This window comes from Candidatus Uabimicrobium amorphum (assembly GCF_009002475.1).
Classification (GTDB): domain Bacteria; phylum Planctomycetota; class Uabimicrobiia; order Uabimicrobiales; family Uabimicrobiaceae; genus Uabimicrobium; species Uabimicrobium amorphum.
Genome location: NZ_AP019860.1, coordinates 8,394,424 through 8,452,094, shown reverse-complemented (window position 1 = coordinate 8,452,094; position 57,671 = coordinate 8,394,424). Strand labels below are relative to the sequence as shown.

General features: G+C 39.8%; 45 protein-coding genes and 2 pseudogenes (1 of these 47 running past the window's edge). 28 read left to right on the top strand and 19 right to left on the bottom strand.

The genetic code is table 11. The features are described from left to right. Nucleotides 1-79 precede the first annotated feature (79 nt). Nucleotides 80-1,288: pseudogene (locus UABAM_RS29645) on the top strand (IS4 family transposase); the annotation flags it as partial. A gap of 182 nt (nucleotides 1,289-1,470) precedes the next feature. Here UABAM_RS29645 and UABAM_RS29640 read toward each other — a convergent pair. Then, a complete protein-coding gene (locus UABAM_RS29640; protein WP_151971608.1) occupies nucleotides 1,471-3,243 on the bottom strand; it encodes a serine hydrolase domain-containing protein in 1,773 nt (590 codons plus the stop codon). Between the two features lie 207 nt (nucleotides 3,244-3,450). Between UABAM_RS29640 and UABAM_RS29635 the strand changes: the two genes are divergently transcribed. Then, a complete protein-coding gene (locus UABAM_RS29635; protein ID WP_173013650.1) occupies nucleotides 3,451-4,692 on the top strand; it encodes a leucine-rich repeat domain-containing protein in 1,242 nt (413 codons plus the stop codon). Nucleotides 4,693-4,704: 12 nt separating this feature from the next. Here UABAM_RS29635 and UABAM_RS29630 read toward each other — a convergent pair whose 3' ends face one another. Genes UABAM_RS29630 through UABAM_RS29620 form a run of 3 tightly spaced genes read right to left on the bottom strand, consistent with a single transcriptional unit; the run spans nucleotide 4,705 to nucleotide 7,718 of the window. Further along, a complete protein-coding gene (locus UABAM_RS29630; protein ID WP_151971606.1) occupies nucleotides 4,705-5,679 on the bottom strand; it encodes a serine/threonine-protein kinase in 975 nt (324 codons plus the stop codon). A gap of 44 nt (nucleotides 5,680-5,723) precedes the next feature. Then, nucleotides 5,724-6,698 carry a serine/threonine-protein kinase gene (locus UABAM_RS29625; protein ID WP_151971605.1) on the bottom strand — a complete coding sequence of 325 codons (975 nt, stop codon included), beginning with the start codon at nucleotides 6,696-6,698 and terminating at the stop codon, nucleotides 5,724-5,726. A 51-nt stretch (nucleotides 6,699-6,749) separates the two neighbouring features. Then, entirely contained in the window at nucleotides 6,750-7,718 is a 969-nt protein-coding gene (locus UABAM_RS29620) for a serine/threonine protein kinase (protein ID WP_151971604.1), read from the bottom strand. Nucleotides 7,719-8,074: 356 nt separating this feature from the next. Here UABAM_RS29620 and UABAM_RS29615 point away from each other — a divergent pair, with 356 nt between their 5' ends. After that, on the top strand, nucleotides 8,075-9,427 hold the full coding sequence (locus tag UABAM_RS29615) for a SpoIID/LytB domain-containing protein (protein ID WP_151971603.1): 1,353 nt from the start codon (nucleotides 8,075-8,077) through the stop codon (nucleotides 9,425-9,427). Nucleotides 9,428-9,594: 167 nt separating this feature from the next. Then, entirely contained in the window at nucleotides 9,595-11,049 is a 1,455-nt protein-coding gene (locus UABAM_RS29610) for a hypothetical protein (RefSeq protein ID WP_151971602.1), read from the top strand. 208 nt (nucleotides 11,050-11,257) lie between these two features. Here the strand turns inward: UABAM_RS29610 and UABAM_RS29605 are convergent, their stop codons facing one another. The 5 genes from UABAM_RS29605 to UABAM_RS29585 form a co-directional block, all read right to left on the bottom strand. Continuing rightward, nucleotides 11,258-13,369 carry a YfhO family protein gene (locus tag UABAM_RS29605; protein ID WP_151971601.1) on the bottom strand — a complete coding sequence of 704 codons (2,112 nt, stop codon included), beginning with the start codon at nucleotides 13,367-13,369 and terminating at the stop codon, nucleotides 11,258-11,260. Next, complete coding sequence (locus tag UABAM_RS29600) at nucleotides 13,350-14,093, bottom strand: glycosyltransferase (protein ID WP_151971600.1); 744 nt, start codon at nucleotides 14,091-14,093, stop codon at nucleotides 13,350-13,352. The genes UABAM_RS29605 and UABAM_RS29600 overlap by 20 nt, the downstream gene beginning before the upstream one ends. Continuing rightward, nucleotides 14,059-14,805: a class I SAM-dependent methyltransferase gene (locus tag UABAM_RS29595; protein ID WP_151971599.1), complete on the bottom strand. Its 747-nt coding sequence runs from the start codon at nucleotides 14,803-14,805 to the stop codon at nucleotides 14,059-14,061. The genes UABAM_RS29600 and UABAM_RS29595 overlap by 35 nt, the downstream gene beginning before the upstream one ends. Before the next feature lie 214 nt (nucleotides 14,806-15,019). Beyond that, the gene (locus UABAM_RS29590; RefSeq protein ID WP_151971598.1) at nucleotides 15,020-15,454 is read right to left on the bottom strand and encodes a hypothetical protein; all 435 of its coding nucleotides are present in this window, start codon (nucleotides 15,452-15,454) and stop codon (nucleotides 15,020-15,022) included. Nucleotides 15,455-15,573: 119 nt separating this feature from the next. Further along, entirely contained in the window at nucleotides 15,574-18,228 is a 2,655-nt protein-coding gene (locus tag UABAM_RS29585; RefSeq protein WP_151971597.1) for a YfhO family protein, read from the bottom strand. A 329-nt stretch (nucleotides 18,229-18,557) separates the two neighbouring features. On the opposite strand from UABAM_RS29585, the gene iscB reads away from it, so the two are divergent. Together iscB and UABAM_RS29575 are read left to right on the top strand one after the other, a co-directional pair. Then, the gene (gene iscB / locus UABAM_RS29580; RefSeq protein ID WP_151971596.1) at nucleotides 18,558-19,958 is read left to right on the top strand and encodes an RNA-guided endonuclease IscB; all 1,401 of its coding nucleotides are present in this window, start codon (nucleotides 18,558-18,560) and stop codon (nucleotides 19,956-19,958) included. Then, nucleotides 19,958-20,695, top strand: a complete 738-nt coding sequence (locus tag UABAM_RS29575) for a glycosyltransferase (RefSeq protein ID WP_151971595.1) — start codon at nucleotides 19,958-19,960, stop codon at nucleotides 20,693-20,695. Before iscB ends, UABAM_RS29575 begins: the two co-directional genes overlap by 1 nt. On the opposite strand, the gene wecB is transcribed toward UABAM_RS29575, so the two are convergent. After that, complete coding sequence (wecB, locus tag UABAM_RS29570) at nucleotides 20,692-21,810, bottom strand: non-hydrolyzing UDP-N-acetylglucosamine 2-epimerase (protein ID WP_151971594.1); 1,119 nt, start codon at nucleotides 21,808-21,810, stop codon at nucleotides 20,692-20,694. The genes UABAM_RS29575 and wecB overlap by 4 nt on opposite strands. Nucleotides 21,811-22,108: 298 nt before the next feature. Continuing rightward, the gene (locus UABAM_RS29565) at nucleotides 22,109-23,287 is read right to left on the bottom strand and encodes a DNA-directed RNA polymerase subunit alpha C-terminal domain-containing protein (RefSeq protein ID WP_151971593.1); all 1,179 of its coding nucleotides are present in this window, start codon (nucleotides 23,285-23,287) and stop codon (nucleotides 22,109-22,111) included. A gap of 241 nt (nucleotides 23,288-23,528) precedes the next feature. Here UABAM_RS29565 and UABAM_RS33600 point away from each other — a divergent pair, with 241 nt between their 5' ends. The 3 genes and pseudogenes from UABAM_RS33600 (at nucleotide 23,529) to UABAM_RS29555 (ending at nucleotide 25,177) form a co-directional block, all read left to right on the top strand. Continuing rightward, nucleotides 23,529-23,693: a hypothetical protein gene (locus UABAM_RS33600; RefSeq protein WP_173013649.1), complete on the top strand. Its 165-nt coding sequence runs from the start codon at nucleotides 23,529-23,531 to the stop codon at nucleotides 23,691-23,693. Between the two features lie 18 nt (nucleotides 23,694-23,711). Beyond that, a pseudogene (locus UABAM_RS34305) lies at nucleotides 23,712-23,876 on the top strand (heavy-metal-associated domain-containing protein); the annotation flags it as partial. 62 nt (nucleotides 23,877-23,938) lie between these two features. Next, nucleotides 23,939-25,177: an alpha-amylase C-terminal beta-sheet domain-containing protein gene (locus tag UABAM_RS29555; RefSeq protein WP_151971592.1), complete on the top strand. Its 1,239-nt coding sequence runs from the start codon at nucleotides 23,939-23,941 to the stop codon at nucleotides 25,175-25,177. 58 nt (nucleotides 25,178-25,235) lie between these two features. On the opposite strand, the gene UABAM_RS29550 is transcribed toward UABAM_RS29555, so the two are convergent. Beyond that, the gene (locus tag UABAM_RS29550; RefSeq protein WP_151971591.1) at nucleotides 25,236-26,288 is read right to left on the bottom strand and encodes a beta/alpha barrel domain-containing protein; all 1,053 of its coding nucleotides are present in this window, start codon (nucleotides 26,286-26,288) and stop codon (nucleotides 25,236-25,238) included. Nucleotides 26,289-26,856: 568 nt separating this feature from the next. Here UABAM_RS29550 and UABAM_RS29545 point away from each other — a divergent pair. The 5 genes from UABAM_RS29545 to UABAM_RS29525 all read left to right on the top strand — a co-directional run bounded on the left by UABAM_RS29545 (nucleotide 26,857) and on the right by UABAM_RS29525 (nucleotide 31,765). Continuing rightward, on the top strand, nucleotides 26,857-27,246 hold the full coding sequence (locus UABAM_RS29545; protein WP_151971590.1) for a hypothetical protein: 390 nt from the start codon (nucleotides 26,857-26,859) through the stop codon (nucleotides 27,244-27,246). Between the two features lie 179 nt (nucleotides 27,247-27,425). Continuing rightward, nucleotides 27,426-28,568 (top strand): hypothetical protein, encoded by a 1,143-nt coding sequence (locus tag UABAM_RS29540; protein WP_151971589.1) that lies wholly within the window; start codon nucleotides 27,426-27,428, stop codon nucleotides 28,566-28,568. 66 nt (nucleotides 28,569-28,634) lie between these two features. Continuing rightward, on the top strand, nucleotides 28,635-29,384 hold the full coding sequence (locus tag UABAM_RS29535; protein ID WP_151971588.1) for a hypothetical protein: 750 nt from the start codon (nucleotides 28,635-28,637) through the stop codon (nucleotides 29,382-29,384). 93 nt (nucleotides 29,385-29,477) lie between these two features. Beyond that, nucleotides 29,478-30,404 (top strand): sensor histidine kinase, encoded by a 927-nt coding sequence (locus UABAM_RS29530; protein ID WP_151971587.1) that lies wholly within the window; start codon nucleotides 29,478-29,480, stop codon nucleotides 30,402-30,404. Further along, complete coding sequence (locus UABAM_RS29525) at nucleotides 30,401-31,765, top strand: sigma-54-dependent transcriptional regulator (protein ID WP_151971586.1); 1,365 nt, start codon at nucleotides 30,401-30,403, stop codon at nucleotides 31,763-31,765. Before UABAM_RS29530 ends, UABAM_RS29525 begins: the two co-directional genes overlap by 4 nt. Nucleotides 31,766-31,831: 66 nt before the next feature. On the opposite strand, the gene UABAM_RS29520 is transcribed toward UABAM_RS29525, so the two are convergent. Genes UABAM_RS29520 through UABAM_RS29510 form a run of 3 tightly spaced genes read right to left on the bottom strand, consistent with a single transcriptional unit; the run spans nucleotide 31,832 to nucleotide 34,986 of the window. Next, nucleotides 31,832-32,668, bottom strand: coding sequence for a nuclear transport factor 2 family protein (locus UABAM_RS29520; RefSeq protein WP_151971585.1), 837 nt, complete (start codon nucleotides 32,666-32,668; stop codon nucleotides 31,832-31,834). A 25-nt stretch (nucleotides 32,669-32,693) separates the two neighbouring features. Then, the gene (locus UABAM_RS29515) at nucleotides 32,694-34,040 is read right to left on the bottom strand and encodes a CPBP family intramembrane glutamic endopeptidase (RefSeq protein WP_151971584.1); all 1,347 of its coding nucleotides are present in this window, start codon (nucleotides 34,038-34,040) and stop codon (nucleotides 32,694-32,696) included. Nucleotides 34,041-34,068: 28 nt separating this feature from the next. After that, nucleotides 34,069-34,986, bottom strand: a complete 918-nt coding sequence (locus tag UABAM_RS29510) for a M28 family peptidase (RefSeq protein WP_151971583.1) — start codon at nucleotides 34,984-34,986, stop codon at nucleotides 34,069-34,071. 209 nt (nucleotides 34,987-35,195) lie between these two features. Here UABAM_RS29510 and hpaI point away from each other — a divergent pair, with 209 nt between their 5' ends. The 8 genes from hpaI (at nucleotide 35,196) to UABAM_RS29470 (ending at nucleotide 43,666) form a co-directional block, all read left to right on the top strand. Next, nucleotides 35,196-36,086: a 2,4-dihydroxyhept-2-ene-1,7-dioic acid aldolase gene (gene hpaI / locus UABAM_RS29505; protein WP_151971582.1), complete on the top strand. Its 891-nt coding sequence runs from the start codon at nucleotides 35,196-35,198 to the stop codon at nucleotides 36,084-36,086. A gap of 3 nt (nucleotides 36,087-36,089) precedes the next feature. Then, a complete protein-coding gene (locus UABAM_RS29500; RefSeq protein ID WP_151971581.1) occupies nucleotides 36,090-37,565 on the top strand; it encodes an aldehyde dehydrogenase family protein in 1,476 nt (491 codons plus the stop codon). Between the two features lie 10 nt (nucleotides 37,566-37,575). Next, nucleotides 37,576-38,313 (top strand): fumarylacetoacetate hydrolase family protein, encoded by a 738-nt coding sequence (locus tag UABAM_RS29495; protein ID WP_151971580.1) that lies wholly within the window; start codon nucleotides 37,576-37,578, stop codon nucleotides 38,311-38,313. 11 nt (nucleotides 38,314-38,324) lie between these two features. Beyond that, a complete protein-coding gene (gene hpaE / locus UABAM_RS29490; RefSeq protein WP_151971579.1) occupies nucleotides 38,325-39,794 on the top strand; it encodes a 5-carboxymethyl-2-hydroxymuconate semialdehyde dehydrogenase in 1,470 nt (489 codons plus the stop codon). A gap of 14 nt (nucleotides 39,795-39,808) precedes the next feature. Continuing rightward, nucleotides 39,809-40,795: a 3,4-dihydroxyphenylacetate 2,3-dioxygenase gene (gene hpaD / locus UABAM_RS29485; protein ID WP_151971578.1), complete on the top strand. Its 987-nt coding sequence runs from the start codon at nucleotides 39,809-39,811 to the stop codon at nucleotides 40,793-40,795. Nucleotides 40,796-40,798: 3 nt separating this feature from the next. Next, nucleotides 40,799-41,410: an HD domain-containing protein gene (locus UABAM_RS29480; RefSeq protein WP_151971577.1), complete on the top strand. Its 612-nt coding sequence runs from the start codon at nucleotides 40,799-40,801 to the stop codon at nucleotides 41,408-41,410. Continuing rightward, the gene (locus UABAM_RS29475; RefSeq protein WP_151971576.1) at nucleotides 41,407-42,879 is read left to right on the top strand and encodes a M20 family peptidase; all 1,473 of its coding nucleotides are present in this window, start codon (nucleotides 41,407-41,409) and stop codon (nucleotides 42,877-42,879) included. The genes UABAM_RS29480 and UABAM_RS29475 overlap by 4 nt, the downstream gene beginning before the upstream one ends. 190 nt (nucleotides 42,880-43,069) lie before the next feature. After that, nucleotides 43,070-43,666 carry a DUF4291 domain-containing protein gene (locus tag UABAM_RS29470; RefSeq protein ID WP_151971575.1) on the top strand — a complete coding sequence of 199 codons (597 nt, stop codon included), beginning with the start codon at nucleotides 43,070-43,072 and terminating at the stop codon, nucleotides 43,664-43,666. A gap of 8 nt (nucleotides 43,667-43,674) precedes the next feature. On the opposite strand, the gene UABAM_RS29465 is transcribed toward UABAM_RS29470, so the two are convergent. Beyond that, nucleotides 43,675-44,937 (bottom strand): MATE family efflux transporter, encoded by a 1,263-nt coding sequence (locus tag UABAM_RS29465; RefSeq protein WP_229759324.1) that lies wholly within the window; start codon nucleotides 44,935-44,937, stop codon nucleotides 43,675-43,677. Nucleotides 44,938-45,043: 106 nt separating this feature from the next. On the opposite strand from UABAM_RS29465, the gene UABAM_RS29460 reads away from it, so the two are divergent. The 6 genes from UABAM_RS29460 to UABAM_RS29435 all read left to right on the top strand — a co-directional run bounded on the left by UABAM_RS29460 (nucleotide 45,044) and on the right by UABAM_RS29435 (nucleotide 55,602). Then, nucleotides 45,044-45,295 (top strand): hypothetical protein, encoded by a 252-nt coding sequence (locus UABAM_RS29460; RefSeq protein ID WP_151971573.1) that lies wholly within the window; start codon nucleotides 45,044-45,046, stop codon nucleotides 45,293-45,295. Nucleotides 45,296-45,299: 4 nt separating this feature from the next. Next, entirely contained in the window at nucleotides 45,300-47,030 is a 1,731-nt protein-coding gene (locus UABAM_RS29455) for an Hsp70 family protein (protein WP_151971572.1), read from the top strand. Between the two features lie 186 nt (nucleotides 47,031-47,216). Continuing rightward, nucleotides 47,217-50,171, top strand: coding sequence for a J domain-containing protein (locus UABAM_RS29450; RefSeq protein ID WP_151971571.1), 2,955 nt, complete (start codon nucleotides 47,217-47,219; stop codon nucleotides 50,169-50,171). Between the two features lie 430 nt (nucleotides 50,172-50,601). Next, nucleotides 50,602-51,396: a cysteine hydrolase family protein gene (locus UABAM_RS29445; RefSeq protein WP_173013648.1), complete on the top strand. Its 795-nt coding sequence runs from the start codon at nucleotides 50,602-50,604 to the stop codon at nucleotides 51,394-51,396. Between the two features lie 10 nt (nucleotides 51,397-51,406). After that, nucleotides 51,407-53,674 (top strand): hypothetical protein, encoded by a 2,268-nt coding sequence (locus tag UABAM_RS29440; protein WP_151971569.1) that lies wholly within the window; start codon nucleotides 51,407-51,409, stop codon nucleotides 53,672-53,674. A gap of 35 nt (nucleotides 53,675-53,709) precedes the next feature. Then, nucleotides 53,710-55,602 carry a serine/threonine protein kinase gene (locus tag UABAM_RS29435; RefSeq protein ID WP_151971568.1) on the top strand — a complete coding sequence of 631 codons (1,893 nt, stop codon included), beginning with the start codon at nucleotides 53,710-53,712 and terminating at the stop codon, nucleotides 55,600-55,602. A 2-nt stretch (nucleotides 55,603-55,604) separates the two neighbouring features. Here UABAM_RS29435 and UABAM_RS29430 read toward each other — a convergent pair whose 3' ends face one another. From UABAM_RS29430 to UABAM_RS29420, 3 genes are all read right to left on the bottom strand, one after another. Beyond that, nucleotides 55,605-56,375 (bottom strand): ABC transporter ATP-binding protein, encoded by a 771-nt coding sequence (locus UABAM_RS29430; RefSeq protein ID WP_151971567.1) that lies wholly within the window; start codon nucleotides 56,373-56,375, stop codon nucleotides 55,605-55,607. Beyond that, entirely contained in the window at nucleotides 56,375-57,397 is a 1,023-nt protein-coding gene (locus tag UABAM_RS29425; RefSeq protein ID WP_151971566.1) for a FecCD family ABC transporter permease, read from the bottom strand. Before UABAM_RS29425 ends, UABAM_RS29430 begins: the two co-directional genes overlap by 1 nt. Before the next feature lie 138 nt (nucleotides 57,398-57,535). Continuing rightward, nucleotides 57,536-57,671 carry the 3' portion of a phosphopentomutase gene (locus UABAM_RS29420; protein WP_151971565.1) on the bottom strand. It continues 1,025 nt past the right edge of the window, so the window shows 136 of its 1,161 coding nt (coding positions 1,026-1,161); its start codon lies beyond the right edge, outside the window; its stop codon occupies nucleotides 57,536-57,538.

The window sequence follows — 57,671 nt, the reverse complement described above, 5'->3', positions numbered from 1 at the left end:
AAAGTGTAAGATCAGAACTAAGCAAAAAAGAAATAGTGGAACGATACAAAACTAAAAAAAACACTTTACACGTTGCCGGAAAATAACATTTGCAGGATTAGCAACAATGATACTGCTAGGAGCTAAAATGAGCCTCAGCAACAAAATAAGAACATTTTTCAAGAAAATCAAAGCGCTTGATAAAATAATTAGTCCAGGAGGACTACACCAAGCAAGGAACAAGCTAGATCCGAAGCTATATAAGCATCTCCAAAATACAATATTAAAAACTTTTTATGAAGAAGCGAAAGATGAAAATAAAAAATGGAAAAATAATCAGATCTATGCTGTAGATGTAAGTACAATCAATTTACCAAAATCAGAGGAAACTTTAGCATTTTTTAGTGTCCAAAGTAATCAAAGCCCAACTGAGAGAGTCCAAGGCTATGGAAGTTTTTTATACGATGTTTTAAACGAACTTCCTATTAACCAAGAACTTGAAGCAAAACAATCTGAGATAAAGTTTGTCTTTGATTCTCACTGTGACTACTACGATGAAAATACAATCGTTCTCTATGATAGAGCATATGCCAGTAATGCGTTAGTAGCTTTACATAAATCTTTAAGTGTTCCTTGCGTTATAAGATGTTCAACTTCCAGTTCTTTCTCAATTGTTAGCGAATTTCTAAAAAGTGACTCTTTCGACTCTGTTTACAAACTAGTCATTCCTAAAGAAAAACGAATTGAGTGGAAAAAATATAATTTACCATCATCTGTAAATGTTAGGTTAATAAAAGTTATTCTTTCGACAGGAGAGGTTGAAGTTCTTCTTACTACTTTACTTGATCAAGAACTTTATCCTCTTGATGACTTTGCTTGGCTATACCACCAACGTTGGAAAATAGAAACCTATTTTGATCGTCTCAAAAATCAGTTAGATGTTGAGCGTTTTTCTTCTGGTTTTTTATTACATATTGAGCAAGACTTTTATGCTCGTGTTTTTATGAGTGCTCTTGAATCCATCGTTATTAAAAGTGAACAACAAATTCTTGACCAAGAATGCGATAAAAAAAATACTAAATATCGATATCGTATCAATAAGTCTATTTCGTATGCCGAACTTCACGATGAAGTTATTGCTCTTCTTTATGATGAAAGTATTCCTATTGAAGAAGCATATGCTGAAATAAGAGTTCTCTTTCGTTTGTCTCCTTCTCCAATAAGGCCTGATAACAATGCGCCTCGTGTTAAGAAGTCTGCTAGCTATCAGCTTTGGCATCAGAAATATAGGAAAAAAACAGGACACTGAAAGTTCCTGTTTATCAAGGCTACATCTCTATATCTTAGATCTAGCCTTGATAAATACTTGTTTTTTACTAACTAAATGACGTTGCCCTGTGGGGGAGCAATCGCTGCGCAGCAGCGATGTGGCGCATCGCACACCAAAATAAAAGATGTCACACTGTGACTTTTCTGCAAAAATCGCTTCGTTTACCACTGATAAATAGAAATGATATTTTTCGCCAATTCTTCCAACCAGTTCCCGGCACCATCACTATTACACAAGATAACCACACCACTTTTTTGCTGAGGGAAACCATAGTAAATGGATTTAAATCCAGCGTTTGAGCCGCTATGGCTGTAGGACAAATAATTACCACTTCCCGAGGTAAAAACACCTAACTGTTTTTGAAGCATTATATCCACATCATTACGGTGTAAAAATGGTTGGCCGTTTATTTGGCCTTTTTGATTAATCAGCACAATGAGATTTGCCAAGTCAAAAGCAGTTGTGTACAAACCTGCTGCTGTTGATTCCGGATAAATACGACGTTTTCCGGAGATCACCGAACCATAATTGTCATGACCACTGGCGAGGCGCAATTCTGCAAATTCAGAGGTGATGTTTGTGGCAAAAGAACTATTTTTCATCCCAAGATTGGCAAACATACTCTTCTTAGCCCATAGGTGATAAGGTTCTTTTGTGGTATTTTCAATAATTTTTTGCAAAACAACATACCCCGCACCGGAATAGCTAAAACGTTGATCGGGGGTATGGCTAAATTCGATACGCGGTGAATTGCTGTTCGGGTGCCCAAGTAAAATGCTGTCTATGCTGGGGATATTTTCTGTATTTGAATACCCCGCAAATCCACCGCCATCGCCATTGAAATTTGAGCAATTGCCCAACGGATAGGTCGTGCCGCGACCAATAATGCCCGATCTATGTGCTAGGATTTGTTGTATTGTGACGTTGTTACTGGCAATACAAGAGCGTTTGCCAACAAAACGATTACTCAAATAAAGGCGAATATTGGCATCCAAACGTAGTTTTTGTTGTTGTACCAAACGCAAAACACTAACCGCACAAAAAGTTTTGCTGAGTGAGGCCGCTTGGAAAATGGTGTCTCTTTTGATATACCGCGACTCTTTACCATCAACCACACCATAATTGCATACCCAGTCTACTTTATTATCAACAATGACAGCCACGCTGAGGCCTTGTACATTGCGATCCCGCATAGACGACCAAATCGACGAAACTTCTTCAAATCGTCTCGCCGGATGCAATGGTTTTTTGGGTATGTTTGTGTTGGAAATAACCGACCAACCATTTTCGGGTGTCGCGGCAACAGCATGAACAAGGCGATTTTGATTACGAAATTCTTGTAAACGCCAATAACAGTCGTCGGGTATACCACTTGCGAAATAATGCTCGCCACACAGAACTAACCAGCCATTGTTACGAAAGAAAGTCACACAATTTAGTGGGCGAAAACCTTGGCGAAAATTATCGATGACTTGTAGACACTTTTCGGGGATTTTGTGCGAAAATATTTGTTTGGAGTTGGCAATAATCCATCCACCTGTCGCAGTAAAACTCACTAGAATATTTTTGTCTTGCGAAAAGGCGGTTGTCAACTGTTGCTGACACTGTTGTGGAATGTCTGATGAGTAAACATTGTTGCTTGTCAAAATAACCCAGCCGTCACTTTCTGGTACAAAGGTAATACACTGGATCTGCTCTAAGTTTTTGCATTTAGATAGTTGCTGTTGACAGGTGATGGGAATATTTTCGCAAAAGTAATGATTGTCTTTTGTGACGATGACCCAGCCACTTTTGTCGGTGAAAGCCAATGAGCGTATTTGTGACTGTTGTAATGACCGCATTTTGTTGTGCGCGTTTTGCGGAATATTGGAATTGAAGAATTGCGTACCATGAACACTCATCATCAATGTGATCACACATAAAATTTGTTTCATCTAAACTCTCCTATGCATATCAAAACACAGTCGTTATTTGTTTTTGTACTATTTTACTTTGTTATTTTTATCCTAACAAACACATGAATCAACAACAAGTTGAAAATGAGTAGACAAATCGCAATTATTGTTGTTTGTTTTGCCGTGGTTATTTGGTAAATATGATATAGAGATTATTGCGATTTTATGAAAAATAGGGAGGAATTTATGAGCGAGTGGACGAGTAAAGATGTGTTTTATGCCATTGATGAAGCGGCGCGCGAAAAGCATACGGAACTGGATTTACGGGGAAAAAATATTCGCGAATTACCCATGGAAATAGGTAAATTACAGTATCTGGAGACACTAAAACTCAGTGACAACCGTTTGACATTTTTGCCAAAAGAAATCGGTAACCTTTCTTCGTTGCGCATGTTATATATCGACAGTAACAAATTGTCGTTTCTTCCAAAGGAGATAGGTAAACTTTCCTCGTTATTAGCACTTAGTGCGACCAACAATCAGCTTTCTACACTACCAAAAGAAATCGGACAACTCAGTTCTCTTGTCGAGTTGTATATCGACAACAATAAACTATCGTTTTTACCGAAAGAAATCGCGCAACTTACTTCGTTGAATAGATTGTACTACAGTGAAAACAACGTATCGTCATTTCCACGAGTTATCAATGAATTACCCTCTCTTCATTATTTGAGCCTGGCAAACAACCAGCTTTTGTCTTTGCCTAAAGAGTTGGTAAATTTGGAGTCGTTAGCGACGCTTGATTTGACGGGGAATGAGTTTTCTTCTTTTCCACGTGTACTATTGCAATTGTTGTCTTTAGAGTCGTTAAACTTGTCGCACAATGCGTTGTGTTCTTTGCCAAAGGAATTTGGAGATTTGCAGGGGCTGAGTGATGTCAACCTTAGCCATAATGAGTTTTCTTCTTTTCCACTTTGTTTATTGCGTCTAAAGTCTGTGATGTATCTGTATCTATCGCACAATAAACTTTCCTCGCTTCCGCAAAATTTACAAGAAATGAGCGAACTAGAGGAATTATGGTTGGATGATAACGATCTGTCCTCGCTTCCCAAATCTATTGCGCAATTGTCATCTCTTCGTGAATTGTATTTAGGGCGTAACAAGTTGACTTACGTAACGAAAGAGTTGGAAAAACTCGAAAAGCTCACGGTATTGAGTCTCACGCATAACAAATTGTCTTCGATTCCGAAACAGTTGGGGAATTTATACAATCTGAGTGAGTTAGACTTATCACACAATAATCTAACCTATCTACCCAAAGATTTGGAAAAACTCGAATCTCTTCGCGAACTCAATGTTTCTTACAATCAATTGACGTCTTTGCCAAAAAATCTTGCGCAATTGGACCATCTCTCCGATCTTTATGTGGCGAACAACAAACTCGTTACCATTTCTGCACAGTTAAAAGAGCTTGTAAGAGATTTGTAAAAGAAGTCGCCATTAAGAATCAGAGCCTATGGAAGTATATTCACTGCGCATTTGTTCTAGCTCTTTTCGCAGTCGTGGTGAAATTTGCCGTGAAGTTTCGATGCGGTATTTGAGCGGATTTTGTTGGGCTTCATTGACTAGAGGTTGGCGTATTTCGTTGAGCATGTCGGCCATGATTCCGGCGTTTTCCCAGCGCATATCCGGATCTTTTTGCAAAGCCTTACACAGTATTTGCGAAATTTTTTCGTAGGCGTTTTGTTGCTTTTCGGTGATAGAACCAATATCGATCAATGTACAGATGTCGATCATTTCTTCGTGGCGTATTTTCTTTAGAGTGTGGTAGATGCTTTTTGTATAAAAAGGTGAATCATCTGACCACGTGAAGAACTGATATAGTAGCACTCCCAAAGAAAAAATATCTGTTGTCCAGGTGACTTGGCCTTTGGTTTGTTCGGGGCTCATGTAAGAACATGTACCAACGACCGCACCAGTTGCGGTAATAGATGACAACAAGTTATTTAAATTTTTTGCGGTTCCGAGGTCGACTATTTTGATTTCACCTGTTTGGGTATTAAACATGATATTTTGCGGTTTGATATCGCGATGAATAATACCACCCATGTTGAGAACTTCGATGCCACGCGCTATTTGGCTAGCAATGGCGAGTTGTCCCACCAAGGTCATGCTATGTTTGTTTTTGTGAATGATTTGATCGAGAGATTTTCCGTCTATGAACTCTAAGACCATGTACGCCTGGTCGTTTTCAATAAAAAACTCATGCGCTTTTACTAGGTTGGGGTGGTTGATGGTTTTTAGGAAAAAACATTCTCTTTTTAGACGCTCTATTTGATCGACATCATCTAAAAAAATTTTTTTGACCGCAACCTTTTCACCTAAAAAAGTATCAAGTGCTGTAAAAATAGCTCCGGCACCCCCAATGCCTATTTGCGATAAGACTTCATATCTATTGTTTAGTATTTCGCTCATTTCAACTCCTCTGGGCGTTTTTATATCTTACTTCTTATCCTTCGTTAAGATTCGTGGTCTACAGAACTATATTCACTGCGCATTTGTTGTAGTTCTTTTCGTAGTCGCGGAGAAATTTGTCGTGAAGTTTCAATGCGATACTTGAGTGGGTTTTGTTGGACTTCATTTAAAAGAGGCTGGCGTATTTCAGTGAACATATCGGCCATGGTGCCGGCGTTCTCCCAGCGCATATTCGGATCTTTGTGTAGAGCTTTCTTCAGTATCTTTGAAATTTTTTGATAGGCCTGCTGTTGTTTTTCGGTAACGGAATCCATATCGATCAATTCGCAGATATCCACCACTTCTTCGTGACGTATTTTGTCTAAAGTATGGAAAATACTTTTTGTGTAAAAAGGCGAATCGTCTGACCAAGTAAAAAATTGATGTAGTAATATACCTAGAGAAAAAATATCTGTCGTTTGGGTGACTTTGCTGTTTGTTTGTTCCGGACTCATGTAACAATAGGTACCGACCACGGCACCTCTAACTGTAAGCGGAGAGAACTCATTGGTGAGATTTTTTGCTGTTCCCAGATCGACTACTTTGATTTCACCTGTTTGGGTATTTAACATGATATTCTGTGGTTTGATATCGCGATGGATAATACCACCCATATTGAGTACTTCAATCCCCCGCGCTATTTGGCTGGCAATGGCCAGTTGTCCTACCAAGGTCATGCTGCGTTTGTTTTTGTGAATGATGTTATCAAGAGATCTTCCGTTTATGAACTCCAATACCATATACGCACGGTCGTTTTCGATAAAAAACTCATACGCTTTTACCAGATTGGGGTGGTTGACGGTTTGCAAGAAAAAACACTCTCTCTTTAAACGTTCTATTTGATCATCATCATCTAATAATATTTTTTTAATCGCAACTTTTTCACCTAAAAAAGTATCAATGGCAGTAAAAATAGCTCCGCTACCTCCAATGCCTATTTGCGATAAGACTTCATATCTGTTGCTAATTAGTTCACTCATTTTAATTCCTCTGGCCTTTTTTGTGTTATGCTTCTCGTCTATTTCTTTGCTTTAAGATTTCTGGTCTATGGAACTATATTCGCTACGCATTTGTTCTAGTTTTTTTCGTAGCCGCGGTGAAATTTGTCTTGAAATTTCAATTTGATACTTGAGTGGGTTTTGTTGGGCTTCATTGACAAGTGGTTTGCGGATTTCATTGAACATATCGGCGATGATGCCGGCGTTTTCCCAGCGCATACTCGGATCTTTGTGCAGAGCTTTGCACAGTATTTCTGATATTTTTTGATAGGCGTGTTGCTGCTTTTGCGTCATTGAATCAATATTAATCAATTTGCAGATATCCATAACCTCTTCGTAACGTATTTTTTCAAAAGTATGGAAAACACTTTTTGTATGAAAGGGCGAATCGTCTGACCAAGTAAAAAATTGATGCAGTAGTATACCCAGGGAAAAAATATCTGTCGTTTGGGCGACTTTACCGCTTGTTTGTTCCGGACTCATGTACGAATACGTACCAACCACTGACCCTTTAATTGTGAGAGAAGAGAACACATCGTTTAGATTTTTTGCTGTTCCTAGATCGACTATTTTGACCTCGCCTGTTTGGGTATTTAGCATAATATTCTGTGGTTTGATATCGCGGTGAATAACGCCCCCCACATTGAGTACCTCTATTCCGCGTGCTATTTGGCTGGCAATGGCCAGCTGTCCTACTAATGTCATGCTGTGCTTGTTTTTGTGAATGATTTCATCGAGAGATTTTCCGTCTATATACTCCAAAATCATATACGCACGGCCATTTTCAATAAAAAATTCGTATGCTTTCACTAGATTGGGATGGGTGATTGTCTTTAGGAACAAACATTCTCTTTTTAAACGTTCTATTTGTTCGCTCTCGTCTAAAAGAATTTTTTTGATCGCAACTTTTTCGCCTGAAGAAGCATCAATTGCTGTAAAAACGGCTCCGGTACCTCCAATACCTACTGGCGATATGATTTCATACCTGTTGTTAAGCAACATTGTAACTCCTCTAGCTAAAAATGGCTATTCGCATATTTATGTAATCATTTTGATGACGTTGTGCGTTATGGATGACATGATTAATGTTACAAATGATACATGATTTACAATACGATGACAACTATTTATAAATGGAAGAAAGCAAATGGTTGAAATATATACAATTCAAATCAAGGTAGCACAAAAATTAGTTTTGTAAAACGCGGAGCACAATATATTTGTGAAATCCATCGCGATGAAGACGATCCATAAAGGTTGCTTTTTTCATAAGTGTTTTGTATAATAAAAGTCTTGAAACTCCCTCAAACAGGGAGTTTCCCTAACAATATATTCGTTATTTATACAGGGGGAGAGTTATGCGTTACTTTGTAATGCTTATTCTTGTATGTAGTTTTCTATATGCGGAACCTGTTGTTTCTCACAATTGGGAAAATGACAGTTTGCAGTCGCAAATAGGAGCACAAAGCATCGCGGTTAACGACAACGGCATATATGTTTTGTGCAATTTATCGCATAAAATTTTATTATTTTCTCATCGTGGAAAACTACTCGAAGAGATTTCTTATCAGGCAGATGGCTGTGGAATGGCCGTTGACAACACTGGTAATATCGTTGTGTATTCGCCGATGGCAAAAACAGTTACTTTCGTCGTTGGGGAAGAGAAAGGTACTACAAAAACAGTCGATCAATTACCGGCGATTAGTGAAGTATGGAAAGAAAATGGCAGTTGGTGGGCACGTTGCGGTTGGCAAGTGGCGTCCTTAGATCAAAAGGGGGTTAGCACCTCTTTATGTCAAAAGTCATTTTCTGTTGATGAACAAGTTGTTATGCAACAAAGTAATGATGTTGATCTAGTATTTTCTTTTGCAGAGAACATGATCAATGTGAAGCCCATCGCGCATGCAACACAAGACCAAATGTTGTATGTTGATGTTGTGGCCAATGGTCAACATCAAATTTTTGTGTGTGATGCTAAGGCACAACTAAAAAAAGCCAACATCATTCATCCATCAACAACTGCATTCAGTAGTTTCTACATTTATGGTGATAAACTATTCGAATTATCTGCAACAAAAAATGGTTTTACTGTTAGATGTGAAGCCATCACCGCAAATCATTGTGGAAATGCAACCACGCAAAGACATCGCGAACGCATTGTTCCACAAAGAACCATCTCTACAGCAGTGGCTCCTACATACATCGATGTTTTGTTTACCAACGAAGGTGTTGTACGCCGCGTTCGTTTGCAAGATTATCTAAAAAATGTGGTTTCCGCGGAAATCTACGGCAGTTGGTCTCTTGAAGCGCATCGCGCCATGGCGGTGATTGCGCGTACATATGCTATTGGAAGAAAAAGACACTCCAACGCTAACGTATGCACAACAACTCACTGCCAAGCATGGAAGGCAAACGTTACCTCTAAAGCATCACAAGGTGTGGACGATACCAATGGTGTGGTTGTTTACCATAATGGACGCGTCATTTCGGAAGCACTTTATTTTGCGCACTGCAATGGAAAAACACGTAATAGTGAAGAAAAATGGAATTATAATCCATATTTGCGTAGTAAGTATTGCGCTTGTGGAAAAAAATCGTACTACGGTCACGGTGTGGGAGCTTGTCAATGGGGTTTACAAGCATATTCACAGAAGGGCTGGAGTTATCGACAAATCATCGAGCACTATTATACCAATTCCGTAGTAAAATAATAAAATGCCCGTTAAATCGGGCATTTTATATGGGGAAAGCTTTTTCTATTTGCTGTAAAATCGTTTTCGGAAACGTCATTTCTAAAAAGTTTTGCCGTTTTTTTCCATTTGACGGTATATCTTAGTGTATTTAGCATCAGTGATGGAAATATTCTAAAGGAAAAGCTATGGGAAAGTACGCACTGTTTTTTATTTGGTTAGTTCCACTTGTTCACACTCAGATCTTTATGGATAAGGATTCTGGTTTTCAATTTCCGCAGACGATTGGTCATTTTTCGGTGCTTGATCAAAAAAAATTCGCGCAAGCGTCTTTAGGTGTATATGTGGGCTACCATAACGACAAAGAGGCTGTTATCTCAACGTACGTATACGCCGTACCTCCCAAAATGCAACAACAATCTTCTTCAACTGTTTTGTCAAAAGTTATGCACGACCTAAACCAGCAAATTTTACTGGTAGAAAAACTTCGTTTCAAAAGCGCGGTATCGGTCATTAGTGAAGGGGAATTTAATGTTGCGTTAAAGGACGGTGCCAATTTTTTAGGACAGAAATCATCTCTTGTTGTCTCTAGAGAAATGGAAATACTCAACACCATAACCTACATCTTTTTTTTTAATAAGTCTTTCTTTTTTAAAGTACGTGCCACTTTTTCCAACGATAAAATGTTAGAAGAAGATGTGGATCACTTTGTGCGAAGTTTACTAAAAGCACAAAAAACGCCAACCCCACCGCGTAAACCGAATTTACAAACCAAAAAAATACAACAAGGCATGCTGAAATTGATCGATAGATTTTTACAAGCACCTCTTGTGAGCAAAGAAGCACCGAAAATCCTCATTTCCTATGCCATTCAAAGCGATGCTGTGCAGGTGATTATGTCAAAAGAGCAAGGGTGGATGAAAACCAGTGGCTATGAACAACTGTTTATCGCAGCATATGTCGCGGGTAATATTCGCAAGCAATTGATGACACAGATCAAAAAAAACTATCCCGAAGGCGGAGATCGCGCCGTTGTACGAGTGTATAGCGTTTTAAAGAAGCAACTACCTGGATTCATCATTCGCGAAGCGGAAAGTTTGGTGGAGAAGTACGCAAAGAACGCGAATGTCGGAAGCGATGTTAAAGACTTTATACAAAAACTTCCCCAAGCAATTGCCCAACGCAAACGCCAAGAAATTTATGATCAGGGAAGACAACTGCTGAAAAGAGTTACTGGCACAGAAAAGAACGCGGTTGTGCGTGGCTTAGAAGATATAAAAGGCAGTCACTACCTGAGTAAAAGAGTCGCGTTGCAAATGAAAATATACCTAAAGCGCCAACAAAGTATTACCTTATCTACAGTCGATGGCAGGCAAATTCGCGGTGTGGTAACGCGCGTTGCTAAAAATAAATGCCTGATAGAAGACTCCCAAGGAAAAAAATATGTGGTGTATTATTATAAAATCAAAGCCATAGATATGGTAAAACTCATTCCCGAAAAGTACTACAGTGACAGCAAAGTTTTATATCATTTGGGAGTACTATTGTTTTGTGAGAAAAATGCTGCCGCAAAAAAATATTTAGAGAAAGCCAAAGAGCAAGGTGAGAACTCTGCGCAGTGGTGGTTGGATAAAATGGAGTAAGTTGTATTTATTTCTTCTTAATAAAGAGTATCGTTTTTAGATGGGTGCCCTCACCATCGCCTTGTAGATTTCAGCTGCGCTGAAAGCAACAAGTCTCATGCCTCTCCCACGGGAGAGGCGTAGCACGTCTGAATTTGTTTTCATTCATTTTCTTTGATTCATATCAATTATAGAGTGAATATCTAAGTCACAAGTGAAATAAAAAGTTTTAAATTGGGCGTTGAAATAACTTGTTCATACAAATAAGAAATACAAACGCTAATAGTATACCCACCGCACTAATCCATTTCCCATAATAGTAACTTTGTGGGGCGAAGTGAAATTCGATTTCTTTGTCTTGAGCGTCGACAACGCAGCCGATAAAACTGCCGTATACCTTTATTACGTGTCTTTGCTCTCCTCCCACATAGGCATTCCAACCTTGGTGATACCTTTCCGAAAAAATGAGTAACTGTTTGCCGGGGGCTTGTATATTTATTTTTGCATATCCGTTTTTTTCAGCGATGATCTTCGCTATCCCAGGTGTTGTTTTTGTATCTAAAGAGATCAACCTTTCCGCAATCGCAGTGGTGGCAAGGTCTATGTTTTGTAGCTGTTGTTTAAGATTTTGTCGTTCGATACTTCTGGTTACTAAGCGTATGCGAGGTTGGGCGTTATTGAGTTTACTTCCGCGTTGGTATCGTGGTGTGTATGATGTGGTGACTCCGGCCATTTCGCGGTATTTTGTTGATTTGGGATCGATAATGTTGTTTGGTCGTAGTCCTACGTAACCATTGACACAGCGTAAACCTTGCGCGGCCCATAGATTGGCATTTCCTCTAATTTCCCAACGGTATAGTTGCGTATCTACTAGCTGTGTGTTGCGTTGCAATTCATCAAATGTCTTTGCTGGGATTGTTTGTATATAACTAATACCGCAGAAGCCTAGTTCAAAAGCTGTGAGTATTACGAGGACGAATACGCCGTTTGCAGATAATTTTAGGGTGACTAGGATGAGTAATGAGGAAAGTAAAAGGAGAATGGGGCCTGTGAGTATTGACATACCGTATTCGGTGTTGTGAGGTAGTTGTAACGCCCACATGGCAAATCCTGAGCTTATGAGTATAGGAATAAGTATTGGCCACAAATTCACAAAAGGTATGTGGTTGTTTTTTTGGGAAAAATGTAGCAAGTTAACAAATCCAATACCGGCTAAGATGGCCATAGAAAAATGAGTGATGGCGATATAACGCACCGGATATTTTAACTTGCCGATGATGGGAATATATTGATAAATATAATAGATAAAGCTATTTTTGCCCGTGGCGAGAAGAATGGATAAAATGATGAGAGCTGAAAATATGTTCACCAGACGTTTTTGTGGTTTTGGCAGATGAGAGTAACGAATAAATAGCCAAGTGATGAGTAGTAGTGTGGTGCTTCCGCAGTATAAGGCGAACTCATGACCGTTGCTGTAAAAACCGTAGGCATGGCGCGCTACGATTCCTTCGGGCAAAACGGGAGTAAAAGGGGTAAAGACTAATAGTAGATCACGCCATTGCAATGAGCCAATGGCTGCGTAAGATACATTGCTACCGCTGCGTAAAGAGTGTTGTAGTGCATCCCATGTGGGGAAAAGTTGTATCGCGGCAACCGCAACTGCGATGATTTTCGCGATGGCGATGAAAAGAGAGTATTTTTTGCGACGCGCTGTGAAGCAGCAAAGTACATAGAAAATTTCGACAACAAGAGAAAAAATTACGCTTTGCGGGTGACCGAGCAAAAGTTGTGAAGTGGTTAAGGCAATAATACCTGCTAAGGCATATAACTTCTGGCGATGAAAGTTGCTGTCTAATACAAGATGTATGCACAGCAATTGCCACGGAATGTGCCCGACAATTGCTACCGCATTTATATGAATAATGTGCATCAGATTAAAACCGCTAAACGTGAATATGAATGCACAAAATAACGCCCCGTGTGATGGAATGTCCCATTTTTTTAGCAAAAAATATGTTCCTGCAAACATAAAGGGATAGTGAATAAATAGTTCGATATTGAAGGCTGTACTGAGGGGAAGAAATGAATATAAAAATAAGTGCAGAGGGTGGTACATTCCCACTTGCCCTTCCCCGTGGATGTAGTAACCACAAAATATGTTCGAAAACCATAAAAAGCTTTCCCCGGAATCTAAGCAATTTTGGTAGAACATTCTCATGGGAATGTGAAAGTTAACGAGATCGTTAAGTACATATGTTTTTTCTTGTAGTGCGGGAAATATCAGAATGAGAAAAACGACTCCCGAAACTCCGCAAATGAAATTAGTTAGTGTTTTGGTCATTTTTATTCACTCGATAGTGCCAATAAAGTTTGAGTAGCTCTAAGGGGGCAAAGAGGAAATCCTTTAGTTTCAGTTTGCTTTCCCCGCGGTGGATCCATTCTTCAAGAGGGTGTTCATAAAAGATATTCATATTGATTACTTTGGCGCGAAAAATCAATTCAACATCGAAAAACCACTTGGAAAAAAACTTTTGTGCAAAAATTTGTTGCGCAATGTCGGTAGTGAACAGCTTGGCTCCGCATTGACTATCGTAGACGGGCATACGCAAGAGTATACTGATGAAAGTGGCAAAAACTCTGCTGAGATAGTGGCGATACCAAATGCGCTCGACATTGGCTCCTAGTCTTTTTAATCGGGTTCCGAGCACAAATTTTATGTTGCGTGATTGCTTGACGATATGAATAAAGTTTGTTATCTCTGAAAGAGGGGTGGCAAGATCCGCATCCCAAAAACCAACTAGGTCAAATTTTTGCGTATCGAGAACATGGCAGACTCCTGCGCGTACTGCTTCGGCTTTCCCACTGTTTTGTGCCAAATCTAAAATCATGGTTCTTTGTGTATGGTGTTGGTGAATTTCTTCTAAGACTTGTGTCGTATTGTCTGTACTTCCATCGTTTACAAAACAAAAAACAATATCGAAGTTGTTGTGGATAAAGTTAGAAAAGGTGTCCACTGATAAACGATTGGCTTCATTGTAACAGGGAATTACGATTGCTGTTTGCATCAGTAAAAATTCCTACAACAGAGGTTCCAAAAAAAGGATTGCCTCCGAAAAAAGCTTCGGTTTTTCCCAAAGAGTACAGAATGGCATTGATGAGAAAATGACTTTGCTGAAGATCGGTATTACTTTGTTTACGAGATAATTTGCGTATTAAATACACTAAAGGAAATACATAACTAAACGCGTATGTGAGAAGTACAGGCCGTAGTCCCACTTTTTCGGTGAGAGATAGTAAGGTTTTTTTTGTATATCTTCTATAGTGATGTAGTAGCTCATCGTGGTAAGACCATAAAGAAGGAAACGCAGGAACAGTGATGAGAATGATTCCATCATCATGCATATAATCTAACCATAGGCGTAAATGATGCTCATCGTCTTGTAGGTGCTCAAGCACGTCCATGGCCAGTAGGCAATCAAACGATTTTTTCGAAGTTGCTGGTAGTGTATTCACAAACACATCTTCGGTTTTTTGCCAGGAAAATTTGGGAATATCTTTAAATAGAGGGTCAAAACCAACGACACGATGTATTTGCGATGATAAATGTGGCGACTCGCGTAAAAAAGCGAGATTTTGACATGTTCCACATCCCACCTCTAGTATTTGTTGTTGTTCGCTATCAATGAGGTTGAGTGCACGAAGAATGTAGCGGAACCTCGTTTTGATCCACCAATGCTCTTTTTCGTTGGCCAGTTGGTTGCTCTCGATTAAATCCATGATCTACCTGATGTATAAAATGTGTCGTTGCAAAATTTACCTTGCGCGATTATACAAAATAAAGAGGATTTTGTACGAATAGAAAATAAAATGGAAAAATATTTTAAAAATAGTTGACAAGGTCGTTATTCCGTTGTATAGTATTAGTGAAAATAAACTCTGACCTCCCCTATGCTCTAATAAGTAAAGATACTTATTAGAGTTTTTTTTATGCCTACAATTCGTGACGAATCCATCTATTTGGACTGAGTTTATATGTTGGTTTACGTTTGCTATCTGTCGCATAAGAGTAGCCTTCAAATTCGTTACGCTTCTTCATCTTTAATTTAAAAAATCCCACACCATAGCGTCCCCAATCGGAGTAAAAAGTCCACTCCTTGCCATCAAACTTAATTTCTGTGACTCCTTGAGAATTAATAAGCTCTGGTAGTTTAGTACCCACTTGCTTCATTTGGTATTTTCCTTTGACTTTCGTAAGTTGGAAAGTACCCGCATAATGATACGCCGTTTTTCCTTCTTTGTTGTAATAAATGTATTGGTCCCAAATTCCAATAATGTCCACCGGTTGCTTATTCTCTGGTGTTTTTTGTTTATCTTCTGCCATAAGTAGCGAAGATAAAACGAGTAGCAGATAAAGAAAGTTTTTCATAAAAGAGTCCTTTGTAAAGCATTGCGATAATCGTTTTGTATATGAAATTGTAAGTTCAGATATATTTAGTAAATCATTGTTGTGATAACATTTATGATAAGTGGAAAACTACATTTTTCTCATTTGTGGCGAATTTTGTGTATGGCGTATATAAACAATAATAAAATGGTGAGTAGTGAAATCCATTTTCCCAATGTGTCGTACCAAGGGTGTTGATAGTGAATGGTTATTTTGCATTTTCCTGTGGGTATTTTTATTGCGATCATTCCGGCCTGTGCTAAATACTTCTTTACGGGTTTATCATTTACCAAAGCGACAAGATTGGGGTGGTAACGCAAAGAGGGAAAAAAGAACTGGTTTTGTTTTGATTCTATTTCATAGGTGATGCTCTGTAAGCTGTCATACGTTATTTGGCAGTCCACTTTTGGATGTAGCGCATTACTTAAAAATAAAGGCACTAATTTTTCTTGCCAATTCTTTGCCGTCACCACATCTTCGACTCCATTGGCGCCATATAAAAAACTGACTTGGTGGGGATTGAAGTTTGGATGATGTGATATTTTATGAAATAACTCCCACGGTTTATCCGATTTTATTTGCATGACCTTTCTAGGAACGATCACCGGTGAACTTAAGGTATTTTTGTACAAAACCGACTTTCGCGATTGGTGTATTTTGCGAATGGCTTTTGAATTTGCTAGTTGTCCTGTTGCCGCTCTAAAATGCTTTCGGTTGAGCACTACATACGCGACATTCAAAATCGATAAACGATGTGCGAGAGAGTTACCTGCATAGGCAATGAATGGTTTTATCACACCAATAACAACTTTGCTTGTTTTTGTATCTTTCTCTATTTTGATTTTAATTTGGGCTGTCGAAGCGTTGAGGTCTTTTTTTTCTATGGGCACCACTATATAGTAGTGGTATCCTTTTGTACTTGCTTGTAGTTTGCCTACAGATGCGTTTTGGTAAAAGGTTTCTATTGTGGTTTGTGGGGAAATCATTGTTGGTAGTACAATCCAGCATTTAAATTTTCCTGGTGGTAAAGGCACCCCTATATCTAAGTGGGCAGCTCCCTGCCAATCTTTTTTCGATTCCCAAATATAATTCGAATCAGACAATCCTTTTGTATCCGAATGTATATATTTTATTGTAAGTGGCCCACGATTGCCGTATTCCAGTGAAAATGGGATCGCTTCTAGAATTTCTTTTTGCAAAACTTGTTCGTTATAATATTTTGCCTCTGTCCAATCAGTATTTGGCTCTTCGGGTAGGGCGTCATGATGTCCATGGTACAACCTATTGCAGTTGAACAATAACTTTGGTAAGTCGAGGACTCTGCCATGAGGTAAGTCCTTTAAAATTTCGTAGGCATCGAATACACTGTCGTTTCCGGATATACCCAGTGAATTTGTTTGACCGTTTTGTGGAAAATACATTCCGGCGGCTTTATTAAAGGTCACCAGAGAGAAAAAATCTAAACACAAAATAGTCGCTAAAAAAATCATGGCAATATTTACTGTGTATTCTTTTTTTATTTTTAGCAATAGTTCTGATATAGATATTGCTCCCATGAGTACACACGCGCACAAACAAAAATAAAGTGGCTCTAGCCAATAGAATGGCAATGTCAAGTGGTGCCCTATAAAATGAAAGATATTGTGTCGGAAACCTCTCCAAAATATGATGATGGCAACGAATAGAGTCATGAGAATTACATTTAATGCAACGTGTTTGAGAGGATTGTTTTTGGAAATGAAAAATCCAAAAAGAGCAATGCACATCGCAATGATACCAAAGTAGGCCGAATTTACTCCACCGAAACTTCCGAGAAAAGATCCGTTGTTATCAGGATCTGCGCTCAAATTAGAAAACCAATTTTCGCGGTTGACGAACTCCAAGGCATATTTGGTAGGTAACACTTCTCCCCACGATACTTGATGTTGCGTTTGCTGTTGGCGACGCATCATACCATAGTATTCTTTTTCCAGTACCATGGGAAATATAAACCATGCTGCCAAACAGAACGAAATAATCGCTGGCAAAATGATCGTGCGGAGTTTTTGCCACTGAAGTACTTCACTTGGTTGGGTTATAAGAGAAGCGATAAAGTAGATGATACATAATATAATTAGATATATGAAGCTTCCTGGATGGCACATAATGCATAGCGATGTCGATATGGCCATAATCACTTGTTCGTTTTTCTTGAGGGGGCGATGTAGTAGTGTCAGAAATACCGCAAATGTAATCGGAAACAGTATTAAAGCGCCTGCTCTTTGTAGTGAACCCACATGTAAAAGAACTCCCCATCGCGACCAGCCAAATATGTATGCACAAGCAGCAACTACTGCGATACTTGGAGTACAGCGTATTTTTTCTTGGCCGTAAACATCTATAATTTTTTTGGCTGCCCAGTAAAATGACAAGCCTGCGCCTAGATTGAGAAGTAGACCAAAAAGTCTTCCCACGAGTATGATGACAGCGGTGTCAGGTATATCGATAAAAAGCTGTATTACAAAGCAGCACCAACCCATTAATTGTGCAATGAGCATACCTTGGTAACGAATAAAAGTAGTTCCTGCGCCATGTAGGTAATGATAGGCCGGTATGGGAATACCATCTGCAATGCCTTGTTTGACAATATCTGCTTGCGTTAGGTGGATAAAATAATCTAAACCCAATACATGTGGCGTTCCAAAAAAGTAGTGCCAGCTTGCTAATATGGAAAAAATTGCTACAATAAACCAACCCCAATTTTTACGAAGGTTCATATCTACTCCGAACACTAGAAAGTTAAGGATTATTGTCAACTACCCCTACTTAGTACCAAACGGTACTTGAAGTGGGAGCTTGTAAGCTCAGTTGTTGACCAGCTTGTATCAAGTGTAACAAATTTGGTAAGCGTTAGAAACGAAAATATAGGTACTCTGGGGTGCTTCTCCAGCTCCAGACTCTACGGTTAGTAGTTAAACAGGTGTAGTGGGTTAAGCCAGTGCTACTAACATACAAAACCGTTTCATAACATTAGCGAGGAGACCTTTACCGGTTCTAAACCGAGAAACCAAAGTAATTTGGTACTTTACAAAGAAAGATAGCTTTGATGCAAAGAAGAGTGTTTGTACTCAGTAAAAATAGAAAACCTCTAATGCCATGCTCTCCGGCAAGGGCACGACAATTGTTAAAAGAAAGAAAAGCAAGTGTCTACAGACAAGAACCCTTTACCATCATTCTCCAAAAAAGAACAGAGGGAGACTTACAGAAGGTGCAACTCAAGTTTGATCCGGGAAGCAAAATTACGGGAATGGCTCTTGTCGTATTTTTTCAAAAAGGTACAATCGTTACTTGGGCAGCAGAACTAGAGCATCGCGGCGAAAAAATAGTCGATTTGCTAAGCAAAAGGCGTGCAATTCGCCGTAGTCGTCGCAATCGTAAAACACGATATCGCCCACCAAGATTCTGTAATCGTACAAGGAAAAAAGGATGGATTGCACCTTCTTTAAAATCAAAAGTAGATAACATCTTTAATTGGACGAAAAAACTACTCACTTATACACCAATTGACAACTTGTGTGTAGAAACAAATCGTTTTGATACCCAGAAGCTACAAAATCCTGAGATTTCAGGCGTCAAGTATCAACAAGGAACACTGTTTGGCTACGAAATTCGCGAATACCTACTTTACAAATGGAATCATCAATGCGCCTATTGCGATGCAAAAAATGTTGCATTGGAGATAGATCACATTCATCCGCGAAGTAAAGGCGGAAGTAATCGTGTATCTAATCTGACCATTAGTTGTCGTAAGTGCAACGAAAACAAAGGTAATGGTGATATCCACGAATTTCTAAGCAAAGATAACAAAAGATTACAGAAAATTGTGTCTTATAGCAAAAAAACACTGCGCGATGCTGCAAGTATCAACACAACACGCTACGTCATCGGCAACCAGTTAAAGAAACTTGGTATGGATGTAGAATTTGCAAGTGGAGGAAAGACAAAAGCAAATCGTCGACACAACGGATTCAACAAACAACACTGGATTGATGCTGCCTGTGCAGGAGAGAGTGGAGAGAATGTAACTATTTCTCAAGACCTAATACCTTTGGGTATTCAGTCTCAAGGTAGGGGCAGTAGGCAAATGTGTCGCGTAGATCAATTTGGATTTCCTCGTACAACAGCGAAAAGTCAAAAAAGGGCAAAAGACTTTCAAACGGGTGACATCGTAAAAGCCGTTGTGACGAAAGGTAAGAAAAAGGGTGTTTATGTTGGTCGCGTTGCCGTAAGATCTAACGGATATTTCAATATCAAAACGAATAATTCTACAGTACAAGGTATTTCTTATCGTTATTGTCAGTTGATACAACAAGTTGATGGATATTTTTATTTCCAGAAAGGAGATGCGAGATTGAAAAAGGCATCGTGCTCATGCTTCGCGCATTCGCGTCCGAGTGGCGATTCCTCCCCAACTTATAGAAGTCGGGGTATCCTCGCCACAAATTGATGAAAGTTTGGATTGTTTTACCAGCATACAATGAGGAACTTGCACTACCTCCTCTTTTTGAGGCTATTGATTCGTGTTTGCGCCAAAATAATTTGGAGTATGAGATAATTGTAGTCAATGATGGCAGTACAGATAACACTGAAAATATTACCAAAGACTATGCTAGTAGGCAACCTATATTACTTGTGAACCAACCGCAAAACTGTGGACTTGCCAAAACAATACAATTGGGTTTGGTAAAAGCAAGTAGTCTTGCCAATAGCGATGACGTTGTTGTTGCCATGGATGCAGACTTTACCCATCCTCCGCAACTTATTCCACAGATGTTGACACATATTGAAGAAGGTTTTGATGTCATCATTGCGAGTCGCTATGTTGCTGGAAGTCGTATATCCGGTGTTCCGTTCTATAGGAAAGTTTTGAGCAACACCGCCTCGTTCTTATTTTGCGTGTTGTTTCCGACAAAAAATGTGCGGGATTTTACATGTGGTTATCGAGCCTACCGTTGTTCTTCCTTGAAAGAGCTTATCGATAAGTACAATGGGGAGTTTGTGTCACAACAAGGTTTTTCTTGTATGGTGGAGATCTTGTTGCACCTAAGAAAACAAGGGGCAAAGATGAGAGAGGTTGCGCTAGATTTGCGATATGATCGCAAACCAAGTGCCTCTAAACTGAAGATTTTCAAAACAATATTTGAAACCCTGGAGGTTATGTGGCGGAATTTAAAAAATCGTTAATAGACTCTGATTTGTAAGAGAATATTCGCTATTTTTTCGGCGGCATTTCCGTCGCCATATGGGTTACTTACTGTGGACATCGCGTCATACATTTTTTTGTCTTCCAGTAAATTACCTACTTTTTCCATGATTTTTTCTTTGCTCGTTCCTACAAGGTATGCCGCTCCACAATTTACCACTTCTTGCCTTTCTGTAGATTCTCTTGTTACCAGTACTGGTTTATTTAGTGAAGGCGCCTCTTCTTGAATTCCTCCCGAATCGGTGATGATGAAATACGATTTCGTCATGAGGTACACAAATTGTGGATACGATAGAGGTTCTATTAATTGAATACGCGATTGATTTGCTAAGATATCGTTTACTGTTTTTTGCACATTTGGATTGGGGTGTACCGGGTAGATGATGTGCACACCATCGTATTTCAAAGCGATACTTTTTAACGCCTCGCATATTTCTTCTAAGCCCTTACCAAAGTTTTCGCGACGATGCCCCGTCACCAGGATAATTTTCTTTTGTGTATTCAATTGGTATTTTGTGGCAAACTTTTTGGGCATTTTCTCTACCACCTTAACAGAATCTAGTAACGCATCAATCGAAGTGTTGCCAGTGACATGTATACTTTCTTGATTCACTCCCTCCTTTATTAGATGGCTTTTGGCTTCGTTTGTCGGGGCAAAGTGTATTTTAGCAATGTGTGTGACCAATTTGCGGTTGACTTCCTCTGGCCACGGCTTGTAGGGATCTCCCGTTCTTAAACCCGCTTCAATATGCGCTACTGGTATTTTGTGGTAGAAAGCAGAAAGGGCTGCGCAAAATGTTGTGGTTGTGTCTCCTTGTACAACAACCCAGTGCGGTTTTATTTTGCTGATAATATCTTTTAATTGGAGAATAATTTTACTGGTGAGTGTGGAAAGGTCTTGGTTGGGAGACATTACATTGAGATCAAAGTCAGGTTGGATGTCGAAAAACTGTAGAACTTGATCTAACATCTCGCGATGTTGTCCTGTGACGCAAATATAAATTTTACTGTTTCTTTTCTGTAGAGCTTTTATAACAGGGATCATCTTGATTGCTTCTGGGCGTGTACCGAAAACAACTAAAATTTTTTGTTTCAATGTATTCTCTCAATATTGTTATTGACGACAGTTAATTAGAATCGTTGGAGCCGTTGGTTTTAGAAGTAAACTCTTCTCAATAAAGATTTATAAATCTATGTTATTCCCACGTAAGTGGGAAACCAGCAATGTAAAGTTGACTTGTAGACGCTGAATCCCTGCTTTCGCAGGGATGACAGCCGGGTTTGATTTTGTAGTTCTATACAACACGGTGTTGTAAGCTTTTATTTTAGAGCATTTGTGCTTGGTTTTATGTCATAAACGCCGCGGGCGTGAATCTCGGGCACCACATAATGATCTAGGTTTTTAAAGCAAGTCCCATGTCATTTAACTTCTTTTTTATTTCTTGCATAGAAGTTTGTCCAAAGTTTTTGCATCCTAGTAGGTCTTGTTCTGTATGATTGATCAAGTCACCAATACTTTTGACACCTACTTTTGACAAACACTTGCGGCTACGAACGGACAGTTCCAGTGTGGCGATGGTCTTTGATAGTAGCGATTCGTCTTTATTATCTTTAATGAGAGCGAAAGGTTTGATGTCTTTTTTCTTTGGCTCCAAAAATTTATCGGATTCCATACCGAGAGACAAACCTTTTTTGCCCAAAATTTCTTTTATTTCTGCAAGAGAGGTTTCACCGAAGTTTTTATAAGATAGTAGTTCTGCTTCGCTTTTCTTGATCAAATCACCTAAAGTTTTGATTTTCATTTTGTTCAAGCAATTGCGGCTACGTACCGAAAGTTCAAAGTCAGTAATCGGGGTAGATAGAATTTCGTTGCGTTGATCTTTGAGTTTTTCTTTTTCTTCGTCAACATACATTGTCATCGAAGATCTTGCGTCTTTTAGGTATAATTTAGCGCGGGCGTTTTCAGGATAGCGATCAAGTATTTTTTCATAGCACTCGACGGCTTTCTCATATTGTCCTAAATCTTCATATAGAATACCAAGATTCATTAAAATATTGGTATGTAGTGGACGAAGAGGAATACATTTTTCGTAAAGTTTGATCGCAATGGTTTCATTACCATATAAATCGTAATAATATGCAAGGCGATAGATTGCTGGAACAAAACTTTCATTTTCTTGTGTGGACTTCTCGTAGCAAATGATCGCGTGTTTGGGGTCTCCTTCGATGTCGGCGACAACACCGTCAAAGTACCACTGGTAGTGTGGAGCAAGTTTCTTTTTCCACTCTTTGAAAGCCTTGGCGTTTTTACCTTCAATAGCACTAGATGCTGTAGCGAGAGTGAAGGCTTCTTCTTCTTTGTGAGCATTGGCTAGTTTTTTGAAATCAGAAAACGCACCTGAAAAATTACCGTCGAGGTACGCTTGCTTCGCTTTTATAGCTTGCGTATGGGATTTTTTACCATGTTTTTTTTGTATTTCTTTTGTTTTTTCATCCGATAAAATCCAGGTGATATCGGTTTTTTCAAAATGGCTGGTGTCTTTCATTTGCATTGTTACGAGAACATATCTCATAAATGTATAAATACTTTTCAACAACAAAGTGAGATAAAAGCTTCTCGCATCTCCTTTCTTTTGTTAGAATTGTTAAAGGTATAAATACCCTTAATCACTCTGCAAATTTTTAGGTCTTTTTTTGAGGCGGGCCATTATATTTATTTTTTATTTTTTGTCAATACCACCAAAATGGTAAAATCAGTAAGGTATTGATATCAAAAAAGATATTTCATTTTACTTCATCAAGGAGTTTTCAACTGTGAGTAAATTATTCATTATTTTTGTCTTCGTAAGCATGTTTTTAGGATGTGCCTCGCAAGAAGTGCGCAACGAAAATTTGCCAGAGCAAGAAGTTATGGCAGAGAACAATGAGCAGGCTGCGCAAGAGCAAGTCGTGGCATTAAAAATTACTGGGATGACATGAGCCACAAGTTGTGTTGCTCGTGTTAAGAGCATACTCTCTGAAGTTTCAGGGGTTGAAAAAGTAATTGTTGATTATGGCTCAAAAATGGCGTATGTTACAGGAAATGAAACATTAGTTCCGGAAAAACTTGTTACGGCTTTAAAGAGTACGAATCGTTATAATGGTTTTATCGTGGGTGGATAAATCCTGCTGCGTAGCCAAATTCGCAAGAATTGGACAACAGTAAAACAGGGAGGTCTTTGTTTATGAAAGACGCAATTAAGAAAATCACAGCAATTCTTTTGGTGATGTGCTTTACAGGTATTGTCACCGCTGATGATTGGAAGAAAGAAAGTGAAGATGTTATCCTACAAGGATTTCATTGGAATTCACATACCACAAAACCGTGGTGGGGTGTTATCGAAAGCAAGGCAGCAGAGATCGCTAAAGCCGGCTTTACGATGGTATGGTTTCCCCCCTCTTCTGCGGCGGCGAGTAAAGAAGGTTATTTGCCACACCAATTGTATTTGCAAAACTCCAACTATGGTAGTCAACAACAATTGCAAAGTGCGATTAAAAATTTACATAAACACAATGTAAAAGCCATCGCTGATATTGTGATTAACCACAGAGTGGGGACGAAAAATTGGGCAGACTTTACCAATCCTGACTGGGGAAGTGATGCTGTTTGCCGTGATGATGAATGGCAAGGGGCTAAAGGAAACTTTGACACCGGAGATCGATATGGAGCTGCCCGTGACTTAGATCATACAAAAGAGTATGTTCAGAAAAGCATTATCGAGTGGATGCTGTGGCTGAAAAATACCATCGGCTATGATGGCGTTCGTTACGACTATGTAAAAGGTTATGCGGCAAAGTATAATAAAATATACAATGAAGCGATGCAGCCTAGTTTTTCTGTCGGAGAGTTGTGGGATAACCTTGATGTGAACAATCCTGATCCTCACCGTCAACAACTTTGTGACTGGATTGATGATAGCGATGCAACTTCCGCAGCATTTGATTTTACTACCAAAGGAATTTTGCAGTTGGCTGTACGCAACAGTGAATATTGGCGGCTTCGTGATAATAATGGAAAACCTGTGGGGCTCATTGGATGGTGGCCACAACGCGCAGTGACTTTCATTGATAATCACGACACTGGTCCAAGTCCAGACGGTGGGCAAAACCACTGGCCATTTCCTGGTGAAAAATTGATGCAAGGGTATTGCTATATCTTAACTCATCCTGGAATACCTTGTGTTTACTGGGTGCATTATTTTGACTGGCCGCAAGGTAAAGAAATTGCGAAGTTGATTCAGTTGCGCAAAGAGCACCATATCTCCTCTGTAAGTAAAGTGGATATTCAAAAGGCAGATAGTGGTGTTTATGCTGCGATCATCGACGGAAAAGTCGCGATGAAAATAGGTGGTGGAAACTGGTCGCCTGGAAGCGATTGGAAACTATCTACTTCCGGAAATGGTTATGCTGTTTGGACTAAATAGTAAACTTGATAGCCAGGTAAAACTGGCTATCAAATGGCTGGACAGAATTTCTGTCTGGTCATTCAACTCCAAAGAGACTTTTGAATCTTTCGAAAATGGTTTTTTGTTTGCTATCCGTTTTTTCGTTGACAAAAGCCAGAATTTCTTCATCCAACATTTCAATATTTTTCATATCTAGAGAAGGCAAAACTTCCACTCCAAACTCATTTAACACGCTTTGTGTTTGTAAAATGTTTTTTACTTGAAGATTTGCTTTGGGGTTTTTGGAGTCAAAAGGACATCCACCTATTCCACCAAATCCAATATCAAAACTAACAGTGTTTTCGATTTGCTTGAGTGGTTCTAAACACGATAATAACAAGTCGCTTAAAACATCGTTGTTTTTAGGATTTGTATGGAGATGCAGTCCAATGGGTTTTTGAATATTGTTTTCTAAAATGGCATCCACTGCTGTTTGCATCAAAGGCTTGATGTTTTCCGGTGTGGCCTCTCCACTTGTGTCAGAAAAAACAATACGTCCTTCAACATCTTTGGTAATTTCAGCAAGGATGATAAACTCTTCCTTTATTTCTGCTAGCAGCTTTGGACGAATTTCCACATCAGACAGTTGGTGTGTGACTTTAGACATATGCACATCTAAACTCGTACCAAATTTCTGACTTTTTTGCGTAAACTGTTTTACAATTTCACGAGATTCCTCGATGATTTTTTGACGACTTTCATCGGAGTAAGTGGGAAATTCTTTACGACCAATACCATTGTTATTATACAAAAATTCTCCAGATAGAGAATGAGTGTACGCAATGCTATTTGCTGCTTTCTTTTCGATTAAAGCCTCCGCTTTATCCATGTATTTTCCATATGGACGAAAAACGAGAATTTGCCTTTTCAGTTCTGGAGCAGGGTATTTCTCGAAAAACAGGATCGCTCTGGCCTCTGAACCTGCCATTGCTGGGACCAAGTGTGGATTGATCATACTACCAATCATGATGTGCTTGAAACCAGATTCGGCAATGTGTATGAGATGTTCTACATATTTTTGATTATCAAGGGGATAGTTTAATCCCTGAAGTCCATCTCTAGGGTCTGCAACCAACTCTATTTTATTCACGGTACTCCCTTGGATCAGAAATGATTTCGCGACATGTAAAAAGTACCCACAAACAGTATCATTAAACAAACTGTGAATGATGACACTTAACATGTAAAAATATGTCATAAGATAAAATGGTATGGGTTACATGTCCGAGGGCATGTAGACTGCGTTAAAACGCTCTATTTATGCTACCTATAATACTGTTTTTTATGCTAGGCGTCAAGTTTTTTGTTACACCCGTCGTGTTGCTTCCCTGGAAATTACGCGACGTTAACATATAAATTTTGATGCTGTGAAACTAACTTTGGGGAAACCGCTGTCTTGTGAAAGTGAGGAAGGAGAGGATAAACTTGGATTTTTTCAAAAGTTGATGCAAAATATACGAAACACTCTATGATTCAAATCCTAGTGGAGATTCCGTTTTTATTTTGTCGGATGCTGAGGAAATAAAAGGAACAGAATCGAAAATGGGGGGGGAATTGGATTGAACAATTATTTTTAGATGTTCTTGACAAATGATATTATTCAAATATCATCAGTATGATAGAAATTTCATTTTAATCTCACAAGAAAGGATTGTGTTATGTCGCAAAAAAATCAACTCGTCCTTACATTTGTTTTCGGTGTTATCGTAGGTCTTTTGGCATGGAATATTATCGTCCTCTCTGAGCCGACTCCGGTAATGGCTCAAGCGGCTGCTGGCGGTACAAACGGTTCGGCAAATGGTTATATCGCTGTAACTGGTGCTGTTTCCAACGCATTTTCTGGTCTATGGATCATCAAAACCAATGAAACCGATCACTCTCCATCTCTTGCTCTTTACATACCTGAAAGAGAAGGAAATCGTATTAAGTTTACTGCCGCACGTCGTATTAAGCACGATTTTAAAATCGTTCGTTTAAACGACCGTTCGCAACTTTCTCCAAATCGCGTGGAAAGAGAATTGGAAAAGATTAACAAAAAAAATAAATAGTTAGTCATGAAAAATAGAGGCGACCCGTCTCTATTTTTTTCTATGTAATCGCATCAAACCCTCGAAAATACTTCTTATCTACAATTTACAACCACACCACCATAGGCAAGTTCTATAAACCCATCACTCAAACAGATTCTACAAATTTGTTATTTGCAAAAAATATTTATTTAGGTACAATGTACTACAACTTTATAGAATATCTAACTATTTTGTTTGCAAAAATATGCTCCGCCAAAACAAAAATTCAGCCACGAATTTTCATTTCTGCGGAAGGTATCCAAACAAATAGTCATGTATACGAAATTATTCATTTAGAAAGGGTTTGGCCTGTGGCAATGGAATATTACTCTTTCGAAAAAGTCTTAAAAGAACTCCAGATGGAAGAAGATGAACTGAAAAGACTTGTTTCGGAAGGTGAAATTAGAGCTTTTCGCGATGAAGACAAAATGAAGTTCAAAAAGTCTGATATCGACGGCCTCAAAAAAGGAAGAATGACCGAACCGACTATTATTCTTCCATCTGGAGAGCCTGATGATTCTTCGGAAGACAGCGAAGTACTTTTAGTAGAAGAGGATACCTCTGAAACCTTACTAGATATAGACGACTTAGATGGTGGAGATTCTAGCTCTACTACAGTGCCAACAGTAGACTTTTCTTCTTCTGATTTTGATGATTCTTCATCTGCATCAGAAACAATTACCGAAGAACTCACTTTTGAAGAAGACAGTGGTTCTTACGTTCTTGAATCATCTGATGATGTTCTCATTGACTCTTCGGGAGAGCTTTTAGACGTAAGTGGAGACTCTAGTGGTGAAACATTTATTGAGTCAGATACGGGACTGCAAACTGAACCTTTAGATATGGATTCAGACATTATTGAAAGTGCCGACTTTGACACTGGTTTTGCCGATTCTGGAGCTGGTGACGAAACTGTACCAGTAGATGATGATTCTTCATTTGACCAACTTGCTGTTGATGATCAACCAACAGGACAAATTGATCAACGCGATGCAGGTACCATTGAGCAACTTCCTGGAGCAACAGTTGTTGTCGCTCCTACATTAGAATTAAGCCCAACTGCTGTGACATTTTTAATTCTCAGTACAATTGCCATGCTTTGGACAGGTGTATTGATGATTAATAACATAAAAACAGTGGATACACCTCTTACAGGTTGGTTTACAGATATAACATATGAGTATGTCCGTCCAACTTATATGGTGTATGGCGGTAACAAAAAAGTCGCTCAAAGCAAACTAAAGAAACAATTAGTTTGGCGTAGACTAAAGCGCGATGGTGAAAAAAGAAGAAGAAGATAAGACTTACGTTTAGTAAAACAAGTTTAACATACGTTTTTGGAGACTAGTTACTAGCTAGTAGATACCATGAAATATATTGCTACACTACTCATTTCTTGTATGTTGACAATTTCTCTATTCGCGCAAAACGATCAAAGTATCTATGCCAAAGATGGTTTCCATCGCGGAGTAACAGAACAGAAGTATAGATATAATAAACAGCTTCGCGAAGAATGCAAAAAGTTGCTTTCTCAAGGAAAATCAGATCAAGCACAAAAAAAACTAGCAGAGTATTTTGCCGGTAAAGTGTTTCTTCCTACGTATAGTGACATGGTGAGTGACAAAAATAAAGGTGTGTCATTAACCGATTGGAATTTTCACATGTTACCACGCACTCTTTTTGACATTCTTAATACAGATACTAGTACAGATACCGCGGATGAAAAATATTTGTCCGAAGAGGAATTGAACAAACACCCATTAATGGGAACCGCTGTACAGAGAAAACAAGACCGTTCAGCTCTTATTCAAAATTTGAAGAAGACTGTCGAAAATTATAAAGAACGCCTCGATCATTTGAAAAGCCTACGGTATGATATTGCGGATGAAACGTTTTATACCAAGGCGGACAATGATAGTCCTGACCAAGTAGCGACAAAAACCTATGTAAATGTTAAGAATGGAGAGTTGATCGTAGAACAACTACCTCTTAATGCATATGTGGATCGACTTATTCGCGATCAGGATGAGGACAATCCTATTCCTTTATATTTACTTGGTTTAGTTCTTGTTTGCTTAACAGCAGCAGCAACGTTTATCATTTCAAAATTCTCGTAATTTTGAAATTGTTATACATCTAACTAAATGTTGAAAACACGTCTGCAATTGTATACCAATTGCTTACAGACGTGTTTTTTTTTTGAGATTATCATGCAAATATTGATTGCCATAGAATTACAAGACTTATCGAAAGTAGTCAAAAAACATTTTCCCGGGAGCTCTATAAAGAAAACATCTGAAAAAAACTGGCAGAAAATTCTCAAAAAACAACCAGATATTTTTATATTTTCAGGAGATGAATGTTACGATGGAATTGAAGTTATTGCGCATCACCTAGGAATGGCATTTTTAGCTTTAGAGCCTGATATTGAATGGTTGCCCAATACTTTTTCTACCGAGGATATCATTGACAAGTTATTCTATAAACAACGGCTTTATAAAATGATTACCACAGAGCATTCTTTGGATCACATAGTTTCTTTAAAAGAAAAAGCAGCTATTACCGATGTTTCTTTGGATTTGATTCATGAGATGAATAATCCTTTGCAAGTGATGCTTGGTTTTATCGAGAGCGTACTTGAAGAAATGTCCACAGAAGAAAAATTTTACGAAGATATGAAAATTATCGAGGAAGAAATTCATAAATGTATCTCGATTGTGAAATATGTGCGGAGCTTCCACGATGGTTCGCGAGAAGCCATGTATACAGACATTGGATTCGTAATTGAGTGTGTGGAACAAATGATTTCTCTTCGATTGCGTAAAAAAATGATCACATGGAAAGTGGAGAGTTTTTCGCCAACAATGCTTGTGGAGAACGAGGCGTACAAGCTGAGTATGATTTTACTATGTACATTGCTATGCTTACTTAGAATTTCTCAAAAAAAATGCACGGTTGCCATGGAGATTCATACTACACCGCAATTTAAAATTTTATTCCATACATGTTTCGTAAATTCTTTTGCGGGGGATATTGAAAATTTACGAAGATACCTACAGCAAAAGGGTGTACAGTTTTCTCATTCAAATGAAAAACAAATGCTAAGTTGCGAATTGATTATAGAGATGAAAAAATGACAAAAAAAGTTCTTGTAATAGACGATGACACCAAAGTATTGCGGTTATTCCAAAGAATTTTAGAAAAAGATTACAATGTTGTCACTTGTTCAACGATGAAAGAATCGATGACGGTAATTGACGAGAGCGTTGACCTCGTTGTTGCAGATTTGAATTTACAAGATGGGAGTGGGTTGGACTTGTTAGCCTATCTAAATAGTTTGATGTACTACATTCCCTTTATTGTTGTTACAGGTTATGGAACAATAGAAAGTGCGGTAAATGCCGTTAAGAGCGGAGCTGTTGAATATATTATAAAGCCTTTTAGTCGCAACTATATTCTTGATGCGATTCGCAATGCGATTACCGAAGCTGAATATCGGAAAAATATTGCTCCTGAAATAGACGCGAATTGTAAGGAAATTATCGGGCAAAGTAAGGCAATGAAGAAGCTGTTTAACATCCTGCAGCGCGCCGCACCATCTTCAGCAACAATATTAATTCAAGGAGAAAGTGGAACAGGAAAAGAGCTTATTGCCAGAGCAATTCACAACAACAGCCCTAGGCATAAAGCGGAGTTTGTTCCGATCAATTGCGCGGCATTTAGCGAAAACTTGTTAGAAAATGAGTTATTTGGCCATGTGAAGGGGGCTTTTACCGGAGCAATGGACTACAAAGAGGGCATTTTTGAGGTGGCAAACAATGGTACGCTACTTCTAGATGAAATTGGCGATATGCCCATGCCTCTCCAGATTAAGCTACTACGGGTTTTACAAGAGAGAGAATATAAACCGGTTGGTTGTACGAAGTATCGAAAAGTAAATATTCGCGTGATCGCCAGTACCAACGTCGATTTAAAAAAAGCGATTGAGGAAAAAAAGTTTCGCGAAGATTTATACTACCGTCTTGCTGTTATTGAGTTGCATGTACCACCACTGCGCGACCGCTTAGAAGATTTGCCGTTACTCGTGACGCATTTTATTAAGAAATACAACGAGAAGAACAGTAAAAATATTGAAAGTATTACTCCGCAGGCAATAGAGGAACTTAAAAAACACAACTGGACAGGTAATATTCGCGAGTTAGAAAACGCCATTGAGCGCTCTGTGACCCTCTCGACTTCGAATGTCATTACTCATGATGTGTTGTGGAGTAAAAAAGAGCGCCCCACACTACCCAATAATTTTGTCGAAGAAATTCTTAGCGAAATTGACACCTCTGTTTCGGCCAAATCCCTCAAAGACTTAGTCGATATTGTTACCAAAAATGCCATTTTATATGCACTGAAAAAAACAAAAGGAAATCGCAGCCAAGCAGCGGCTATTCTAAAAATGGGACGCGCTTCTTTTTACAATAAAATTAAAGAATTGGATATAAAATAATTCCGAGCCCAAGCCCAAGCCCGAACCCGAAAAAATTGGATTGCCACATGTCTACTACAACGACGTTTACTTTACTTTTAAGAACGACATGATTTTTTGTGCATCATATTGTTGTTTTTGTGTTAGATCATGGTGAGAGGCCGTTTTTATTTTTTGAGCATTGTCATCGATGATACACCAAGACGGAGATGCAATATTCGTCATAAAGCGACGAAGTAATTTTTTTTCGGCGCTACGTATACACAGAACAATATAATGTTTGGCAAGGTAATCTTGGATTTTCGAGTCACCACTTGTGTAAGAAAAAAACTCATCGCACTTATTTTCCTGTTTTTCGCCCACGACAATAAGAATTTTTTTTGCGGTTTTTTTGGCTTGTAAAATAGCATATGCCAAGTCTTTGTTGGCATTGCGCGTATCATCGAAATTTGTTACTGGTAGATATGGATCTTGTTTGACAAGATCTGTAAACTCTGTAATAAGTTCGTTAGGAATTGTCACCGCCAAGTGATAATGTTTTATTTTCCACCGGTCATTTTTACGTTCTAACACTCCAGAACCACGACAAATTCCCATCCAGGTATCAAGTGTTTCGTCAAACCACACAATTTTACTACTTTCAGAGAAGTAGAGCTTCCTTTCCAAAGGGATGAACGTCCACGCCGATTTACGCGCAAAGGCAAATTGGCACCATTTTTGGAAAACGTCTTTGCTCCAGCGCTCTGTGGCGTCCGTACCAATATAGATGCTGTCTTTATCCATACTCCCAAAAAACTTTTTCTCGTCAGCAACTGCAGCAGCATGGTGCCAAGCGTCGAGAAAGGTATGCAGATCGTTTTTTAAATCTTCATTTGCAAAAAGAATTGGTGCAAAAAATAAGTAAAAAATCAATATAAACTTCATGACATTTCCTTTTCATTGTTTTGTATCATTTGATGCGAATGTAGTAATAAATAAAGTAATCGGTATTGGTGTTGTTGTGAAACGTAGTACCTATGTGTACTTCGTAAAGTCCTCGTGGAATATTTTTTGTTTCAATTTGGAGACTGTAAGTGTAGTTCGGACTAAACTCGGGAAGTTGCCTTTTGCGATGTCTACGACAGAAATCATTGTATTTATGGCGATTTGTGTCTACAAAATTTGGCAAAGCGTTTTTTTTCGGAAGATAACTTTTGCCTCTAAAACGAATTTCTACATTGGCCAAAGGTTCTGTAGAGGCTGTAATACCATTTATACGAATGGGTACATCTTTTTTGACGACGATTCTCTGGCGTTTTTTACGGTATTTATCGTTTATTTGTATTCTATGGAAATAACGCGGATTAAAAAGGTATATTGTGTTCTGAAGTTGCGAAACCCATAAACCACACATAAAAACAAATAGTAGCCAAACACCTAGAAAACGTTTTTGCGGCACAGCAGGTGTGTTGCGCAATTTAATGATGACGAGTAATATAACGATGACAAAGAGCAACAAAAAAAATGTTAAATAACTTGCGATGGGCACATCACCACGAACAAACCATGTATATTCATAGTCTGTGACACGCTTGGTGTACTCAGAAGCCATTTTGAGGGCAAAGACGATCCCGAAATGGAAACCGATACAATAGAATATATGACCGGAAATTTTGCGTATTAATGCAAAACAAATTCCCAAAGCCCATAAACAAAGAACCGAACTCATGATATGCCCATCGGTGATATTTTGGTAAATTTTATACCATGCTAAAAAGCCTGATTTCCAGGTGACAACATCAAAATATCCGTCCTTGGCCTTGAAGAAATGGACGATGGAATAAAACGCCGCAGAGAGTGCGATGGCAATTTTTGTATTAAAATTATTTTCTAAGGCGGAGTAAACTAAACCACGAAAAATAGTTTCCTCAATGATGGAAACTAGAAAAGCAGAGACGAAGGCGGAGAAAAAGACGGTGTGACGAAATTCTTTTTCTAAAATTCTCGCCCCCAGCAAGTGTTGGGTGATATATAAAATGGATATGATGGCGGCTCCACAAAAAGCGCTGATGAGCATGTTGCGGAACACTGGGCGTGAGAAATGGGCATATCCCAAACGATCGCGACCAATAGCAAAACGTTTGTACAGAAAACAGCTAAAAAGAATCACTGTTATCAACATGGTACGCGAAGCAACTTTTTGAAAGTCAAGCGTTGGAGCAAAAAGTGCAAGGGTCCAATAAACCAATGGAATAAAAATACTGGTACTCAGAAAAATAAAAGTTGCGGAAGCCAATGTAATTTTTACGAAAGACATAGAAGGGTCCTATATGATTTAACCACCGTTATTTAATATCTTTGATCGCTTTTGCCAATGCGGTGGTAAGTGTGGCCATTTTTTTGTAATCTAACGTGTCGGGAGTATCTGTTGCTTTGTGATAGTGGTGATTGCGATAGAAAGAAGTATCGGTTACCATTAGGGCTGGGTAGCCATACCTCCAAAAGGAGCGGTGATCAGAAAAATCAACTCCCTCAAGTATGGGAGGAGCAATGAGTAGTTGTGTGGAAAGGGAATTGTATTTTTTGAGCGCGGTGTGAAATTGCGAAGTAATCATACGGTCAGAAAATTTACTCACTACGGCGATGTAGTCGGCGTGTTTAGGGTACATACTTTTTAGAGCTGGATTCGGATATTTTTGAATGTGTTGTTTTGAAAAAAAACCTAACATTTCCAAGCAAATCATTATCTTAACTTTTTCGCTGTTCGCCGACATCTGTGCTGCATAGCGCGCACTTCCCATATTTGGGGTCGCGAAGTACGGCGGTTCTTCTAAAGTAAAGGCAACAAAGCGCAATGTATAGGGGCTTGTGTAATCTTGTAGTAAATGAGCAAGTACAATCATTGCCGCCACTCCGGAAGCATTGTCGTCCGCACCAGGCGTTCCCCATGCACTATCGTAGTGAGCACCAATAACAATAATTTCTTCACTTTTTCCTTTTTTTTCGAAAGCTAAGTTGGTGTAGCTTTTGCCTTGTATCGTGTACGTTTGATGCTTACGTGTAAAAGACGTGGGGATTTCTTTATCGATATAGGTGGCCGCTTGTTGTAACTTTTCGTATTTATATGGATTGCGTTCGCCTATGGTTTCCGAGAGCATGTACACTGCTTGTTGAATTTTCGTTTTCACATCTACATCTTTGTGCTTGTCGGCGAAAGTATAGCAGCACGAAATTGCAATTATACAAAGGCATTTAAGTTTCATTTTGTCCTTCCCTATTTTAGACAGCCATTAAAAATCAATTGACGTGTTGTAAAGAATGAGCGTTATTTTACGTTATTTGTATGGCGATCAAAAGTAAAAATTCCAGATGGGTAAGCTGCGCCAAATATATTTGACGTTGGAAGTAAATTGACCTATGATAATAATTCCATATACGCTAAAACGCATATAGCTTTATACAGGAGAGAGTGATGAATAATTTTAAAGGCTCTATCGTACCAGTGGTAACTCCTTTCAAAGATGGTAAGGTGGACTACGACAGTTTTTCTCAGCTTATTGAGTGGCAAATTGCGAGTGGGAGTCATGGAATTTCTGTAACGGGAACGACCGGAGAGCCCAGTTCTCTTAGTATAGAAGAACGTAAACGAGTGATGAAAACGGCATGTGACGTCATCAATAAACGCGTACCATTTATTCCAGGTACTGGTTCGGCAAATCATCGTGAAACATTGGAGTTGAGTAAGTATGCACAAATAATAGGAGCAGACGCGGTCATGATTATTGCTCCATACTACCTACGTCCGAGTCAGGAGGGCCTTTTTACACACTTTTCAACAGTGGCAGCGAGCATTGATTTACCGATCATTTTATACAATATACCTGGACGGACAGCTGTCAATATTGCGATTGATACGGTGGCACGACTCAAAGAAAAACATGAACATATTATCGGAGTAAAAGAATCGAATAAAGATTTTGAACACATTAATCGTTTGCTACAACGCATGGGAAGAGATTTTGCCGTATATTCTGGAATCGAATTATTGTGCTTTCCCATTTTGGCGATAGGCGGCGCTGGCTATATAAGCGCTACGGGAAATTTAATGCCACATAAAGTTGCCGATCTTTATAACTTTGTTTGTGGGGGGGAGTGGCAAAAAGCGCAAGATTTGCATTTTGAAATGATGACTCTTAACGACGCGATCTTTCTCGAAATTAATCCTGTACCAGTGAAGACCATTTTGGGGATGATGGGCAAAATTTCTCCAGAGGTTCGCTTACCGCTTACCGCTGTTAGTGAAGAAAACTACCATAAATTACACAAAATAGCTGTAGATTATCAATTGATAGCAAAGGCATAATCCATGGTCAAACTATCTCGAACAACACGCAAAATTTTTTGTGACAGAAAAATGTTTATTAATGGTGATTATCAAGAGAAAGGGACACGACGTATCCCGGTGATTAATCCAGCGACAGAAGAACAAATCAATACAGTTCCGGATGCGTGCCTTGAGGACGTTAACTCCGCTGTAGAGTGTGCATACGAGGCATTTTGCAATAAAATATGGCGGAGTTATACACCTACAAAGCGCGAGGAGTGCATACTGCAGTTGGCAACTCTGATGGAAGAAAATAAAGAAGAACTCGCGATGCTCATCGTGTGTGAAAATGGAAAATTGGTAAAGGATGCACTGCGCGAAGTGGCGAATAGTATACGTTTTACGCGTTATATGGCGGGTTGGGCAACAAAAGTCTATGGAGATACACTTGATGTTTCTTTAACAGCTCCGCAGCAGGAATTTTTTGCATATACTAAACGCGAACCTGTGGGGGTTGTGGCAGCGATTATTCCATGGAATATGCCTTTGGCCATGGCGATTTGGAAAATAGTACCTGCTTTAGTTTGTGGTTGCACTGTTGTTGTGAAACCCTCTGAAGAAACCCCCTTAAGTGCGTTGCGTCTTGCGGAGTTGATTGTTGAAGCCGGTATTCCTGGTGGAGTTGTCAATGTGGTGACCGGTTACGGGGATACGTGCGGGAAATTTCTCGTAGAGCACTCACTTATTAATAAAATTGCTTTTACAGGATCTACAACTACGGGAAAAATCATCGGGCAACGTGCGATGGAAAATATGACGCGCGTTTCTTTGGAGTTAGGTGGAAAGTCTCCTGTGATTATTCTCGATGATGCCGATTTATCGATGGTTGATGCGTTTATCGCCAAAGGAATTTTCTATAACCAAGGACAAATATGCGCTGCTGGTTCGCGACTCTACGTAGCGCGAAGTATATTTGAAGAGACCGTACAGCGCGTGGTAAAAATTGCGGAGAAAATGAAACTAGGTTCTGGGCTGGAGCAAAATGTGGATTTAGGCCCTTTGGTTTCCAAAAAACAACAACAAAAAGTGTTTCAATATATAGAAGAAGCAATCGCCTGTGGGGCGACTGTGCTGAGTGGTGGTAAGATTCCGCAAGGGAAAGGTTTTTTTGTGGAGCCTACCATTTTGACCAATGTGAATCACGGTATGTCTGTGGTGCAGGAAGAAGTTTTTGGACCGGTACTCGTTGCCATGCCTTTTGATGATATTGAAGAGGTGATCGCAAAGGCCAACGACTCAACATATGGTCTCTCTGCAAGTATCTATTCACAAAACATTTCTACAATCCACCGTATGATTCCGCAAATTAAAGCGGGAACTATTTTTGTCAATTCGCCGGTACGCACCGATCCCAATTTGCCTTTTGGGGGATTTAAACAATCAGGCCTCGGTCGCGAACACGGGAGTAGTATGTTTGATCTCTACACCGAATTAAAGTCTGTCGTCATTACTTATTAGGAAAAAAATAATGAAATTTGCTCGTTTCGCCTACAATGGACAAATCCATGAAGCGGTTTACGCTAAAGAACAATTATGGGTAGGGAGTGTGGCATATGATCCTGAGGATGTTATGTGGTTGCCACCCATGGACCCGCGTGGTGCTACGGCCTTCGGTGTTGCTCTTGGTTATGCGGACCACGCAGCGGAGTTACAATTAGAGGTACCGCCACAACCGATTTTATTTAATAAAATGCCGCATACTTTTGTAGGACACAAAGCAAAAATAACGCGTCCGAAGGTCGAGTATATGCATTATGAAGGCGAACTTGTGGCGATTATCGGTCGCTCTTGCCGTAAAGTAAAAGCGGAAGAAGCTCTAGATTATGTTTTTGGCTACACCATTGGCAATGATTGTACGGTTCGCGATTTTGTCGGAAATTATTACCGGCCGCCCATCAAAGCCAAAGGCTTCGATAGTTTTGGTCCTATAGGTCCTGTGATGGCTACTGCTGACGAAGTTGACTCCGAAAATTGCGAAATCCGCACGTATGTAAATGGGGAATTGCGACAACAGGGAAATACCAAAAATTTACGTCACAGTGTTGCGCAACTCATCGCGTATATTTCGGAATTTATGACCTTGAATCGCGGAGATATGATTTGGACGGGGACGCCTAAGGGAATTTCTCATATACATGGCGGAGATAAAATACGCATTGAAATCGATGCGATAGGAGCTTTAGAAAATGAAGTAGTGGATGAGTAGGAGAAAAAAGTTTGACACAGCACAACATTCAACAGATACAACATATCATAGGTGGTGAGCGAATCACGGGAAAAACTTTTGCCAACTACAATCCTCATGATAAATCTTTTCTTTGCGATGTCGCAGAAGGAAGTAGTGATGATGTAGATCGCGCTGCACAGGCAGCAAAAAAAGCTTTCGTCACTTGGCGTAATTTTCCGATAAAAAAACGTCGTGATTTGCTGTACAGTATTGCGCAAAAAATAGAAGAAAATGCCGCAGAAATCGCAACTCTGGAGTCTATGGATACAGGACAACCCATTCGCTTCATGAAAAAAGCCGCGATGCGCGGAGCAGATAATTTTCGTTTCTTTGCTGACAAAGTGGTGACAGCACGCAGTGGTTTAACTCTACCTGCCGATGAACATCTTAACTACACTTTACGCCAGCCCATTGGACCTGTGGGAGTGATTACACCGTGGAATACACCTTTTATGTTAAGCACATGGAAAATTGCTCCCGCTCTTGCCGCAGGATGTACAGTTGTACATAAACCCGCAGAGCTTAGCCCTATTACCGCAGAGCGTTTGACACTTTTGATGCACGAAGCGGGGCTACCTCCTGGAGTTGTGAACGTCGTAAATGGTTTTGGGGAGACAACGGGGAAAAGTCTATGTGAGCACCCTGATATCAAAGCGATTGCGTTCGTTGGGGAATCGAGAACGGGTAGCTGTATCATGCGTCAAGGAGCGGACACTTTAAAGCGTGTGCACTTTGAACTTGGAGGTAAGAATCCCGTTGTCGTTTTTGCCGATGCGGATATCGAGCGCGCGGTGGACGCTGTTATTTTTATGAAATACAGCCTAAATGGCGAACGTTGTACATCGAGTAGTCGTGTAATTGTACAGCGTTCTATTTATGAAGAGTTTAACGAAAGATTGGCAAAACGCGTCGCGAAACTCAAAGTGGGTAATCCCCTACATCCTGACACAGAAGTGGGACCACTTATTAGCAAAGAGCATTTGCAAAAAGTGAGTAGCTACGTGGAAATTGGCGAAGGCGAAGGTGCGATATTACGCGCCAAAAGTACAAATGTGGCAAATGAGTTGACGGGAAATTATTTTACTCCGGTATTATTTAGCAATGTAGAGAGTAAGATGCGTATTGCACAAGAAGAAATTTTTGGACCGTTTCTGGTGTCGATTGCCTTTGAATCCGATGAAGAAGCATTGCACATCGCCAATGACATTCGTTATGGTCTTGCGGCGTATTTGTGGACAAAAGACATTACTCGTGCCCACACGTTTGCTGAAAATGTCGCGGCAGGTATGGTGTGGGTAAATTCGCAAAACGTACGCCATTTACCAACGCCTTTTGGAGGCATGAAAGACAGTGGCATTGGGCGTGATGGTGGTGATTATAGTTTTGACTTTTACATGGAAACGAAGAACATTGCTATTGCAATGGGCGAGCATCGCATTCCCAAACTGGGTGCGGAGTAACGAAAGGATTTTTTATGCCTATTTGTTATCCGGCAAATAAAACAGCTTTCAATATTGTACGTTGTGGTTATATCGAGCTGGGAGTTCGTGACTTACAAAAGTCGCGTAATTTTTATATCGACATTTTAGGACTGATAGAGACACAAGAAAAAGATGGCTCAATATATCTGCGAGGTTTGGAAGAACGTTGTCATCATAGTGTGGTATTGACAAAATCAGAGAGTTCTTGCGTCTTAAGAATGGGGTTTCAAGTAGAAAATGAACACCATTTATCGCTACTACACGCGGATTTACAACAAACAAACCTCTATAGTAACTTTACCTCTGCCTATGGTGTAGAACGTATACTACAGACCGTGGACCCCTTGGGAATGCCCATTGAGTTTTATACTTCTATGTCGCAAGTGTCGCGTAGTTTACAGAAGTATGGTTCTTACAAAGGGTGTCGCCCCATGCGTCTTGATCATTTCAATTGTTTCACTCCCGATGTGCAAAAATCTCATGATTTTTATAGCGGACAGTTGGGGTTTCATTTGACTGAATATACAGAAACCGACAGCGAGAACCCTGAATTGTGGGCGGTGTGGATGCAGCGCAAGGGAAATGTACATGATTTAGCACTGACAAACGGTGTAGGACCGCGCTTGCATCACTTGGCGTTTTGGTGCCCAGCAGTGACCGATATTATTCATCTCTGTGATGTGATGTCGACAACCGGATACCTGAAAAATATGGAACGCGGACCAGGACGTCATGGAATTTCTAACGCTTTCTTTCTCTATGTCCGCGACCCTGATGGACATCGTATCGAACTTTACAGTAGCGACTATTTAACCGTAGATCCTGATTTTGTTCCCATTCGTTGGGGGCTACACGATGCGCAACGTCAAACCTTATGGGGACATGCCGCACCTAAATCTTGGTTTGAAGAAGGTTCTCATTTTATAAATACCACCACTTCTGAGCCACAACTGCAAGCACAACCAATTGTGGCAAATTAAACGATGCATACAAAAGGTGTTGCCCCTATACAATTTTTACGCGGAAAGAATGCCGATGCCATCGTGGCATTTTATTTTGAATTTGCCCAGTTAAAACAGTTATATCGCCAGGGGTGGTTACAACGTAGTGTTGCAAAACAAAATTGTGAGAGTGTGGCAGAACACACGTTTTCTGTCACCTTGTTAGCTATGATTGTCGCGGACGCGTATTTCCCGGAGTTTGATACGGCGAAAATCATGCGTATGTGCTTGATACACGACCTCGCCGAAGCATATACTGGGGATTACACTCCCCAGCACAATATTGACAAACAACAAAAAAAATATCAAGAACAACAAGCGATTACAAAAATGTTGAGCAAATTGCCCAACAGCCAAAGTTACATAGAACTTTGGCAAGAGTATCACGAACGTCAGACAAAAGAGGCGCAGTTTGTGAAATACATGGATCAACTCGATATGGTAATGCAGGCGAGTATCTATGAGTATTTGTACGATAAAGACCTCAGTGAATTCATGAGTGAGATTCACAAAATTGATTGTCCGCAAATTCAAAATATTTTTGAAAAATTATGTCGCATTCGTCACAAACCTGACCAAAGGGAATTACTATGAAAAAATGGATTAAGAGAATTTCTCTCACTTTGCTTCTTGTATTGCTACTAATCACAACACTATTTTTTATCAATTTTATGCAATTTTCTTCTCAGCAGGTCGATGTCGATGTTGAAGAGGTGGCGATGAATGAACGCTCGATTGATATCTTGTCGCAATCCGTGCGCTTTAAAACGATTTCCTACGAAGACCGTAGTAAAATAGATATTGGTGAATTTGAAAAATTTCACGCCTTTATCGAAAAGTCTTTTCCCAAAGTACACAAACACCTACAACGTGAAAAAGTAAATCATAGCCTTTTATATACGTGGAAAGGTAGCGATCCTTCTTTAGATCCATATTTGTTGATGGGGCATATGGATGTTGTACCTATTGAAAAAGGAACAGAGAAAAATTGGGAGTATCCACCTTTTAGCGGCAAAGTGACACAAGAGCATATTTGGGGTAGAGGCACCATGGATGACAAGGGCATGATTGTTTCCATCCTCGAAGCAACGGAGATGCTCCTCGAACAAAATTTTACTCCCAAGCGCACCGTGTATTTTTGTTTTGGTCATGACGAAGAAATTGACGGTCTACACGGGGCAAAAAAGGTGGCCGAACTACTGAAATCGCGCGGGATACGTTTATCATTTGTTCTCGATGAAGGTTTGGTCGTGACGCGAGGGTTAGTCCCAGGACTAAGTGGGCCTGTTGCTGTAATTGGTATTGCTGAGAAAGGCTTTGTCAATTTAGAGTTGAAAGTTGTGACCAAAGGTGGACATTCTTCTATGCCGTCATATCCATCGACCATTGGTATTTTGAGTACCGCAATTCACAAGTTGGAAAAGAATCTTCTGCCTGCGAAAATTTCAGGGGCAGCGCGCAAAATGTTTGAGTTTCTTGGTCCGGAAATGAGTTTTGCGGAAAAAATGGCGATGGCCAATTTGTGGATTCTAGAACCTTTGATCATTTCACAACTAGAGAAGAAAGCAACGAGTAATAGTTTACTGCGCACAACAACAGCGGTAACCGTGATAAAAGCGGGAGAGAAAAATAACGTACTTTCCAGCCATGCACGGGCCGTGGTGAATTTTCGCATTATACCAGGAGAAACCGTTTCTTTTGTCAAAAAACGCGTCGAAGAGATTATTGGTGATGCGCGTGTTAAAGTAAATATCCTCGGCGAAGGAGCAGGAGATCCGTCAAAAGTTTCCCCAGTGGAAACATTTGGCTTTCGCACATTGCAACGTTCTATTTCACAAGTTTTTGCCGATGTTTTAGTCGCACCAGGACTCATGGTAGCACGTACAGATAGTCGTCATTTTGAAATCGTGTGTGATAATGTCTACCGTTTTGCACCGATGCTGATGTTTGCAGAGGACGTGGGACGAATACACGGCACGAATGAACGCCTTACCATTAAAAACTTTAAACAGTGTATCCAGTTCTTCTACCATTTAATAAAGAACGCACAATCACAATCGTGACCCTGACCCTGACCCTTACCGTAATCGTAGCCGTAATCGTAGCCGTTTTTTTTAAAGAAATATTCGGTCACAGTCACGGTCATGGTCACGGTGACGACTACGGCTACGGTGACGACTACGGACTACGGTGACGACTACGGCTACGGTGACGACTACGGCTACGATTGTGTTATAATTATTAGGATAATCCGTGAAACAAATATACGCAAATTATGATGACGAAGGTATCTACGTCTACCAAGCATTTAAACGCGAAATTGTTGATGCTGCTCTTGAAAAAGGGACTTTTGGCGAAGGGTTTAGTTTGGAGCGCATGACATGGATTAAGCCTTCTTTTGCTTGGATGCTGTATCGTTCCCGCTATGGTACAAAACCAAACCAACAAGCGATACTCAAGATAAAAGTTTGTCATGAGGGTTTTGAGGAGATATTGCGTTGTGCGGTTCCGACAACGTACGAAGAAGATGTTTTTTCTTCCAAAAGAGAGTGGCGCGATCAGCTCAAAAACTCTTGTGTTCGCTACCAGTGGGACCCTGATCGCGATCTTGGTTTGCAAAAATTGCGTAGGCGGGCAATACAACTGGGTATTCGCGGCTATATGGTTGATCACTATGTCAATAAATGGATACTTCATCTCGAAGATGTCACAAGCCTTGCACACAAAATCAAAAAAGTATTTAGAACAAAAAAATCAGCGCGTACAGAGGTTTTACCTGAAGTTCCCCAAGAGGTTATTTATGAAGTTCCCCAGGATATAGGAAAGCAACTGGGCCTTAAGTTTTCGTAGTATCGTTTTTACGCTTGGCGTTTGGCATATCGCGCGACTAACCAGTTCATGATACTACCTTTGAGAATCGTCGAAATAGATATTGCCCAGAAAATGCCGGTAATACCCGTTTCGAAATAGTAAATATTGGCATAAGAAACTGGTAAGCGCATGACCGTAAGCGGGGTAATTATATAGATAAATGGCAAGGTTTTTCCCCAACCGCTTAAAGCTCCACCGCATGCCAATTCCCATCCCATGAAAATATGCGCAAAGCCGACTATTTTTAAATACGTACTGCCAAACTGTATGGTCAAAGGATCTGCGGTAAATACGCGTATGAAGAATTCGCTATAAAAAACCAAAAAGAATGAATTCACAATGATGATGGCATTTAAATAGCGCAAACTAATACGTATGCTATTTGTGGCCATAGAAAATTTTTTGGCGCCGACGCACTGGCCTACAATGATAGCGAGGGCAAAAGAGAATGCTAGTGAAATGTGGTAGGCGAAGCCTTCTAAACGGTGGGAAATCATCCATGCCGCGAGAGCAGCTTCACCAAACTGTTGTATGAGATTTGCTAAACCCACATATGTCAGGCAAAATACCGAACCGCTGATGGCTCTTGGGGTACCAATTGTAAGGATTTGTTTGGCTGTTTTCGCCACATAAGTCATACGTGAAACATAGTTTTTGCGTAGACAGTAATATCCTGATAACACTAACCCCATGGAGGCCGCGATAATTGAGGCAAGTTGCGCACCAAAAATCCCCAAACCTTCAAATCCCCAACCATGAATAAGTATAGGGTCTAAAATAGTGTTGACGCATATGCTAAATATTACTATGATCAGTGTTACGTGTGTTTGCCCACGTGCATTGATAATCTCTTCGCAGACAACCCATAGGTAAAAAATAGGTGAGGCGAAAATAAATGGTAAGAAATACTGCATTGCATACTCTAGGGTTTGACCGCGAAGGCCTATGATCTTTAGCAGATGTGTACTTAACAACCAGTAAATGCCCAAAAATAAAATAGACATTGCGATAGAGATAGTAATTCCTACATTGGCAATGGAACGCGACTGTGCGTAATTGTTTTCTCCTACGCTTTGCGAGACCAATGTGTTCGTACCTACCTGTGTCGCCATAATAAGTGAACGGTATAACCAGATATACAACGAAGTTCCACCTACAGCAGCGAGAACTTCCGTTCCGAGTTTGCCTAGCCAAAATGCATCTATAATTTCGAAGAAAAAGTGTCCGAGTAATTTTAGTGATATTGGCATACACAGTAACCATAAAGCTTTACTGGTGGAAATGGTTGTTAAATTTTCGTCTCGGGCTTTTAAAAATTTAACCATAGTTTTTTGAGTTTGTCATGTGGAGTTTAAAGTGATTAGTAAACAACAGAGTAAGGTTCGCAAGTTGAATATAATGTTATTTGCGGTTGCCTTTGTAATGATTGGGCTGGGGCAATATATCATTGATCGTACGGTAAATCCATCTTTTTTTATTTATTATTATGCGACAATTGCCTTGATTACTCTTATCGCGTTTTTACTGACTTTGTATGATATAGTGGTATTACGTAAGCGATTATTACTTTTGGCACAAGAAGAATTACAGCAACAACTGGGGGAATAAAACTATGTCGGATGAAATTATTGTTGGAATTGATTTGGGTACGACAAACAGCGCTGCGGCTATTTTTCGCAAAGGCAAAGTGCAGGTTTTGAAGAATGACCTCGATGAGTACTTAACTCCTTCTGTTGTCGCGTACGATAAAAAATCGGACTCCATAATGACGGGGCGTATTGCAAAAGATATATATGCGGTGAATCCCAATCAGGGAGCGGCGACGTTTAAACGCAATATGGGAAACGATCATTTGTACTCCATCAATGACAAAAAATACGGGGCAACGGAATTGTCGGCGTATATTTTGAAATCTCTAAAAATGCAGGTGGAAACAGCGTTAGGCCACGAGGTGGCGCGTGCGGTGATTACGGTTCCCGCTTATTTTGATGAATCGCAGCGTTTTGCGACAATCAAGGCGGGAGAAATTGCTGGGTTTAAGGTGGAACGTATTATCAATGAACCTACGGCAGCTGCAATTGCCTACGGGCTTAATAAACGCGAGTCGGAAAGCACATTTTTAGTGTTTGATTTGGGCGGAGGAACCTTCGATGTGTGTATTATGGAACTGTTCGAAGGAATGCTCGAAGTGCGTAGTACCGCAGGTGTCAGTATGCTGGGAGGTGAAGATTTTACACAACGCCTGATGGGCTTTGCTTTGCAAAAAGTGAAGGTCAATTTTGAGTATGCCGAAGTTCAGTTTCCCGACAAATTGATGTTGTTGCGCAAACGTTGTGAAATTGCCAAACGTAAGTTGAGTAACGATGAGAGTGTAGAAGTTGTTATTCCACAGATGGGAAAAATGAAAGAACAACAAACCATCGAGGTGACCGGAGAAGATTGCGAAGAAATATTTAAGCCACTTCTTGAAAGATTGTACAGCCCCTGTCGTGCTGCACTACGAGGCGCTGATATCGAGGCGAGTGAACTTGATGAAATTATTCTCGTTGGCGGAGCAACACGCATGCCTATCATCCGTAGGTTTGTTGAGAAAATACTCGGGCGTTTACCTTTGGATAACATTGACCCTGATCTCGCGGTTGCCGAAGGAGCTGCCATCCAAGCCGCGTTGTCTGGAGAAGACGAAGCGGTGGAAGATTGGGTAGTTACTGACGTTGCTTCGCACAGTATGGGAATTAGTATTTCCAAAAGAATTGGTGGACAATTAACCGGTGGGTATTTTTCGCCGATCATTCATCGCAATACGACAATTCCTACTTCACGTACAGAATTCTATTGTACCACAGTAAACAACCAAACGGACATGACGTTCAATGTTTACGAGGGGGAATCGCGTTATACGAAAGATAATCGTCACGTGGGGTCTTTTAGTATCACCAGTATTCCAAAATCTCCCGAAGGACAAGAGTCTGTTGCTGTAACGTTCACGTACGATACAAATGGCATACTCGAAGTTGAGGCAACAATAGATAGCACCGGAAAGAAATTTAACAAACTTTTTACACACAATGCAAAAAGTATCTCCGAGGAGGAGATTAAAAAAGCCAGACGACGCATCGAACAGTTGAAGAAAAATCCTTGCGAAAAACCAATATATCGCGATTTACTTGCACGTGCAGAGCTTTTGTATCAAGAACTTTTTGCGGAGCAGAAAAAACAATTGGAGTCGCGATTAGATCTTTTTGAGTCGGCTCTCAAAACACGTAATCCGCTGGAAATAAAAAAAGCGTATAAAGAACTCAAAGAGCTATGTGATCTACTCGACGGTGGTATGCGTTGGTAAATTTTTAGTTTGTAGTTGGAACAGTGAATGCACATTCTTTTTTTGTGAGAAACAACGATGAGTGAAAACACAAAGGGTAAGTATGTCGAACTTGTTAGTAAATATTTAAGTAAAAAAAACTATGAAAATTTGCGTGTGTTGCGTCAGAGTTTTTTGCAAAAAAAGATCAAAAAGTAGGGCAATGAGATGGACAGTCTTCCCAACAGCAATGACCCATATGTCATTTTGAATGTCAAGTACCACGATAGTAAAAAAGATATTAAGCGCGCGTACGTTAAATTGATCAAGAAATACAAGCCGGAAAAATTTCCCAAAGAGTTCCAAAAAATTCGCCGTGCTTATGAAGAAATTCTCAAGTACCACAGCTATTCTTCACCAAAGAATTCCCTAAAGAACCCTCTCAATACTGCGAAACCAATTGAAAAGCCAACGCAAGAGTCTGTAGAAGAAAAATCTGCTGATAACGAAGATCGCACATCTCAAAATTCTGCGAATCATGAAGAAATAAAAGTAGGTGAAAGTGAACGTACTTACCATTCGCAGATAAATGAACAAGACTCTAAAGCTGACGAGGAAGAAAATATATGGGAGACAAATATCCCGGAAATTAACTTTCATGATTTGGACACAACGAGTTTAGATTTAGGTTCCCGTGAAATAGAAATGAGCATTGATTTCGATATTCCCGAAATCGAAATCAATGATTTACACCTAACTTTTTTTGTGGACATCGATAGTGAAAATGATACAGCGGAAGACATGTCCGAAGATGAGTACATCGAAGAGGAGTATAAAAAATTCAATCCCGTCTTTGATACGTTTTTGGGAGATGGATTCGAAGATGTTCCTATAGATGATGAGTTTACCGAAAAGGGATATAAAAAAGCACAACCTGTGTTTGATACGTTTATCAGTGAGGAATTTGAAGATGTTCCTGTCGACGGTGAGTTCATAGGAGAGGAATACCACAAGACCAAGCCGACCTTTGATACATTTATCAGTGATCCTCCGCAAGACGAAGAGGACGAATATGAAAAACATACGCCGACTTTTGATACATTTATCAGTGATCCTCCGCAAGACGAAGAGGATGAATATGAAAAACATACGCCGACCTTTGATACATTTATTAGTGATCCTCCGCAAGACGAAGAGGACGAATATGAAAAACATAAGCCCACATTTGATACTTTTTATTTAGATAACAATTTCGAAGGCGCATACGACGATGAGGTGGATAGATTCGATTATTTCTTCTGCAATGGTTTACGTACGTTTGAAGAAGTTTATTTTTTATGGCTAACAGAACGTGAAAAAATAAATTTTCGTATGGTCGAATTGTTTCCCGAGGAGGAAAATGCGTATATTTTTGCGTTTTTACTCGATGAAATTGCTGGTAATTCAGTGGAAAAAGCGAGCAAATGGCTAAAATTGGCGATTAGTCGCGGGGTGGATATTTTTGACTTTATTGATGAGGTTCTTATTCCTGCGGAAGTGTGCCATATTATGGACCAAACTTTTGCGTGGAATAAAATGATTTCCATAAAAACGCGGTGGTCTGCGAAGGCAAAACTCACAAACTACATACATATATTATTGTACTACGAAGAACACAATCGCGCGCTATACCTTATAGACGATGATACGTTTTTTGAGGACACCTGGCATTTTCCACAACTTGGTTTGGTGGAGGTTGCTTTACAGGTGAGTAGTGTTCTTGCATGGTACAATCCGCAACGCGGAGAACAAATTTTCCAAAAGTACACCGGGGCTTCGTCGGAAAATATTGAGTTTATTGCCAAGGACGCTTATGCCCTTTCTTCTGCGTGGCAAAAGATCGAGAAAAAATACCACTTGCCATTTTTGAAAAGGTTTTTGGCTATTTCCGGCTTGTCTTTAGAGAATATTGACTTTGCGATTTACGAAATGTACGTTTCGATGTTGAAAAATAATTATTTGACCGTTTTGCGAACCATGGAAAAAGAAAATCCATTATTTTTACAATTTATACTAGGACAGATCGCCAAATACAGTAACGAATCGGTGATTAGTCGTGTAGACGAGCAAGTGGAGAAAGAGACACTTCATTACTTATTTTCTTCCGGGGTGGTGTATAACAACATCAGCGGAATATTGACAACACTACTTGGATTTTTTTCCATTTCAGGACTTGTGTACATTGTATATTGTTTGATTGCAATGTTCTCTTCTTTTCATTGGGGATACTTTTTGTCTATTTTTGCGATACCGATGTGTGTTGTTGGTATTGTAAAATTGTTGAATATTGTCGAAAAGTATGGCTACGAAGAGTGGTTATGCCCCAAACTGGCGAAGTTAGTTGTACACACTTTTCATGACTTTGGGTTCGTGGCGACTAGGGAAAATGTCAATATAAAATTTCATATTGAGGATGATCCGTGTTTGTTAGTTGTGCAACAATTGTCTCTACTTGGAAAACGCTTTTTTCGCCAAGGAATAAACTTCCACGCGATTTTTAACGCGCTTATTTATGAGGAAAAACGCAAGATGGGTTTACCAATGCGTGACTTTTGTATTTTTACACAAATGACGACAACAAAGGGTCTGAAGAATACGTACGATTTTACTTCGCTCGAAAAAAGTCGTGTGAATATTGCGATACTAGATGCGCAGAAGAAGGTTTTACAAGAAATGCATCGAATTTTGGTGAAATCACCACAAAAATTTTTGCGAGAAATGGGGATAATCGATCGACGTCACAGGGGGCTATCTCAATACTACATCGGATACTTACGTCACCAAACACGAAATATAAAACAGCCAAGACCACCTATTTTCCCGCGCATATCTTTTAGTCAGCCCGCGGTAATAAGTGCTGTGGTGGTAGGAATAATCACTACGCTATTATTATATATCGGTACCGAAAAAATCCAGGGGAGTATGATGTTGGGCATGTCGTTAGCATGTTTGTCATTTGTGGCGGTGCGAAGGTATTTATACTATAAAAAAATTCGTTTACTGATAGCCAAATTTGCGCTTGGCACAAAAATAACTCCCAAACAACTTTTGGATTGTATTATGCAAAAAGATTTACGCGAATATGTAAAAAAAGATCGCGTTGTACACTCGTTGTGTTGGACCGCGCGTATTCGACTTCTGTAAATTGATAGTCTTTAACAAAGTTGCTATTTTTTAGCGGCGTTTTTTGACAAATTTTGTCAAGATTTATTGGGATTCTTGGTAATAGTATTTGGCATGGAATTTGTATTATACATAGACAGGCTTTGACGAACTCCCTAGGAAAAGCAAGTGGAAAATCATCCCTTGACCATTTGCATCTATACTTAAATAAAATCTTCACTGGAAAATTGGGCAATTCTACCAATGTGGTAGAATTGCTTTTTTTTTTGGGTACTAAGTTGCGTTTCCAAAAAATGGAGAGCGTTGACTGTACAGCAAACAATTTTTGATGAAACAACGTCCAAAGTTCAAGATATTATGATGTTGCTTGTTATTTGACGAGCAGAAAGATAAAATAGCACTAATAAAAATATAGATTTAGGGTATAAAGCCCACAATGGTAGGTAGAAGAATGTCTTTATTATCATGTTTAAAGCCCGAATTGTGCGCGGCGATTGCTATTGATTGTTTAAACACCTTTATGAAAGCAGATGGAAAGTTGTCGATTTCGGCTTTTCAGGCTCAGTTAAAGGGGCTAGAGCAAAGCCATGTACAAGGGGAATTGGATGTTATGTCTCAAAAAATTGGAGACTTACGGCGGTTTTTGTATGACTGCAAAGTACCACAAATACAATTTCAGGACGCACATGTCATTGAGTCGATCCATGGACGTCGTTACCATTCGTTAGAAATTATTCGCGAAAATGAAGAACCCGATTTTTTGCGTACTTTTCCACCACATGCATTGCTGGAAAAAAATCGACGTTATGGAACAGAAGATCAACAAGCTATTGACGAAATTAAGATTGAAAAAAGCAAAAAGGTTCTGATTCGCTGGTTTGACGCCGCGTTACCGCCAGAAGCGATTCTTGAACCATCACGTGAACTTATTTTCCTCAAAGATGATTTTTGTATGTCACCAGGAAGTCCATTTATTGATAAACTCTTTTGGGAACTACGCCGTCAAGGGAGATTTTATCTTATTGTTTTTGGTGTTTGTGATGAAGTGTGTAATTTACGCAATGTATTGTTAATGCTCGCTTCCATCTTTAATGTAGTTTATATTGCTGACTGTACATATCCCTTAGCTCCTGAAAAGCGCGATGTGGCTATCAATTACATGCAAAATTTTAATCCGTTAGGTGACGGCTCTACAGGGCAATTTGAAATAGCAACATGTCAACAAGTGATGGATCAATTTTCCTAGGATTTTTATTATGTCTCATTTAAAAAAACGATTGTGCTTAATTCCCATGAACGATCTTACCGATTGTCCTGGAGCAATTCACCACGCAATAGGGTCTCCGCACTTTGATTCTCTGGGAGCACCAAAGTATCCTGAGCCTGTTGTCGTTGCTGCAAAAGCTGATATTGCCGATACAGCGTTACCACGCTGCTCTATTCTCGCGGTTTCGTGCAACACACGTCCTTACCAATCCTATGGTCCGGTAATGCGTACTATTTTTGAAAAAAGTGAACCGCATAAGTATGCAAATGTACGCCGTGGTATGGAAGGGGTAATGGAAGTTGCTTCTGTCCGTCACATCAATCCTGGTGGGTTGGGAGAGCAAACCGATTCGATACTTCTCGGTTGTATTTCTCCGATGACCGGTAAAACAAATCGCACAATAGTGAATAGAGTTTTGGGAATGTTCTCTGAGGAGTTGAATAAGCTCGCTCCAGGTTCCACACTACGCATGCCGCTTATTGGTACAGGAAAAGCACGTTCCCAGGCGGCAACAGATGATCTATTTAAGAGTACGGTAAACCTTACCATTTCACATTTTTTGGATGTTCTTATCCCTAAAAATAAATACACGCCGATTCGGCGTTTAATACTTGTGCATCCTTTTGAGTATGAAGTATCGCTCATTGCGAGTACATTTGCCGAAAAAAGTATCTTTCTCACTATTCTCGATAAATTGGGAATTGATGGTACGGACAAGAGGCAAGTCTATGGGCTTGCTTATGGTGAAGAAGAGCAAAATTGCATTGTGGAAACAAAAAACTTTCCACGTGCCCTCGACTGTTTTGATCGGGCGATTGACTTTTTGTTAAAGGGAGATTTAAAACAAGCAAAACGACTTGCTTCCGAAGGTTCAATGATTGACCCATCTCTAAAGTTTATCGATATGTACATTTCCTCTTTGGCCGCGCGCAAAAAAGGTCTATTAGATGCGATTAAGATGGAAGCATTGTCATGTGCACAGGCGGGACGTTTAAAAGACGCCTACAGTATTGCTACGGCACTGAATCACCTAAATCCAGGGCGTAAGGAACGCGAGTTTGTCAAATCATTGAAAGATTGTTATATTTCGTATGCTGTTGCCGCAACAGAAGCCCGACTTTTGTACGAACATTACATGGAAACGCAAGAAGCTCTCGAAGCTGTTTATCGTGGAGTGGATATCACGACTAGCAACACTGATCTGGGGTCGACAGGACGTATACCGGCGAATTTAATGGATGATATACATCCTCTCAAGAAAGTTGAGGCAAAAATATCGCGGCGTATTATTGACAACACAACGCACATCGTGGTGCGTAAATTGATGGCGGATGAAATTGAACTTTCCGGAGCAAAGCGTGCGCTAGATAACTTATTTGAACTACACGAACACAAAAAAATGACTTTGCCGGAAGAAGATGAAAAAGCATGTCGCGAAATGCACGAACTCATTGATTACATCGCGCGCAACAAAGAACAAATAGGTTCTATTTCTCTACGACAAACTGTTTTAGAAAAGTTACTGGCATTACTTCCCAAGCACGGTACACTACACCTGGAAGCCGGACGTTATTATTTGTGTGGCAAGAGCAGCGCTAAGTCCATTACACGTGCGGAGATTGTCGAAGCGTGGTCGTATTTTGAACGCGGATTTTATGAACAACCTCGCGACTATGGTTTGCTTTCGTACATGGGTTTAATTACCTTTATGCAAGGGGCAAAATTTTTAATCCACGCCGAAGAGTTTTTTAACCTTTTTGCCAAATTGCTCGATGATGAATTGCAAAATGGTCGCTTTGCCATGCACACCATAAAATCACCTAGTGGTGAGAAAGTACAAATAAAACATCACGACGAACGCTGTTTACTATCATATGAATACCACGAACAATATCGTGAAAATGCTTTGATTTTTGCGCGATTAGCAAAAGCTTTATACGATTCAGAAGGAACAGCGGCGGTAAGTTTGTACAAAGAGGCAATACGTACCCTATCAGAAATAGGTCGTTATGATTTGGCACAACTTTACGACGAACTCCTTGGGGAAACGTGGGTGGTACTTTTGTGTCGCAATCGCCGCACTTTTGGATCTCTCAACATTCCACTGATTGGAGAAATACCTTTAGACTTTCTCGCCGTGATTTACAAAAAGATAAAGTTCTATTGGCGTTTTAATCGTTTACGTACGCCGAAGGCACATGAGGTAATTAAAAATTGTATTCGCAAAATGGGAGAATCTATACGCCAATCCAAGTAGTTACCATAAGCTGATAAAACCTAAAGGAAATTTGTGTGTATAAAAATGAAAATGTACTTTTTGGGCAAGTGGGGATTCGCAGCGGAATCCTACAAGAGCGCTATTTGCAGGAGTACATAAGTGAATGCCCTGAGCATTCCATGATGTTCTCTCAATGGCTATTGTACAAGAAATATGTAGATCAAAATCAAGTAAATATGATTGTAAGCCATATAGATCAATCAAAACAAAATTCTTCCGCAGTACAGACAACCGCCACGCGAAATGCAAGAGGTACTGTTGCAGGAACATCTCAACAGCCTAGACAACTTAGCCAAGAACCGCAGACAATCGGACGTTATAAGGTGATCTGTGTTCTTGGACAAGGTGGGATGGGCAAAGTCTATAAAGTTTTTGACCCCCAGTTGCAAAAAGAGTTGGCCTTAAAGGTGAATTTTTGTGGTGACGCTAGCTCCAAAGCCGCGGTGCGTTTTCGTCGAGAAGCCAAAACAATGACAGCGCTGAATCACCCTGGTATAGTAAAGGCCTACGATATTGGTTGCCAAGACAATCAAATGTTTTTCACCATGGATTTGGTAAAAGGGGTTTCACTAAAAGAATGGCAACTATCGACTCCAATGACAGTCAAACAGAGCGTGAAGTTTATCATACAGGTTTGCGAAATCATGGATTACGCACATCGCAATGGTGTTGTGCATCGCGATTTGAAACCCGGAAATATTATGGTGGATAATGGAAAGCCCATTATCATGGATTTTGGTCTCGTTAAAGTAGAAGAAGCTAGCCAAAAGCTTTCTAAGACCGGTGTTATGATGGGAACTTTGCGTTACATGGCTCCGGAACAAGTAGAAGGGCGCCATTCCGCGACGACAGCGCAAAGTGACCTATATTCTATCGCAGCTATTTTGTATGAATTATTGACTAGGCGTCCCATTTTTACTGTCAAGGGTCATGCAGCGTTATTGAATTCTATTTTTAATAAAGATCCCATTCCGTTACGCGAAGTCAATCCTAAGATTCCAAAAGAATTAGAAGACGTTTGTTTAAAGGCTCTTGCCAAACACAAAAAACATCGCCATCAAAGTTGTAAAACATTTGCGAATGATTTACGGAAATTTGGTGGTGGTAATGTCAACAATAACACACGTAGAACAAGTGCGCGCACTCTTGCCACGAGAAACACAACGCAGAGTAATGGTAAGGTATGGATGGTCGTTGGCGGAACAGTTGCTTTGTTGTTATTGTTGGTAATTGCGATGAACAGTGGAAATAGCAATACGTCGCAAAATATTTCTGGGGGAAACTCTGTAGATCAGCCTATCGAGACGGCGAAAAAATCGCAAAATAAAAATACCACATCACAAAATACCGATGAAATTAAAGGCACACCACAAAACAACGAAAAGAAAAGTAACGAAAAGCAAAACAACAAAAAGCAAAATAGCAAAAGTCAAAGCAACAAAAAGCAAAACAGAAAAAAACAAAAACCCAAAGACTTTGATTGGAAGGATGCGATTGTCGGCTTTAAGTTTAATAAAGGAGCCATTGTCGATAGGATAGGAAAGTTTGGGATATTAAAAACAAGTATTCTCGGTCGTTATCCTGGACGAGATCACCTGATTGTCATTCCCGGAAGACAGGGGAAATTAGAAGTCGCTTTTCAATTAAATCGCATACCTGAAAAATTGTGGGTGGGTTTAAGCCATTTATCTACGCGAGCAAATAACGATTGGTATTCGCCGATCAATGTTGTTGTGAATGGTGAAGTTGTTGAGGCAAATTTTAACCCCGGCGGACGCGTGGAGCATTTGAATAAATTTGAAATTACCAAAAGTGTAAAAGTAGGTACCAACGTTGTTTCTATTCAATCAGCACGAACAGCGACTAGTAATCATTGGTTGTTTAGCTTTGGGATATTCCCTAAATAGCGCTATTCGCGCGACGGAAAACCTTTGGGAATGATTCCCATAATTTTGTGATTTTCGCGATGAATGTGTACTTCAACATCAAAGACTTGCTTTATGTTGTCGGTGGTTAGAATTTGCTGTGGGCTGCCAATATCGACTATTTGTCCTCTACTCATCATCGCGATACGCGTTGCATATTGCCCTGCCAAACTCAAGTCGTGAATCGTTGCTATTATGGTGATATTTTGTTTTGTCAATGAATGCATTAAATCTAGTATTTGCAATTGATATTTGACATCAAGGTAAGACGTTGGTTCATCGAGGACGATCACCTGCGGTTGTTGTGCCAGGGCCATCGCTAACCACACTCGTTGTTTTTGTCCACTGCTCAGGTGAAAAATGGGCGTTTGGGCAAAGGCCAAAACATCTGCTTCGTGCATACTACGTTCAATAATTTTTTGGTTTTGCAAATGCGAGGTATTAAATGCGATTCTGCCCATGGCCACCACTTGCTGTACGGTGTAGTTGAAGCCAATGTCTATTTTGGGTTCAAGAGCGCTTAAATGTTGTGCTATTTCGCGCGAAGACATGAGAGCTATGTCCTGTTCTCCCAGATATACGGTTCGTTGTTTACTTTGTCGCAGTCCTGAAATACAACGCAACAGTGTCGTTTTTCCACAACCGTTAGGTCCCACAATAACAAACATTTCACCCGAGTTTATCGTGAGGTTGATGTCTTTTAACACATGTGTGTTTTGATAGTAAAAGTTGAGGTTTTGTATACGAACATCCATTAGTTAAGAGCACCTATTGACTTTTTGTGATGTATGAGTAAATACAAAAAAAATGGCGCACCAAAAATTGCGGTGATAATGCCGATGGGAATTTCTATTGGCGCGACAAGCGTTCGCGATAAGATATCGCACAGTACTAAAAAAATAGACCCTGTTAGTCCCGAAGCCATTAGAAGAATACGGTGATTTGCCCCAAACAACAAACGCGAAGTATGTGGAATGATAATGCCTACAAAACCTATGGTTCCCGACATACAAACCACGGCAGCGGTTAAAATAGTGGTGAGAAGTAGTAGTACTTTCTTTGTCAGAGAGGAATCAACACCCAGATGATAGGCCATGTCATCACCTAAAGATAATGCATCAAGTGCTGTCGCAAAAAAATTAGTGATAATTACCGCGATGATTAGAACAATAAATAAATAAAATATAGACCACCAGCGACTATTTGCCAAACTTCCCATTACCCAAAACATTATGTGACGCAATTGCTCATCTTCTGAAACGAAAATAAAAAACGTTGTTGCGGAAGAAAACATTGCCCCTATTGCAACACCTGCGAGGATAAGGGTCACATTAGAGAAGCTACCAAGCTGTGATTGGGCAATAAAATAAGTAATTGCTACGGATATAATCGCTCCAGCAAAAGCACCTAGAGGTACCATAAACGTGAGAGAAATCCCCATGACAATCATTAATGTTGCCCCTGCCGTGGCGCCACTTGCGATACCTAGTAAATAGGGGTCAGCTAGTGGATTGCGGAAAATTCCCTGCATAATCGTACCGCAAAAAGCCAGAGAAAAGCCAACAATTGCTGCAAGTAGTGCACGTGGTAAACGTATGTTTAGTAAAATAAAAGTATTGCTTTGCTCTACGGGTATGTCGGTAATTTGCAACAGGTTGGTTATTGTATACAGTTGTTGTTGTAAAGGAATGTTTACACTGCCGAGCATCGTTGCACAGAGAATGGCCGCGAATAGACAAATGGATAGAAACAGGTAAATTTTGTGCGGCTTTCTCATGGAGATCTTTCTTTGGGGGATATGCCTGATGTTATGGGTGAAGAGGCTAGGGATGTGTAAATTACACTACCCTAGCCAGCTTTATTTCTTTGGGGCGTTGTCACATGCCCTTTGTAGAATTTAGAATTTATTTGTGAATTATTGGATCATAGATAAAAAACTATTACCGTTTTTTACTTGTTGTAGTTCAAAATTATCATCAATTGTTTTTGCTATATCTGCAAATGTGGAACGCTGTCCCAACGAAATTAAATTTTGCATATTTTTGTGATAC

Coding starts and splice junctions, on each gene's coding strand:
- UABAM_RS29510 (WP_151971583.1), bottom strand. CDS start 34,986: ATGAAACTTAAATGCCTTTGTATAATTGCAATTTCGTGCTGCTATACT.
- UABAM_RS29595 (WP_151971599.1), bottom strand. CDS start 14,805: ATGGATTTAATCGAGAGCAACCAACTGGCCAACGAAAAAGAGCATTGG.
- UABAM_RS29590 (WP_151971598.1), bottom strand. CDS start 15,454: ATGAAAAACTTTCTTTATCTGCTACTCGTTTTATCTTCGCTACTTATG.
- UABAM_RS29495 (WP_151971580.1), top strand. CDS start 37,576: ATGAAATTTGCTCGTTTCGCCTACAATGGACAAATCCATGAAGCGGTT.
- UABAM_RS29500 (WP_151971581.1), top strand. CDS start 36,090: ATGGTCAAACTATCTCGAACAACACGCAAAATTTTTTGTGACAGAAAA.
- UABAM_RS29545 (WP_151971590.1), top strand. CDS start 26,857: ATGTCGCAAAAAAATCAACTCGTCCTTACATTTGTTTTCGGTGTTATC.
- UABAM_RS29640 (WP_151971608.1), bottom strand. CDS start 3,243: ATGAAACAAATTTTATGTGTGATCACATTGATGATGAGTGTTCATGGT.
- UABAM_RS29630 (WP_151971606.1), bottom strand. CDS start 5,679: ATGAGCGAAATACTAAACAATAGATATGAAGTCTTATCGCAAATAGGC.
- UABAM_RS29450 (WP_151971571.1), top strand. CDS start 47,217: ATGGACAGTCTTCCCAACAGCAATGACCCATATGTCATTTTGAATGTC.
- UABAM_RS29555 (WP_151971592.1), top strand. CDS start 23,939: ATGAAAGACGCAATTAAGAAAATCACAGCAATTCTTTTGGTGATGTGC.
- hpaI (WP_151971582.1), top strand. CDS start 35,196: ATGAATAATTTTAAAGGCTCTATCGTACCAGTGGTAACTCCTTTCAAA.
- UABAM_RS29625 (WP_151971605.1), bottom strand. CDS start 6,698: ATGAGTGAACTAATTAGCAACAGATATGAAGTCTTATCGCAAATAGGC.
- UABAM_RS29635 (WP_173013650.1), top strand. CDS start 3,451: ATGAGCGAGTGGACGAGTAAAGATGTGTTTTATGCCATTGATGAAGCG.
- UABAM_RS29530 (WP_151971587.1), top strand. CDS start 29,478: ATGCAAATATTGATTGCCATAGAATTACAAGACTTATCGAAAGTAGTC.
- UABAM_RS29520 (WP_151971585.1), bottom strand. CDS start 32,668: ATGAAGTTTATATTGATTTTTTACTTATTTTTTGCACCAATTCTTTTT.
- UABAM_RS29615 (WP_151971603.1), top strand. CDS start 8,075: ATGCGTTACTTTGTAATGCTTATTCTTGTATGTAGTTTTCTATATGCG.
- UABAM_RS29525 (WP_151971586.1), top strand. CDS start 30,401: ATGACAAAAAAAGTTCTTGTAATAGACGATGACACCAAAGTATTGCGG.
- UABAM_RS29445 (WP_173013648.1), top strand. CDS start 50,602: ATGTCTTTATTATCATGTTTAAAGCCCGAATTGTGCGCGGCGATTGCT.
- UABAM_RS29610 (WP_151971602.1), top strand. CDS start 9,595: ATGGGAAAGTACGCACTGTTTTTTATTTGGTTAGTTCCACTTGTTCAC.
- UABAM_RS29605 (WP_151971601.1), bottom strand. CDS start 13,369: ATGACCAAAACACTAACTAATTTCATTTGCGGAGTTTCGGGAGTCGTT.
- UABAM_RS29465 (WP_229759324.1), bottom strand. CDS start 44,937: ATGCCAATATCACTAAAATTACTCGGACACTTTTTCTTCGAAATTATA.
- UABAM_RS29440 (WP_151971569.1), top strand. CDS start 51,407: ATGTCTCATTTAAAAAAACGATTGTGCTTAATTCCCATGAACGATCTT.
- UABAM_RS29535 (WP_151971588.1), top strand. CDS start 28,635: ATGAAATATATTGCTACACTACTCATTTCTTGTATGTTGACAATTTCT.
- UABAM_RS29475 (WP_151971576.1), top strand. CDS start 41,407: ATGAAAAAATGGATTAAGAGAATTTCTCTCACTTTGCTTCTTGTATTG.
- UABAM_RS29515 (WP_151971584.1), bottom strand. CDS start 34,040: ATGTCTTTCGTAAAAATTACATTGGCTTCCGCAACTTTTATTTTTCTG.
- UABAM_RS29575 (WP_151971595.1), top strand. CDS start 19,958: ATGAAAGTTTGGATTGTTTTACCAGCATACAATGAGGAACTTGCACTA.
- UABAM_RS29540 (WP_151971589.1), top strand. CDS start 27,426: ATGTACTACAACTTTATAGAATATCTAACTATTTTGTTTGCAAAAATA.
- UABAM_RS29430 (WP_151971567.1), bottom strand. CDS start 56,375: ATGGATGTTCGTATACAAAACCTCAACTTTTACTATCAAAACACACAT.
- UABAM_RS29425 (WP_151971566.1), bottom strand. CDS start 57,397: ATGAGAAAGCCGCACAAAATTTACCTGTTTCTATCCATTTGTCTATTC.
- iscB (WP_151971596.1), top strand. CDS start 18,558: ATGCAAAGAAGAGTGTTTGTACTCAGTAAAAATAGAAAACCTCTAATG.
- UABAM_RS29455 (WP_151971572.1), top strand. CDS start 45,300: ATGTCGGATGAAATTATTGTTGGAATTGATTTGGGTACGACAAACAGC.
- UABAM_RS29620 (WP_151971604.1), bottom strand. CDS start 7,718: ATGTTGCTTAACAACAGGTATGAAATCATATCGCCAGTAGGTATTGGA.
- hpaD (WP_151971578.1), top strand. CDS start 39,809: ATGCCTATTTGTTATCCGGCAAATAAAACAGCTTTCAATATTGTACGT.
- UABAM_RS29600 (WP_151971600.1), bottom strand. CDS start 14,093: ATGCAAACAGCAATCGTAATTCCCTGTTACAATGAAGCCAATCGTTTA.
- UABAM_RS29585 (WP_151971597.1), bottom strand. CDS start 18,228: ATGAACCTTCGTAAAAATTGGGGTTGGTTTATTGTAGCAATTTTTTCC.
- UABAM_RS29565 (WP_151971593.1), bottom strand. CDS start 23,287: ATGAGATATGTTCTCGTAACAATGCAAATGAAAGACACCAGCCATTTT.
- UABAM_RS29480 (WP_151971577.1), top strand. CDS start 40,799: ATGCATACAAAAGGTGTTGCCCCTATACAATTTTTACGCGGAAAGAAT.